This is a genomic window from Pseudomonas sp. V98_8 (assembly GCF_029967975.1).
GTDB classification, from domain to species: domain Bacteria; phylum Pseudomonadota; class Gammaproteobacteria; order Pseudomonadales; family Pseudomonadaceae; genus Aquipseudomonas; species Aquipseudomonas umsongensis.
In genome coordinates, this window is sequence record NZ_JASCAE010000086.1 from 1 (window position 1) to 56,724 (window position 56,724).

Sequence of the window (56,724 nt, forward strand, 5' to 3'; positions counted from 1 at the left end):
CTTTTGACCTTGCCTTGAAGATCAAAAGATCGCAGCCTGCGGCAGCTCCTACAGTTCCTCCCGTTATAACTCTCTATATAGCCGATCGGTATTTATAAAATCATATAAATGTCGGTAGGTTATATATCGTTCAAGTAATTAATTAAGAGTTGCGCCAATGCGCTTCAATTACTTGAATACATATGTGCCTTATTGCTACAGCGGTGCGTTCTATTTAGTAACTGTCTACTCGCGGGGAGCTGAACGCTATTCGCCATGAGCGCCATTGAATCTTCGTTTCTGAACCTGTCCTATCCTCCGCAGCTCGATCTGGGGCCGCAACTCACGCACGAACAATTGCTCAGCTCGATGCAGTCGACCATGGCGCGCCACAAAGGCGGGCCGGTGTGGTTATTCGCGTATGGGTCGCTGATCTGGCGCCCTGAATGCACGGCGGTCGAGCGCGTTCGCGGGCGAGTGCATGGCTATCATCGCGGTTTGTACCTGTGGTCCCACGAGCATCGTGGCACGCCGGAAATGCCCGGGCTGGTCTTTGGTCTGGATCGCGGCGGCTCCTGCAGCGGTTTCGCCTATCGCTTGCCAGATGAACAGCTGGACGCTTCGTTGTATGCGCTATGGAAACGTGAGATGCCATTTCCGTCCTATCGCCCGCACTGGCTCAACTGCCGACTGGAAGACGGCAACCAGGTTCAGGCATTGGGATTTGTCCTGGAGCGGCATCTGCCCAGTTATGCCGGCAACCTGCCGGATCATGTCCTGAGCCACGTGTTCGAAAACGCTTGCGGGCGTTACGGCACTACTCGCGATTATGTCGAGCAGACCGCCCACGCCCTGCGTAGCCACGCCATGCCAGACCGCAATCTGGAGGCGCGGCTCAAGCGCTGTAAGTCAAAGGATGATCAAGCCAATGCTTCGCGGCTCTGACTGGCGACTTGCTTGTGCCATAGGGTTGGCGCCAGGAAGGCCATCGCCAGCAGGCAGGCGCCGATCAGCAAGATAAAACCGCCGTCCCAGCCGAAATGGTCCACGGTATAGCCCATCGCTGCACTGGCCGCGACCGAACCTCCCAGGTAGCCGAACAGCCCCGTGAAGCCCGCAGCCGTGCCGGCGGCTTTCTTCGGTGCCAACTCCAGTGCCTGTAGGCCGATCAACATCACCGGGCCGTAGATCAGGAAGCCAATGGAGACCAGCGCAATCATGTCGACCGTCGGGTTGCCGGCCGGGTTGAGCCAATACACCAGCGTCGCCACGGTCACCAATGCCATGAACACCATGCCTGTCAGGCCACGGTTGCCACGGAAGATCTTGTCCGACATCCAGCCGCACAGCAACGTGCCCGGAATACCGGCCCACTCATAGAAGAAATACGCCCAGGAGGTCTTGTCCACAGTGAAACCCTTGGCCTCCTTGAGGTAGGTCGGTGCCCAGTCCAGCACGCCGTAGCGCAGCAGGTAGACAAAGACGTTGGCCAGGGCGATGTACCAGAGCATCTTGTTGCGCAGCACGTACTTGACGAAGATTTCCTTGGCGCTGAATTCCTCTTCGTGGCTGGCGTCGTAGCCTTCCGGATAGTCGTTCTTGTACTTCTCGATTGGCGGCAGGCCGACCGATTGCGGGGTGTCGCGCATGGTGATGAAGGCAAACACCGCCACGGCCATGGCCACTGCCGCCGGTACATAGAACGCAGCGTGCCAGTCGTTGAACAGGCCCATGCCGATCAGGAACAGCGGGCCGATCAAGCCGCCACCCACGTTATGCGCCACGTTCCACAGCGACACCACGCCACCGCGTTCCTTCTGCGACCACCAGTGCACCATGGTCCGCCCACTCGGCGGCCAGCCCATGCCCTGCGCCCAGCCGTTGATAAACAGCAGGATGAACATGATGGTCACGCTGGACGTCGCCCAATGTGCGAAACCGAACGTGAACATCACTGCTGCCGAGACCAACAGGCCGAACGGCAGGAAGTAGCGGGGATTGGAACGGTCGGAAACGATGCCCATCAGGAACTTGGACAAACCATAGGCAATGGCAATTGCCGACAGCGCCACGCCCAATTCTCCACGGGTGTAGCCCTCTTCGATCAGGTAGGGCATGGCCAGGGAGAAGTTCTTGCGCAGCAGGTAGTAACCGGCGTAACCGATAAAGATACCGGCGAAGATCTGCCAGCGCAGGCGTCGGTAGGTGCTGTCTATTTTTTCTTCAGGCAGTGGAGCCTGATGTGCGGCAGGACGAAAGAAAGCAAACATTCAAGAGCTCCAAATTTCTTGTTTTGACTGCGGATGCGAATGTTACAGTTTCGTTACCGAAAATAGCATCGGTTCTCATCGACAAAACAGCGGAAATGTTGGAAATCGAGCGTTCCTTTATGAACATGTCGCCCAGACGTAAATGAAGGGCGGTGTAGGAAGTGTTACCGTTTCGACGTAGATGTGCCTGATCTGAACGCAGTAGGGCAGCTTTTTGGGAAAGGTCCTGCGCTTTTACCGGAAGCCATGACCTTCAGCCCAAAGCCTTCGATCTTTACCCTTTGTCTGGCAGCCAGGTTTGGCGATGCAGGGTAAGAAGGGGGGATGCGTTATGCGGTGGGTTATGTGTTTGGTGCTGTTGGTTTTGTCTGTTGAAAGTAGGGGAGGTGACGTGTTCCTGATACCGGAGCACAACCCCAAGCCGATTTATCCGCCGGCGCTGCAACGGGCCGGAATCATCGGTGATGTCAGGGTCAGGTTTACGGTCCATGCCGATGGCTCGGTTAGCAAGGTAAGTATTTTGCAAAGCGATCATCATGATTTGGCCGAGGCATGCAGGGTGGCGATAGGGCAGTGGCGGTTCAAGCCATGGACGGTTGAGGATGGGAAGCCTGCGGAACAGGAAGTGATTGCGCCGATGGTCTTTGGATTCAATTCAGCGTTACCCCTTCATCTCAATGAATGGCTTAAGAAACTGAAATGTCGCGATCTAAATGCAGTCACGGCCAACACGCCGGAACACGCCTGGGCTGATACCACTGCGTTCCACTACACCCGTGCATATTTATCGAATGCCTTTTCTGCGACGACATTACCCAATGAGCGGCGCCTGGCGCTGATAGCCAGGATGAACAGGAAAGTACCGATCATTGTCAGGGAGTGCCTTAACAACCCGGTGTCCAGGTATGTGAGGTTTTTGCCGGAGGATATTCGCAAGTTGCTTTAGTTTGGGGCGGCCTGGACACCATTGACGGGAGTCCAGACCGTGTGGCGGGCTCAGCGAACCTGCACAACCACCTTGCCAACGGCCTTGCGCTGGCCCAGGTCATTGATGGCCTGCGCGGCATTGCTTAGCGGGTACACCTGCGACACCAGCGGCTTCAACTTGCCTTCGGCAAACCAGCCAAACAACTGCTGGAAGTTGGCGGCGTTATCCTGCGGCTGACGCTGGGCGAACGAGCCCCAGAACACGCCGAGCACTGCTGCACCCTTTAGCAGTGCGAGGTTCACTGGCAGTTCGGGAATGCGTCCACTGGCAAAACCGACCACCAGCAAGCGGCCGTTCCAGGCGATGGTACGGATGGCTTGGTCGAACAGGTCGCCGCCCACCGGGTCGTAGATCACGTCGGCGCCCTGGCCATCGGTCAGGCGCTTGATTTCGTCCTTGAGGCTGGTTTCGCTGTAGTTGATCAGCTCGTCGGCACCCGCGGCCTTGGCCACGGCAAGTTTTTCCGCGCTGCTGGCCGCGGCGATCACCCGGGCGCCCATGGCCTTGCCGATTTCCACAGCCGCCAGGCCGACACCGCCGGAGGCGCCCAGTACCAGCAGGGTTTCGCCAGGTTGCAGGTTGGCGCGCTGCTTGAGGGCGTGCATCGAAGTGCCATAGGTCATGCTGAAGGCGGCGGCGGTGTTGAAGTCCATGGAAGGCGGGATCGGCAACACGTTGTAACCCGGCACCGCGACCTGTTCGGCGAAGCTGCCCCAGCCGGTAAGGGCCATGACCCGGTCACCGACTTTCAGGTGGCTGACTTTTTCGCCCACGGCGCTGACTACGCCAGCGGCTTCACCGCCGGGGGAAAAAGGGAAGGGCGGCTTGAATTGGTACTTGCCCTCGATGATCAGCGTGTCGGGAAAGTTCACCCCGGCGGCGTGCACCTCCAGCAGGATTTCGTTCTTCTTCGCGACAGGACTGGCGACGTCTTCCAGCACCAGCGATTCGGCAGGGCCGAAGGCTTTGCACAGCACGGCTTTCATCAGGGCTATTCCTTTGGGAGTGATGGCCGATAAGTGTAGGTGTGTGAGTCGACGGGTCAACGAGCATGCCCGGCCCTGATAACCAGCCATAAGCTTGTGCTGGCGTGGCGGGTGGTTATGCTAGGCCGCAAACCGGATAAGGAGCGAATTGTGAAAGCGTGGATCATGTTGTTGCTGGGCCTTTCCTTGCCTATGGCAGCGGTGGCCGAAGAGGCCAAGGAAGAGGTGGCGCCGAAGGTCAATTACGTCACCTTGAGCCCGCCGTTCGTGGGCAACTACGGGCTCGATGGCACGCCGAAGCTCAAGGTCTACAAGGCCGATGTGGCATTGCGTGTGACGGGTGACGAGGCCACCAAAGCGGTGAAGGCCAACGAACCGTTGATTCGTAATCAACTGGTGGCGCTGTTTGCCCAGCAGTCCGCCGAGACGATGAACAATGTAGAGGCTAAGGAAAAGCTGCGTCAGGAAGCCCTGAAGCAAACCCAGCAGATCATGAATGATGAAACCGGCAAACCGGTGGTTGAGGACCTGTTGTTCAACAACCTCATTATCCAATAAGACTTGCGTTGTCCGGGCAGGCCTTTTCGCGAGCAGGCTCGCTCCCACATTGGAATGCGTTCTCCCGTGGGAGCGAGCCTGCTCGCGAAAGCATTCTGATTACCGCCGCACGTCTTACGGCTTAAGTGCTATCACCGCCGCCCACTGCTCCGTCGTCACCGGCATCACCGACAGCCTCGAACCCTTCTGCACCAAAGGCATCTGCGCCAACGCTGCCTGTTGCTTCAGATAGTCGAGCTTCAACACCCTGGAAAACGTTTCCACATGAGCGACATCGATGGCACTCCAGGCGTTTTTATCCGGTGTTGCCTTAGGGTCGTAGTAATGGCTCTCAGGCTCCAGCGCCGTCGGGTCCGGATACGCCGCTTCGACAATCTTGCCAATCCCGGCAATCCCCGGTTCCGGGCAGCTCGAATGGTAGAAAAAGAACTCGTCCCCCACCGCCATTGCGCGTAAAAAATTACGCGCCTGATAGTTGCGAACCCCGTCCCAGCGCGCTTTGCCAAGCTGCTCCAGGCCTTTGATCGAGAGTTCGTCGGGCTCGGATTTCATCAGCCAATAGGCCATGGTTTGGCTCCTTGCGAAGTGGGTGGAAAGGTTGTCGGGCAATTTTATGACAAACCGACAGTCGGTTGACGCCAGCATTTGCGTGCCGGTTCACGTTGTCGCAAAATGCCGGCCTTTCAAGCTTGACGCTGCTGCACGGCCTACAAACGGAAACCGCTGCTGTCATCGTGTTGATATGCCTTTGGGGGGCAATCGATGAAACGCAAACCGGATTTACTTTGGATTTTGGTTATTTTGTTCGGCCTTGGCGTCGTGACCACCGGCTATGCCCAAAGCCTGTGGAACAACAAGACCGATGCACCCATCGAGGTCTCGGCGCTGCAGCAACAATCGACAGCGTTCAAGCGCTGATCCTTGCTTTTTGACGCCTGAGCGCGGTGGCGTCTAGCCTGCGTAATACCAGGCCTTGTCCGTCACCGTTCCTTGCAACGGCACATCCCAGCTCGCTTGAGCCAGCCGCTCGACCTTCTGGCATTCATGGGCCAGCCCCAGCAACGTCGGTTTGCGCCAGTAATTGCGACGCGCCAGGTAGGCGAGGCTTCGATCATAGAAGCCGCCGCCCATGCCCAGGCGTCCGCCCACATCGTCAAACCCCACCAATGGCAGCAGCACCAGGTCCAGCGCCCAGACTTTGCGTTGTCGTGCGAGGTTGTGCCTGGGTTCGAGGATACGAAAGCGATTAGGCTTGAGCTTTTCGCCGGGGCGAATGCGCTGGAACACCATTTTGGTTCGCGGCCAGGCACTGAGCACCGGCAGATAGGTAGCCTTGCCCCGACGTTGAGCCGCACGCAGCAACAGGCGCGGATCGATTTCACCGTCGGTGGGCAGGTAAAGAGAGATGTGTTTGGCGCGGCGGAACAGCGGTTGCTGGGCCAACTGCTTGTACAGCCCGCGAGCCGCCTGGCGCTGCTGACTGGGGGTCAGTGCGCGGCGGGCCTTGCGCAGCATGCGTCGAAGTTGCGGTCGAGGGAGCAGCGCAGGTTCGGTCATGGATTTTGGCTTCGGCAATACGGTTACCTAAAGCGCCTCTGTAAAAAAGCAGAGCAGTAAAAACGCCGATGCCGGTATTAAACCGGCATCGGACTGGAATCAGGCTCCCCGGATGTGCCGCTGTCGACTTAGCCCTTGAACCCGAAAGTTCAAGGTGGAAGACGCAGTAGGCTTTAAGGCTTTCCGTCTAGCGGACATGCACACCAGCCCAACGTGCGACCTCCAGGGTATAGCAAATCGGCTCAGGGACATCGCCAACTGGCAAGCACCCCAGGGAGTGATCAGAGTATACCGCAAGCGGTGACGCGAATCAGCCCTTGGTGACATCCGGATCAGTGGCGAGCACCAGATCGACGCGATCGAGCAGGTCGCGCACCTGTTCGCGGGTTGAACCGCTGGCCTGGATATCCGGTCGCTCTTCCTTGTGCAGCAAATCGTGCGTGATGTTCAGCGCGGCCATCACGGCGATGCGGTCGGCGCCGATGACTTTGCCGCTGCTGCGAATTTCGCGCATCTTGCCATCCAGGTAGCGAGCGGCGCTCACCAGGTTGCTGCGCTCTTCCTGGGGGCAGATGATCGAATATTCTTTGTCGAGGATCTGCACAGTGACGCTATTGCTTGAACTCATGAGTCTTGCTCCAGGGCCTTGAGGCGCGAAATCATCGATTCGACCTTACGCCGGGCGATTTCGTTTTTTTCAATGAGGTGCGCGCGTTCCTCGCGCCAGGTCTTTTCCTGAGCTAGTAAGAGTCCGTTTTGGCTCTTAAGTTGCTCGACTCGGGTAATCAGCAGTTCGAGTCTGGCCATCAGCGCTTGCAGGTCGGTGTCTTCCATTGTGTCCACTGTTCGTCTGATGGGTGGTAACTGTAGAAGCGAGCATGCTCGCGATGGTCTTCAACGATAACGCTGGGTACCTGATAACCCACGGCGCTCTCAGGTTCATCGCGAGCGTGCTCGCTCCTACAGGGGTAGTCGATGTAGGATACAAGGCCTTCATTCTAGACATAGCGCCGTCTGGCGCCTAGCTGCCCATGACCATTCAGAATTCCCCGTACCAAGGCTTCGCCACCCTGCTGACCTCCAGCGGTCATAACGTCTCGCCTGCCGAACTGCACGGCCTGCTGCTCGGCCGCAGCTGCGCCGGCGCCGGCTTCGACGCCGAAGGCTGGCTGATCGACGCCGCCGAGCTGCTCGAAAGCGAGCCGCAGGACAACGTTCGCAACGCCCTGATCGGCCTGCAAGAGATGGTCAAGGGTGAGCTCACCGGCGACGACGTAACCGTCGTCCTGTTGCTGCCGACCGACGACGCTCCGCTGGCCGAACGCGCCGTGGCTCTGGGCCAATGGTGCCAAGGCTTCCTCAGTGGTTTCGGCTTGAATTGCCGCGACAGTAGCATGCTGAGCACTGAGGCCACTGAAGTGTTGCAGGATCTTGCAGCCATTTCCCAGGTTCAAGACGCGCTGGAAGAGTCCGAAGACGGCGAAACCGACTATATGGAAGTCATGGAGTACCTGCGCGTCGCGCCGCTGCTGCTGTTCTCGGAAACCAAGAAAGACGCAGCGGCTGCGGCCAAGCCGTCGCTGCACTGATCAATGCCAGGGAACGCCATCTGCCCATGATTCATATCCCGAAATCGGAATACAGCCGTCGCCGCAAGGCCCTGATGGCGCAGATGGAACCCAACAGCATCGCCATCCTGCCCGCCGCCGCGGTCGCCATCCGCAACCGCGACGTCGAGCACGTCTATCGCCAGGACAGCGACTTCCAGTACCTCAGCGGTTTTCCCGAGCCTCAGGCCGTGTTGGTCCTGATGCCGGGTCGCCTGCATGGTGAATACATCCTGTTCTGCCGTGAACGCAACGCCGAGCGCGAGTTGTGGGACGGCCTGCGCGCCGGGCAAGAGGGCGCGATTCGCGACTTCGGTGCCGACGACGCCTTCCCGATCACCGATATCGACGACATCCTGCCCGGCCTTATCGAAGGCCGTGATAGCGTCTACTCGGCAATGGGCAGTAACCCGGAATTCGACCGGCACCTGATGGAATGGATCAACGTGATCCGCTCCAAGGCCAACCTCGGCGCCCAGCCGCCGAACGAATACGTTGCCCTGGATCATCTGCTGCATGACATGCGCCTGTATAAATCGGCGGCAGAAGTGAAGGTGATGCGCGAAGCCGCACGGATTTCCGCCCAGGCGCATGTGCGTGCGATGCAGGCCAGCCGTGTCGGGTTGCACGAGTTCAGCCTGGAAGCCGAACTCGATTACGAGTTTCGCAAGGGCGGGGCAAAGATGCCGGCCTACGGCTCGATCGTCGCGGCGGGGCGCAACAGCTGCATCCTGCATTACCAGCAGAATGACGCGCTGCTCAAGGACGGTGACCTTGTGCTGATTGATGCCGGTTGCGAGATCGACTGCTACGCCAGCGACATCACGCGTACCTGGCCGGTCAACGGCAAATTCAGCGCAGAACAGAAGGCAATCTACGAATTGGTGTTGGCCGCCCAGGAAGCCGCGTTTGCCGAGATTGCCCCGAACAAGCACTGGAACCAGGCCCACGAAGCCACGGTGCGGGTAATTACCTCGGGCCTGGTCGAGCTGGGACTGTTGCAGGGTGACGTCGACGAACTGATCGCCAGCGAAGCCTACAAGGCGTTCTACATGCACCGCGCCGGCCATTGGCTGGGCATGGATGTGCATGACGTCGGCGAGTACAAGGTCGGTGGCGAATGGCGCGTGCTGGAAGTGGGCATGGCGCTGACCGTGGAGCCGGGGATCTACATTGCTCCGGACAACCAGAGCGTGGCGAAGAAATGGCGCGGCATTGGCGTGCGCATCGAGGACGATGTCGTGGTCACCAAGGCCGGCTGTGAAATCCTGACGAAAGGCGTACCGAAAACCGTCGCCGAGATCGAGGCCCTGATGGCGCAAGCACGGACACAAGCGGCATGAATCGAGTCAACCTGGCGATTATCGGTGGCGGCCTGGTTGGCGCCAGTCTGGCGTTAGCCTTGCAGGCCGGGGCAAAGGCCCGCGGCTGGAAGATCGTGTTGATCGAACCGTTTGCCCCCGGGGACAGCTATCAACCCAGTTACGATGCGCGTTCCACGGCGTTGTCCTTCGGTGCGCGGCAGATTTATCAGCGCCTGGGCGTCTGGCAGGAAATCTCCCGGCGTGCAGAGCCGATCAAGCAGATTCACGTCTCTGACCGTGGGCGTTTTTCCACGGCGCGACTGTCGGCGATGGAAGAGGGCGTTCCGGCGCTGGGGTATGTGGTGGAAAACGCCTGGCTCGGCCATTGCCTGTGGCAGGGCCTGGACAAGGATGTGATCAGCTGGCGTTGCCCGGCGGAAGTTACGCGCATGGAACCGCTGACCGACGGCTACCGCCTGACCCTGAATGACGAAACCACGCTCGATTGCGACCTTGCGGTGCTCGCCGATGGCGGCCGGTCAGGCTTGCGTGAGCAACTGGGCATCGGCATCAAGAAACGCCCATACAACCAGAGCGCGCTGATCGCCAACATCACCCCGAGCGAAGCCCATGACGGCATGGCGTTCGAACGTTTCACCGATGACGGCCCAATGGCGTTCCTGCCGTTGCCGGACAATCGTTGCGCGCTGGTCTGGACCCGCCAGGGCATGGATGCACAGCGCCTGGCCGCCCTTGATGAGCGCAGTTTCCTGAGAGAGCTGCAGGGGGTGTTCGGTTATCGTCTCGGCACGTTGAAGCAAGTCGGTGCGCGGCACTTGTATCCGCTGGCATTGGTGGAGGCCGAAGAGCAGGTGCGCTCGCACCTGGTGGTTCTCGGCAATGCTGCCCACAGCCTGCATCCGATTGCCGGCCAGGGGTTCAACCTGTCCCTGCGCGATGCCCAGGCGCTGGCCGATGCGCTGCTCGCCAGCGAACGCCTGCCGGGCGACTTCGCCACCTTGAAGGATTACCGCGAGCACCAGCGACTGGACCAGAGCCTCACCGTGGGCTTCTCCGACCAGGTCACGCGCCTGTTCGGCAGTACTCAGCCGTTGGTGTCATTGGGGCGCAATCTGGGCTTGCTCGGTCTTGACCTGCTGCCGCCGGCCAAGCGCTGGTTCGCCCGGCAAGCCATGGGCCTGGGTACTCGCCCTGATGTTTAAGTGGCTGACGCGCAGGTTTGGCAAGGCCCGCTTGATGTGCCGGTTCATGAACCTCTATCCGCCGTACCTTGGTGCCGGGGTTCGGGTGCGGTACATCAGCGATGACTTTCGTGATGTCCAGGTGTCCATGGGCTTGAGTTGGTACAACCGCAACTACGTCGGCACGCAGTTCGGCGGCAGCCTGTATTCAATGGTCGATCCGTTCTTCATGCTGATGCTGATGGAAAACCTCGGTCGCGAGTACATCATCTGGGACAAGGCCGCCGACATCGATTTCATTGCGCCGGGCAAAGGCCCGGTATTCGCCCGTTTCAACATCGATGACACCTTGCTCGACGAAATCCGCCGGCAGACGGCGGAGGGCAAGAAGTACCTGCCGCAATTGCAGGTCGATATCCATGACGGCGCCGGCCACCTGGTGGCGCGTGTCGGAAAAACCCTTTACGTGCGGCTCAAGCCGCAAGCGAGACAGGCTTAAAGCATGGAAATGCGCGCAGATCTGCTGATTGTCGGGGCCGGAATGGTCGGCAGCGCCCTGGCGCTGGCGTTGCAGGACAGCGGGCTGGAAGTCCTGCTGCTCGATGGCAGCCCGTTGAGCGTCAAACCCTATGACCCGCAGGCGCCGTTCGAGCCGCGCGTGAGTGCATTGTCCATTGCCAGTCAGCGAATTCTCGAACGCCTGGGTGTCTGGGAAGGTATTGCCAGCCGGCGCAGCAGTCCCTACAGCGACATGCACGTCTGGGATGGCAGCGGCACCGGGCAAATCCACTTTTCGGCGGCCAGCGTGCATGCCGATGCGCTGGGCCATATCGTCGAGAATCGTGTGGTCCAGGACGCCTTGCTCGAGCGCTTGCACGACTGTGACCTGGGCATGCTGGCCAACGCGCGCCTGGAACAAATGCGCCGCTCCGGCGACGACTGGCTGCTGACCCTGGCCGATGGCCGTACCTTGCGCGCGCCGCTGGTGATCGCGGCGGATGGCGCCAACTCGGCGGTGCGGCGTTTGACCGGTGTCGCCACGCGCGAATGGGACTACCTGCATCACGCCATCGTTACCAGCGTGCGCTGCTCAAAACCTCATCAAGCGACCGCCTGGCAGCGGTTTACCGACAATGGCCCGCTGGCGTTCCTGCCGCTTGAGCGCGACGGCCAGCAGGACTGGTGCTCGATCGTCTGGTCGACCACGCCGAGCGAAGCCGGGCACTTGATGGAACTCGATGACGAGGGTTTCTGTCGTGCGCTGGAGCGGGCCTTCGAAGGTCGACTTGGCACGGTACTGAGTGCGGACCCACGCCTGTGCGTGCCGCTGCGTCAGCGCCATGCCAAGCGGTACGTGGCAGAGGGCCTGGCCTTGATCGGCGATGCCGCGCACACCATTCACCCGCTGGCCGGGCAGGGCGTGAACCTCGGTTTCCTGGATGCTGCCGTGCTGGCCGAAGTGCTATTGCAAGCGGCAACCCGTGGCGAGCGACTGGCGGACGTGAAGGTGCTGAGCCGCTACGAACGTCGGCGGATGCCGCATAACCTGGCGTTGATGGCGGCAATGGAAGGTTTTGAACGGCTGTTCCAGGCTGACCCGTTGCCCGTGCGCCTGTTGCGTAATGTCGGGTTGAATTGGGTTGACCGGATGCCCGAGGCCAAGGCGCTGTTCGTGCGTGAGGCGTTGGGGTTGATCGGGGATTTGCCGGCGCTGGCCAAGGCCTGATGTCCTTGGTGTGGCTGATGGCCTCTTCGCGAGCAAGCCCGCTCCCACATGGGAATGCATTTCAAATGTGGGAGCGGGCTTGCTCGCGAAGGCGTCAGCACATTCACTATCAATTCCCGCTGTGCAACATCTGGTAACTCCTCCGGAAACTGTTCGATTGAGAAGCGAAATGTGAGTCCTTATCATTTGGCCTCACTTTTTCAATCGAGAGACTGCTCCCATGTTGGCACCGAAGCGTCTACTGACCGCACTGGCCCTGACCCTGATCGGCAGCACCGCCGCCCAGGCCGCTGACGAGGTGGTGGTCTATTCCTCGCGCATCGATGAACTGATCAAGCCAGTGTTCGATGCCTACACCGCGAAAACCGGCACCCAGGTGAAGTTCATCACCGACAAGGAAGCGCCGCTGATGCAGCGAATCAAGGCCGAGGGTGAGAACACTCCCGCCGACCTGCTGCTGACCGTCGATGCCGGCAACCTCTGGCAAGCCGAGCAGATGGGCATCCTCCAGCCCTTCACCTCGAAAACCATCGACGCCAACATTCCGCTGCAATACCGTGCGGCCTCCCATGCCTGGACCGGCCTGAGCCTGCGGGCGCGGACCATCGCCTATTCCACCGACCGGGTGAAACCGGGCGAACTGACCACCTACGAAGCACTGGCCGACAAGAACTGGGAAGGCCGCCTGTGCCTGCGCACGGCGAAAAAGGTCTACAACCAGTCCTTGACCGCCACCATGATCGAAGTGCACGGCGCCGAGAAAACCGAGCAGATCCTCAAGGGCTGGGTTAACAACCTGTCCACTGACGTGTTCTCCGACGACGTGGCAGTGCTTGAGGCCATCAATGCTGGCCAGTGCGACGTGGGCATCGTCAACACCTACTACTACGGTCGCCTGCACAAGCAAAAACCGGATCTGCCGGTGAAACTGTTCTGGCCGAACCAGGCGGATCGCGGGGTGCACGTCAACCTGTCGGGCATCGGCCTGATCAAGCACGCGCCGCACCCGGAAGCGGCCAAGGCCTTGGTGGAGTGGATGACCACGCCACAGGCGCAGAAGATCTTCGCCGACGTGAACCAGGAGTTCCCGGCCAACCCGACCGTACAGCCATCGGCCGAAGTCGCTGCATGGGGCAAGTTCATTGCCGATACCTTGCCGGTGGAAGTCGCCGGCAAACGCCAGGCCGAAGCGATTCGGATGATGGATCGCGCTGGCTGGAACTGAGTCGGCGGCAATAAAGAGCAAAAGATCGCAGCCTTCGGCAGCTCCTACAGGGTGATCACCGACCCAATGTAGGAGCTGCCGGAGGCTGCGATCTTTTTGCGTTTTCCCTACACTTCAAGATTTTGCGAGAGCTATACCTTGGCCCACCCCGCCCAACGCCGCTGGTATCCCCTGGTCTTCGCCATCGCTGCGCTGGTCCTGCTTCCCCTGAGTGTCCTGCTGCTGTCGTGGCAAGCCATCGACCAGCAGATCTGGGCCCACCTCTGGGAAACCCAGATGCCGCGCCTGCTGGCCAACACCCTGACCCTGGTACTCGGTGTCGGCGTTGGCGTCACGGTCCTGGGGGTGAGCCTGGCCTGGCTTACCAGCCTTTGCGAATTCCCCGGTCGGCGTTGGCTGGACTGGGCACTGATGCTGCCCTTTGCGATTCCGGCCTACGTGTTGGCATTCGTCTTTGTCGGGCTGCTGGATTTTGCCGGTCCCGTGCAAACCCTGTTGCGAGAGTGGTTCGGCAGCGGCCTGCGTTTGCCGCGTGTGCGCTCCACGGGCGGGGTGATCCTGGTCCTGGTGCTGGTCTTCTATCCTTACGTTTACCTGCTGGCGCGCACCGCGTTCCTGGCTCAGGGCAAGGGGCTGATGGAAGCGGCACGGGTGCTCGGTCAATCCCCATGGCAGGCGTTCTGGCGCGTGGCGATGCCCATGGCGCGCCCGGCCATCGGTGCTGGCGTAGCCTTGGCGCTGATGGAAACCCTGGCGGATTTCGGCGCCGTGTCAGTGTTCAACTTCGACACCTTCACCACCGCCATCTACAAGACCTGGTACGGGTTTTTCAGCCTGTCCAGCGCCGCGCAACTGGCCAGCCTGTTGCTGCTGGTGGTGATGCTCGTGCTCTACGGCGAGCGGCGTGCCCGCGGCGCCAATCGGGCGAGTAATGAGCGGCCACGGGTCAAGGCGTTGTATCACCTGCGCGGTCTCAAGGCGCTGTTGGCGTCGGGGTGGTGCGCTCTGGTGTTCGCCTGCGCCTTTGTCATTCCGATGCTGCAACTGGTGGTGTGGTTCTGGCAGCGCGGTCGCCTGGATCTGGATGAACGTTACACCGGCCTGATCATTCACACGTTGTACCTGGGGGCGATGGCGGCGTTGATCACCGTCAGTGTCGCCCTGGTATTGGCGTTTGCCCGGCGGCTGGCGCCGACCCGGGCGATTCGCGCCGGGGTCAGCCTGGCCAATCTTGGCTACGCCTTGCCCGGATCGGTGCTGGCGGTGTCGATCATGCTGGCGTTCAGTTACCTCGATCGCGTGTGGGTGATCCCGCTCTCCGGCTGGCTCGGCGGGGCTGGCAAGCCGTTGTTGCTGGGTAGTCTGTTGGCGCTGCTGCTGGCTTACCTGGTGCGCTTCATCGCCGTGGCTTACGGTCCGCTGGAAAGCAGTCTGGCGCGAATACGGCCATCTTTGCCCGAAGCGGCACGTAGCCTGGGCGTCAGTGGTCCGCGACTGTTTTTCAAAGTGTATCTACCTTTGCTGCTCCCCGGTTCGATGAGCGCGGCCTTGCTGGTGTTCGTCGATGTGCTCAAGGAAATGCCCGCGACCCTTCTGATGCGCCCGTTCGGCTGGGACACGCTGGCGGTGCGGATCTTCGAAATGACCAGTGAAGGTGAGTGGGCGAGGGCGTCTTTGCCGGCCTTGACCCTGGTTTTGGTCGGGCTGCTACCGGTCATCGGATTGATACGACGTTCGGCGCATCGAAACAGCTAGGTGCCAGTCCTACACCTTGCGGCTACAATGCGCGGCATTCGGTGCGGTCCGTCTGACAGATAAGGTAGTGAAAGCGGCTGGAAGCCTTTTATTTCAAGGTTCCCGCACAAATTATCACTCGACCGCACCTTCGCCACGCCCGGAAGGAGAAACCCATGGGACAGCGTACGCCTCTGTATGACCTTCATCTTGCCCTCGGCGCGAAGATGGTCGATTTTGGCGGTTGGGATATGCCTCTGCATTATGGATCCCAGGTCGAGGAGCACCATCAAGTGCGCCGCGATTGCGGTGTTTTTGATGTATCCCACATGACCGTGATCGATGTCGACGGCCCGCAGGCCAAGGCTTGGCTCCAGCATTTGCTGGCCAACGACGTCGAACGCCTGCATAAACCCGGTACCGCGTTGTACAGCACCATGCTCAATGAGCGCGGCGGTATCGTCGACGACATGATCGTCTATCGTCTCGAAAGTGCTTACCGCCTGGTGGTCAACGCCTCCACCCGCGACCAGGACCTGGCGTGGATGCAGGCGCATCTCGATGGTTTCGATGTACAGCTCAACGAGCGTTCCGAACTTGCAATGCTGGCCATTCAAGGCCCCCATGCCCGGCACAAGATTGCCGAGCTGGTGAGCCAGGCACGCGGCGCATTGATCCAGAAACTCAAGCCGTTCGAAGGCCAGCCCGACGGTGACTGGTTCATCGCACGCACCGGCTACACCGGTGAAGACGGCCTGGAAATCATTCTGCCTGCCGACCAGGCGCCGGGGTTCTTCAACGATCTGGTGGGGGCGGGCATTTCGCCCATAGGCCTGGGCGCGCGCGACACCCTGCGGGTCGAGGCGGGCATGAACCTGTACGGTCAGGACATTCACCAGGACGTTTCCCCGCTGGCCTCCAATATGGCCTGGAGCATCGCGTGGGAGCCGTCCACTCGCCAGTTCATCGGCCGCCAGGCGCTGGAAGCCGAGCGCAGCGGCGGCGTACAACACAAACTGGTCGGTCTGGTCCTTGAGGAACGCGGGGTTTTGCGCGCTCATCAGGTGGTTCGCATCGCCAATGTTGGCGAAGGGGAGATCACCAGTGGTAGTTTCTCTCCTACGCTAAGCAAGTCCATTGCACTGGCGCGGGTGCCGATGGCCACCGCCGACCGCGCGGAAGTGGAAATCCGTGGCAAGTGGTACCCGGTCCGAGTGGTCAAGCCGACCTTCGTGCGCCATGGCAAAACCTTGATCTAACCTTTCCCGGCGGATGTTGACCGCCGATAAATTTCCTGAGGACACAGAACATGAGCAATATCCCTGCCGACCTGCGTTTTGCCGAGAGTCACGAATGGGCTCGCCTGGAAGCCGATGGCACCGTCACCGTGGGCATCAGCGATCACGCGCAGGAAGCGCTGGGTGATGTGGTGTTCGTTGAGCTGACCGAAGTTGGCAACGTGTTTGCCGCTGAAGATCAGGCCGGTGTCGTTGAGTCGGTAAAGGCAGCTTCCGATATCTACTCTCCGATTGCCGGTGAAGTGATCGCCGTCAACGAAGCACTGAGCAGTGAGCCTGAGCTGCTCAACTCCGACCCGTACGGCGCGTGGATCTTCAAGCTCAAGCCAAGCAACACGGCTGACCTGGACAAGCTGCTTGATGCGGCAGGTTACAAGGCCGCCATCGGCGAGTAAGCCTTCAGCGTTACCCCAAAGCCCCGACCTGTCGGGGCTTTTTTGCTTCTGGCGATTTTCCCCCTGTAGGAGCGAGCACGCTCGCGATAGTCGTCAACGATGACGCTGGAAGCCTGACACCCCGCGGTGTTCTCAGGTTCATCGCGAGCATGCTCGCTCCTACATGAGTTCGGGTCTGGCATCGACTGCTATGCTGGTTTGACCGAGTTGCATCGACGCTGAGCGCCAGCCAAGAGAGAGCCCGTCATGTCCCAGTTGCCGTCCCTGAGCCAGTTACGCGACCCCAATGCCTTTCTTCGCCGCCACCTTGGGCCTGATGCCGCCGAGCAACAAGCGATGCTCGACAGCCTTGGCCTCGGTAGCCGGGTCGAGTTGATCGAGCAGACGGTACCGCCGGGAATCCGCCTGAACCGACCACTCGACCTGCCGCCAGCGCTCGACGAAGAAGCCGCACTGGCCAAGCTGCGCGGTTACGCCGAGCAGAATCAGGTCTGGACCAGCCTGATCGGCATGGGCTATCACGGCACGCTGACACCCGCCGTCATCCTGCGCAACGTCCTGGAAAATCCCGGCTGGTACACCGCGTACACGCCCTATCAACCGGAAATTGCCCAAGGCCGGCTTGAAGCGCTGTTGAATTTCCAGCAGTTGACCATCGACCTCACGGGCCTTGAACTGGCCAACGCCTCGCTGCTGGATGAAGCCACCGCGGCCGCGGAAGCCATGGCCCTGGCCAAGCGGGTTGCCAAGTCGAAAAGCAATCTGTTCTTTGTTGACGAAAACTGCCATCCGCAGACCATTTCCGTGGTGCAGACCCGTGCCGAAGGCTTCGGGTTCGAGCTCATCGTTGACGCTGTGGATAACTTGAAGCAGCACCAGGTATTTGGTGCACTGCTGCAATATCCCGACACCCACGGCGAGATCCGTAATCTACGTCCGCTGATTGATCATCTGCATGCCCAGCAGGCGTTGGCCTGTGTGGACACTGATCTGCTGAGCCTGCTGCTGCTCACCCCGCCGGGGGAGCTGGGTGCCGACGTGGTGTTCGGTTCATCCCAGCGTTTTGGCGTACCCATGGGTTACGGCGGCCCTCACGCGGCTTTTTTCGCCAGCCGTGACGAGTACAAGCGGGCGATTCCCGGCCGCATCATCGGCGTGTCAAAAGACGCCCGCAGCAACGTTGCCCTGCGCATGGCCCTGCAAACCCGCGAGCAGCATATCCGTCGTGAAAAGGCCAACTCGAACATCTGCACCGCTCAAGTGCTGCTGGCCAATATCGCCAGCTTCTACGCGGTTTATCACGGCCCCGAAGGGCTGAAACGGATTGCCCAGCGCGTCCACCGTCTGACCTGCATCCTTGCCGCGGGCCTTGAGCGCAAAGGCATTACCCGTCTCAACCAACACTTCTTCGACACCCTGACCCTGGAGGTCGGTGGCACCCAGACCGCGATCATTGAAAGCGCCCAGGCCGCGCAGATCAACCTGCGCATTCTGGGGCGTGGGCGATTGGGTATGAGCCTCGACGAAACCTGCGATGAAACCACGGTGGCGAAACTGTTCGACCTGTTCCTGGGGGCCGATCATGGGCTTAACGTCGACGATCTGGACGCAGAAACCCTGGATGGCGGCATTCCCGACACGCTGGCACGAACCTCGCCCTATCTGCGCCATCCGGTGTTTAACGCCCACCACAGCGAAACCGAGATGCTACGCTACCTCAAGCAACTGGAGAACAAGGATCTGGCGCTCAATCAATCGATGATCCCGCTGGGCTCGTGCACCATGAAGCTCAACGCCACCAGCGAGATGATTCCGATTACCTGGCCGCAGTTCGCCAACCTGCATCCGTTTGCGCCCAGAGAACAGGCCCTCGGTTATTCATTGATGATCGAAGAACTGGAACGCTGGCTTTGCGCGATTACCGGTTTCGATGCGATCTGCATGCAGCCCAACTCCGGGGCCCAAGGCGAATATGCCGGGCTGCTGGCGATTCGCAAATACCACGAGAGCCGCCAGCAGGGCGGGCGGGATGTCTGCCTGATTCCTTCCTCGGCCCACGGCACCAATCCGGCCTCGGCGCAGATGGCCGGAATGCGCGTGGTGATCGTCGAATGTGACGAGGCGGGCAACGTCGATCTGGAGGACCTGAAAGACAAGGCCGCCCAGGCCGGGGATAAGCTGGCGTGCCTGATGGCGACTTATCCATCGACCCACGGCGTGTATGAAGAAGGCATCAGCGAAATCTGTGAAGTTATCCACAGCCACGGCGGCCAGGTGTACATGGACGGCGCGAACCTCAACGCCCAGGTCGGGCTGGCGCGCCCGGCGGACATTGGTGCCGATGTGTCACACATGAACCTGCACAAGACCTTCTGCATTCCCCATGGCGGCGGCGGGCCGGGCATGGGGCCGATTGGCGTGCGCGCCCACCTGGCGCCGTTCGTGGCCAATCATCCGGTCGTGCCTATCGATGGGCCGCAGCCACAGAATGGCGCGGTCAGTGCGGCGCCCTGGGGCAGTGCCAGCATCCTGCCGATCAGCTGGATGTACATCGCCATGATGGGGCCGCAATTGGCCGACGCCAGTGAAGTGGCGATCCTGGCGGCCAATTACCTGGCGCGCCACCTGTCCGGCGCGTTTCCAATCCTCTACACAGGTCGCAACGAGCGAGTGGCCCACGAATGCATTCTCGACCTGCGACCCCTCAAGGCGCTGACCGGCATCAGCGAAGAGGACGTTGCCAAGCGCCTGATGGACTACGGCTTCCATGCACCCACCATGTCGTTCCCGGTGCCGGGGACGTTGATGGTCGAGCCCACCGAAAGCGAGTCGAAGGCAGAGCTGGACCGTTTTATCGGCGCGATGCTGAGCATCCGCGCGGAAATTACCGAGGTGCAGAACGGCAACTGGCCAGCCGAGGACAACCCGTTGAAGCGAGCGCCGCATACGCTGGCGGACATCACTGGCGTGTGGGAACGGCCTTACAGCATCGTGCAGGCGGTTACACCGGATGCTCACACCAAGGCGCACAAATATTGGCCGGCGGTGAACCGGGTGGACAATGTCTACGGTGACCGGAATCTGTTTTGTGCGTGTGTGCCGCTGGATGAGTACCGTTAGGCAAGATCAAAAGATCGCAGCCTGCGGCAGCTCCTACATGGTAATGCGATCCCCCGTAGGAGCTGCCGCAGGCTGCGATCTTTGCTTTTAAACGTCCATAAAAAATGCCGCTCATGTGAGCGGCATTTTTCGTTCGGCAACCTGGCTTATTCCGAAGCCACGGCATTCTTCGCCAGGATCGCGTTAGCCAGTTCCATATCCGTGGCCTGCAAGCCTGGGTTGTCGGCGCGGACTTTCTGCATTGCCGCTTCCAGGTAAGGGCCGCGGATGCTGCCGTCACTGGCCACAAAGCTGCCGGCATCGTCCTGGGCCGCGACGATCATCTTGTTATCCTTGAACGTCAGGTAGGTCGAGCCGGTGGTTGCACCGGAGGTAAGGACGTTACGCCAAAAGCTATCAGCCATCGCCGAGCCGACAGGCAGGGACAACAAGGCGATGGTAGCGACAGCAACTTTGAAACGCATGATGGGTGACTCCACTGATTAACTGCGATGTTGGATTGTCGACCCCCAATCGAGTTCCGTAACGGCCCACCTACTTCTGCTCGCTCTGCGGAGTCACCCGCAACACCTCCTCAATCGTCGTCAGGCCCGCCGCCACTTTCTGCGCCCCCGACAGTCGCAGGCTGCGCATGCCCTCCTTGAACGCCTGGCGCCGCACCGCCAGCAAGTCAGTGTCGGGATTGATCAGCGCCTTCAAGCCGTCGCTCAATTGCATGATTTCGTACACCCCGGCACGACCGTGGTAGCCGGTATCGCGGCATTCCAGGCAGCCAATGGCGCGCTGGGCGTTGCCAGGCAAGGGGGCCTGCCAGGGCCGGGTCAGGGATTGCCAGTCTTCCTCGTCCAGGGTTTGCGGTGCCTTGCAGTGTGGGCACAGGGTGCGCACCAGGCGTTGGGCCATCACGCCGAGTACGGTGGCCTTGATCAGGTAGTGCGGCACGCCCAGTTCCAGCAAACGGCTGATGGCGCTGGGTGCATCGTTGGTGTGCAGCGTCGATAACACCAGATGCCCGGTGAGGGCCGCCTGGATGGCCATCTCGGCGGTTTCCAGGTCGCGGATCTCGCCGATCATGATGATGTCCGGGTCTTGCCGCATCAGCGCCCGGACACCGGCGGCGAAAGTCAGGTCGATGTTGTGCTGGACCTGCATCTGGTTGAACGCCGGCTCGACCATTTCTATCGGGTCTTCGATGGTGCAGAGGTTGACTTGCGGCGTCGCCAGCTTTTTCAATGTGGTGTAGAGCGTAGTGGTCTTGCCCGACCCGGTCGGCCCGGTGACCAGGATGATGCCATTGGGCTGGCGGGTCATGTCCTGCCAGCGCCGCAGGTCGTCGGCGGAAAAACCCAACTGATCGAAATCCTTGAGCAGCACTTCCGGGTCAAAGATCCGCATGACCATTTTTTCGCCGAAGGCCGTGGGCAAGGTCGAGAGCCGCAACTCGACTTCTCCACCCTCCGGAGTCTTGGTTTTCACCCGGCCGTCCTGGGGTTTGCGTTTCTCCGCGACGTTCATTCGCCCGAGGCTTTTGAGGCGACTGACGATGGCCATGGTCACCTGGGGCGGGAATTGGTAGACGTTGTGCAATACGCCGTCGATGCGAAAGCGCACCGTGCCCTGTTCGCGCCGGGGCTCGATGTGGATATCGCTGGCGCGCTGCTGGAAGGCGTACTGGAACAGCCAGTCGACGATATTGACGATGTGCGCGTCGTTGGCGTCGGGTTCCTGGTCGCTGGCGCCGAGGTTGAGCAACTGCTCGAAATTGCCCAGGTGGCTGACCTGCTGATCGGCGCTGTTCGCGCCGCTGACCGATTTGGCCAGGCGAAAGAATTCCACGCTGAAACGCTGGATGTCCACCGGGTTGGCCACCACGCGCTTGATCGGCAACTTCAGCACGTGGGCCAGGTCTGCTTCCCAACCGGTTACATAAGGCTGGGCGCTGGCGATGGTTACTGCGTCGCGATCGACCGACACCGCGAGAATCTTGTGGCGCTGGGCGAAGGCGTAGGACATCAACGGCGTCACGGCCGCGACGTTGATTTTCAGCGGATCGATCCGTAGGTAAGGCTGGCCCGCCTGCTGGGACAGCCACAGGGTCAGGCTTTCAAGGTCGAGGTGCTTGCCCGGACGGCTTAGGTCGACCAGGTGTTGGCTGGCGATGAACTCCAGCGGGTGCATCTGGCCATCGGCGGCGTGACGGCGTCGGGCGTTCAACGCCTGTTCGGCCGAGTCCTGGCTGACAAAGCCCTGGGCGACCAGTTCACGCAGCACATCATTGAGGTCCAGCCAGCGGTCCTGAAGGGCGATTTGAACGGACATGCGGGCTCCTTTTGAAAACAGTGCGCAAAGGATAGTCGTGACCCTGCAGGCCGTTGGGCCACTACCCGACGAAGCCGTATCGGGTTTTTTCAGCCCGCCGCCAGAACCGCTTCTCCCCAGGCGCAATCCGCCGCTTGCAGATCGACCGAACAGACGCTGATCAGGTTGCGCAGTTTTTGTGCAATCACCTGGGCGCGATGCCAGCTCAAGCCGTCGACGACCACATCGATGGCCAGCAAATCGTCGTGACGCTGCACCTGCACCTGCTGCGGTGTCAGGCACTGCAAGGCGAACAGGTTGAGCGCGCGGCACAACAGGTCCGGTTCGGCCTCGGCGAGCAATTGATAGTGGACGCGGCAATGTGTGTTGCCGGCATTCCAGGCATCGGCGCGGGTTAGCGAGGTATTCACGGCTTCCAGGTAAGGCATGCTCGATCTCCAATCTGATTGGAGAAATTTTTACATTCGTCGGCGGGTATTTCTTATCTATGATTGGACATATACCAGTTATGTCGAATTAAGTAATTCGTAAGATCATCAGTTGAAGGTTTTTTTATGCATAGCGAGTTGGACAGCTACGACCGTAGGATTCTCGCCTTGCTGCAGGAGGATGCTTCGCTTTCAAGCGCGCAGATCGCCGAACAGGTGGGGCTTTCGCAGTCACCCTGCTGGCGGCGGATTCAGCGTATGAAAGAGGAGGGGATCATTCGCGGCCAGGTCACCTTGCTTGACCGCAAGAAAATCGGCCTGAACACGCAGATTTTTGCGCAGGTAAAACTCAACGCCCATGGCCGCTCGAACTTCACCGAGTTCACCGAGGCTATTCGAGGTTTTCCTGAAGTATTGGAGTGCTACGTGCTGATGGGGGCGGTGGACTTCATGTTGCGGATTGTCGCAGCGGACATCGAGGCGTATGAGCGGTTCTTCTTTGAGAAGCTGTCGCTGGTGCCGGGGATTCAGGAGGTGAACTCGATCGTGGCGTTGTCGGAGATCAAATCGACGACGAGTTTGCCGGTGTTGCGGTAAAGCAAAAGATCGCAGCCTGCGGCAGCTCCTACAGGGGTACACAATTCTATGTAGGAGCTGCCGAAGGCTGCGATCTTTTAGCGGTGTTACAGACGCAGAAGCATCTTCCAGGCACGATTCTGATAAACCGCGATCGCCTGTTGCTTGCGCGCATCCAGGGTTTCGTCGGTGATCGGCTCGTTGGCCAGTTGCGCCAGCTTGTTCAACTCGCCGTAGAGGCGATCCATTTCCGGGATCTCCAGCACGTTGCGTGCGTGGTGCAACCAGACCTGAATGCGCTCGATACGCGGCAGTTGCTCAGCCAGGTCTTCCGGCTGTTGCTGGTAGCGCTGCAATTGCAGCGAGGTGGCTTCCTCGCCCAGCAGGCGCGGCAGCCAGCTGCCCAGTTGCGCGGCGCCCTGGCGATTGCCCCGGGTATTACGCTCGGCGGTCCAGGTGCGGGCCAGCAACCAACGCGAGGTGTTCAGGGAGAACAGGCCCCAACGCGGGTCTTCGAGTTCTTCGAGGAACTGCTCCGGCGCGGCTTTGCGAACGTCTTCATCGTCCAGGCCGGCCTGTACCAGCGGGCGCCAGTCTTCCAGCAGGGCGTCGAGGGCGACACGCAAATCGTGGGTCGACTGGCGTGGTGCGGCTTGACCGAGGCTGCTGATCAGCGCGCGCATTTCAGCCAGGTTCTCGACCCAGTCCTGCAACAGGCGCCAGTGGCCATTGAAACGATACTGCTCGGCCAGGCGCTGGCTGCTGCCCAGCAAGTGCCAGCTGAGTGCGGCGAAGGCGTCGTCCAGTGGCGTTTCGGCGCTGATCTGCGGTGCCGGCAGGCTCAAGGAGTAACTGTGGGCGTCGTACAGGCGATAGCCACGTTCGGCCTTGCTGATGTCGCATGGCATCAGCGCCAGTTTTTCCGCCAGTTCGGCAGCCAGCTCCAGCAGCGCAGCGGGTTCGCCTTCGCGCAATTCCAGTTCCAGTTCGCAGATTTCTTCTTTCTGCTTGCCGACCACCACGTGGCCCAGGTCCAGTGCCGCTTCGATGACCACTTTGGTCTTGCCGCGGCCCCAGGCGATTTCCGCGCGCTCGCGGACGAAATCGGTGGTGAAGATGGCTTTCAGGGTTTTCTTGTCCAGTTCGGCCAGTTCTTCGGGCCAGCATTCGCCGTCCAGTTTTTTCAGGTCGAGCTTGGCTTTGGGCAGGTTCCAGTCGTATTCGTTACGTACGGACAGGCCAGCGACGCTTTGGCCGCGGGTCTTGAGGGTCTGGATCACGTCTTCGCCATCCTTGCGCAGGCGCAGGGCGACTTTGGCCCGGGCCAGGTCACGCTCAGGGGTGTCGAAGTATTGATTCATCAACTCACGGCGTTCCCAGCCACTTTTGTTGCGTTTTTTCAGTAACGGGTGCTCGCGCAGGGCGGCGAGGGTTTCGCGGCTGACGCGGAGCTTGATTTCGGTTTCTTTCTGCATGGCCGGAAAATCCAGGATCGGGAGCGCAGCCGGGGGAAAAGGTGGCTGCCAAGGTCGTGCAGTGTACAGGACTCAACCTGCCTACGCCGTGCGACGGTTTATTCCTGTCACCGGATGGCTCTATGATGGACTTCAATTCGGGAGTTGGAGTCAGCGATGCCTTTGCCGTCCATGAAAGATCAGTTCGCTGCACTGATCGCTGCGCCATCCGTCAGCTGCACCCAGCCAAGCCTCGATCAATCCAATCGTCCGGTGATCGACCTGCTGGCCGCCTGGCTCGGCGATCTGGGTTTTGCCTGCGACATCCAGCAGGTCAGCCCCGGCAAATTCAACCTGCTGGCCAGTTTTGGCAGTGGCCCCGGTGGGCTCGTGCTGGCCGGTCACAGTGATACGGTGCCGTTCGATGGCGCGTTGTGGCAGACCGACCCCCTGAAGCTGACTGAGGTCGACGGCCGCTGGGTCGGCCTGGGCAGTTGCGACATGAAGGGGTTTTTCGCCCTGGCCATCGAAGCCGTCCGGCCGCTGCTCGACCAACCGTTCAAGCAGCCGCTGCTGATCCTTGCCACCTGCGATGAAGAAAGCTCGATGTCCGGCGCCCGGGCACTGGCCCAGGCGGGACGGCCGCTGGGACGTGCGGCCGTGATCGGGGAGCCGACCGGGCTCAAACCGATCCGCATGCACAAAGGCATCATGATGGAGCGCATCGATATCCTCGGGCAGAGCGGCCACTCCTCGGACCCGCGCCTGGGGCACAGCGCACTCGAAGCCATGCACGATGCCATCGGTGAACTGCGCGGCTTGCGCCTGTTGTGGCAGCGTGAATTCCGTAATCCACAGTTCAGCGTGCCGATGCCGACCATGAACTTCGGCTGCATCCATGGTGGCGACAACCCCAACCGCATCTGCGGCCAGTGTTCGCTGGAGTTCGATCTGCGGCCATTGCCGGGTATGGATCCCAAGATCCTGCGAGCCGATATTTCGCAGAAGCTCAGGGCGATTGCCGAGCGGCACCAGGTAAAAATCGATTACGCACCGCTGTTCCCCGAAGTGCCTCCTTTCGAGCAGGCTGAGGATGCAGAACTGGTGCGCATTGCCGAAAAGCTCACCGGCCATGGCGCCGAAGCAGTGGCATTTGGCACCGAAGCGCCTTATCTTCAGCGACTTGGCTGCGAAACACTGGTGCTTGGCCCGGGCGATATCGCCTGTGCCCACCAACCGGGGGAATTCCTCGAAATGTCACGTTTGCAGCCTACGGTGCATCTATTACGACAGTTGATTGAACATTACTGCCTGACGCCGGCCAAAACGCCTATGCCAGTCAGTTGAGCGCACTCTTGCAGGAGCTGCGTCCCAACCCGGATTCATGAGGAGAGCACGCGTGTCGCCAAGCCTGTTCCGACGATAACCATCAGCCCGCTGTGCGTTTTCTGTTCCGCCCTTTTTTCGGCTGCTATTTATTACAGGCCCAGGTTCATGCCCGAATACGTCAATTGGCTTCGTCACGCTTCGCCCTACATCAACGCCCACCGCGATTGCACCTTTGTCGTCATGCTGCCCGGCGATGGCGTTGAGCACCCGAACTTCGGCAACATCGTCCACGACCTGGTGTTGTTGCACAGCCTGGGCGTGCGCCTGGTGCTGGTGCACGGTTCGCGCCCGCAAATCGAAGCGCGCCTCGAGTCTCGCGGCCTGACCCCGCATTACCACCATGGAATGCGCATCACCGATGCGGCAACCCTGGAGTGCGTGATCGATGCGGTCGGCCAACTGCGCATCGCCATCGAAGCACGGCTGTCCATGGACATGGCGTCTTCGCCGATGCAGGGCTCGCGCCTGCGGGTGGCCAGCGGCAACCTGGTGACGGCGCGGCCCATCGGCGTGCTTGAAGGTGTCGACTATCACCACACCGGTGAAGTGCGTCGGGTTGACCGCAAGGGCATCAATCGCTTGCTGGACGAGCGCTCCATCGTGCTTTTGTCGCCACTGGGTTATTCGCCGACCGGCGAAATTTTCAACCTCGCTTGTGAAGATGTCGCCACGCGCGCGGCCATCGACCTGGGCGCGGACAAACTGCTGCTGTTTGGCGCCGACCTTGGTTTGATCGATGAACACGGCAGGCTGGTACGCGAACTGCGTCCGCAGCAGGTGCCGGCGCATCTGCAGCGTCTGGGCAGCAATTACCAGGCCGAGCTGCTGGATGCCGCCGCTGAAGCCTGCCGAGGCGGCGTGGCTCGCAGCCATATCGTCAGCTACGCCGAAGACGGTGCGCTGCTGACCGAACTCTTCACCCGTGACGGTGGCGGTACGCTGGTGGCCCAGGAGCAATTCGAGGTGGTGCGCGAAGCGGCCATCGAAGACGTCGGCGGCTTGCTGGACTTGATCAGCCCGCTGGAAGAGCAGGGCATCCTGGTGCGCCGCTCGCGCGAAGTACTCGAGCGTGAGATCGAGCAGTTCAGCGTGGTCGAGCGTGAGGGCATGATCATCGCCTGCGCGGCGCTGTATCAGATCGCCGATTCCGATGCCGGAGAGTTGGCGTGCCTGGCGGTGAACCCGGAGTACCGTCATGGCGGTCGCGGCGATGAGCTTCTCGAGCGCATTGAAACCCGTGCACGGGCCCAGGGGTTGAAAACCTTGTTCGTCCTCACCACGCGCACGGCTCACTGGTTCCGCGAGCGTGGCTTCGTGCCGAGCAGCGTCGATCGCCTGCCGTCGGCACGGGCGTCGCTGTACAACTACCAGCGTAACTCGAAGATCTTCGAAAAAGCCCTGTAAAGCGAGGGCCCTTGATCGTGGATCGTTCCCACGCTCCGCGTGGGAATGCAGCCCGGGACGCTCTGCGTCCCATCAAGAGCCGAACGCGGAGCGTCCGTTGAGGCATACCCACGCGGAGCGTGGGAACGATCAAGGGTAGGGGGCATTATTCCTGCACGAACTTCGCGCTGACATACGGCGAATAGTCCGGCAGCACCGTTTCAACCTTCCCCTGTTCCTTCAAGAACTTCGCCGTCTCGCCAATCGCTTGCGCCGTACCGCCGGCCAACAGGGCGCTGGTCTGTTGTGCCTTGGCATCCGGGAACGCGGACCCGGCCAGCAATTCCGGCACATCGGCTGCATTGGCACCGGTCAATTTGGCGATTTTCTGCACCGGTACCGAATCCGCGGTCCAGCTGGCCTTATGCGCCGCATAGTCGGCAAATGAGTCGAGGGTAACCTTGGCGAACCGGGCGATGACCTCTGGGTGCTTCTCGGCGTAATCCTTGCGCGCTACCCAGACTTCGAAGGTCGGTGCACCCCATTGGCCGACTTGCGCAGCATCGGTCAAGGTCTTGCCGGTCTTGCGAATTTCCCCCAGGGCTGGTGACCACACAAATGCGCCATCAATGTCTCCACGCTTCCAGGCGGCGGCGATTTCTGCCGGTTGCAGGTTCACCACTTTGACTTTCGATGCGTCCAGACCCCAGTGCTTCAGCGCACCCAACAGGCTGTAGTGGGATGTGGAAACGAACGGCGTGGCGATGGTCTTGCCGATCAGATCTTGCGGTTTTTCGATACCACTGCCATTGCGCACCACCAAGGCTTCGGCGGCATTGATCTGTGCGGAAACAAGGAACGCGACGATCGGCAGATTGCGCGAAGCCGCGGCGGCCAGTGGGCTGGAGCCGAGGTTGCCGATCTGCACGTCGCCGGAAGCAATGGCGGTGACCACTTCCGGGCCACTGTTGAAGCGCCGCCAGTCGATTTTCTCGCCAATGGTTTTTTCATAAAGGCCATCGGCCTGGGGGACTTTGCTCGGATCGATCCCGGTCTGGTAGCCAACCGTGAGGTTTGCCGCATGGGCGGAAAAAGAAAATGCGAGCGATACACAAACTGTAACAAATGGCTTGGATAGTGCGCGTCTGATCGACATGGCGTTGGCCTTTTTGAAAGGTTTTGTTTCGGAATTGCTTCCAAACCTAATCGATCTAAAAAACGCCTAATAAATACCATTTAGGAATTAGCTTATGAGCCGGAGGCTCTAGCCTGAGGAAAGGCAAAAAATGAGCGAAATTCCTAAACGGTATGAGAAAAGAATCCATTCAATCTTTTCAGGTTTATGACGAAATCATGACTGGCAAGGACCAAAAAATCGGGGATTAGACTATGGTCGTAGACACATGTAGTTACGATTGACTTGTGGGTCACGCTCTGGCGCTAATCGCGCATCTTAGATTCCAGGCATATGACCCGGAACCAGGACCAATAAGAATTAGAGACGAGAGGAGTTTAAACAATGAACAAGTCGACCTTGACCCTGGCCGTGGCCGTAGGGGTTCTGGCGCAGCAGGCAGGCGCCGCCGGTTTCATCGATGACAGCAAGGCTTCCGTTAGTTCGCGCACCTATTATTTCGACTCGGATAAGCGTGAAGGTCCCAGTACGCCTGCCAACAGGCAGCGTGAAGCGGCGGAAGGCCTGAAGTTCGATTACCAGTCGGGCTTCACCCAAGGCACAGTCGGCTTCGGTATCGACGCGCAGGCTCTGGTCGGCATCCATCTGGACGGCGGCAAGGGCCATCACCCGGACAACAACTCCTTCTCCCCTAGCGATTCCGATGGTTCGGCAGAGAGTTCGTGGAGCCGTTTGGCGGGTAACGTCAAGGCGCGCTTCTCTAAGACCGAGGCCCACCTCGGTGGTGCCTTGCAACCCAACATGCCGATCCTGATCGCGAACGACAGTCGCGTACTGCCACAAACCTTTGAAGGTGGCACCATCACCTCGAAGGAAATCGACAACGTCACCTTCAACGTCGGTCAGTTGGAGCACGCGACAGGTCGCGCCTCCTCGAACAGCACTGGCCTGTCTGTGGCTGGCGCTACCCAGGACAGCAACCAGTTCCGTTACGCCGGTGCTGACTGGAAGGTCACCAAGGACCTGTTGCTGCAGTACTACTACGCGAACCTGGAAGACTTCTACAAGCAGAACTTCCTCGGCCTGGTGCACGTTTACCCGATCGGCACCAACCAATCGTTCAAGACTGACATTCGCTACTTCGACAGCAGCTCTGACGGCAAGAACGGCCAGGCCGGTTACCGGTTCAACAACAACAACGGCTATGCAAAGACCCCGGGCGAGGTTGATAACAAAACCTGGAGCGCCACGTTCACCTACACCCTGGGTGGCAGTGCATTCCTGCTTGGGCATCAGCGTGTCAACGATGACGGCGGTTTCGTCTTCCTGAACCAGGCCAACGTTGTCGATGGCAACGGTCGCAACGAAGGTGCCGGCGGCGCCAGCTTCTACTCGTTCACCGACGCCACCGTCGGCAGCTTTATCCGTGCCGGTGAAAACACCACCTACGGTCAGTACTCTTATGACTTCGCTTCGCTGGGCGTTCCCGGTTTGAAAGCGTCGGCTGCTTACCTGTACGGCCAGGACATCAAGGCCACCAACGGCGTGGGCAAGGACCTGAACGAGCGCGAGACTGACCTGCGTGTGGATTACGTGATTCAAACCGGTCCGCTTAAAGGCTTCGGTACGACGCTGCGTCACGGTATGTATCGTGGTAACACCAGTACCCTTGATGAAGACCAGACCCGTGTGATCTTCAACTACACCTACGCCTTCAAGTAAGCCGTAGCAAAAAGCCTCGTCGGCGGACGAGGCTTTTTTTCGCGTCTGTTTTCATATTCCATAAACGATGCCTTCGATGATTTTTTATTCTTTTTAGCTTTGTTCTGAAGCGCTTAGAGTAGGGCCATCCGATACGCACCGTAAGCTTCGGATCGACGCTTCAAATCCCCGAACAGCCCAATTTCCAGAAGTCGGTTTTGTCACCGTGACCTCTTGGGTCCGTGCTGTCGGGGCATATTCCTAAATGTGATTAAAATTCTTTTTGCAATTCTTTTTAGGATTATGAAGGAGTATTCTGCGCGACCCAAAAAAACGACCGATCCAGACGGTCGCGGATCCAGGGCATTCGACCCGGGACCAGGAATTAGAAAACGATAGGAGCGAAACAATGAACAAGTCCAACCTGGCCGTGGCAGTGGCCGTAGGGGTTTTGGCGCAGCAAGCAAGTGCCGCCGGTTTCATCGAAGACAGCAAGGCAACGTTGGGGCTGCGCAATTTCTATATCAACACCGACTATCGCGACGGCGCTGCTCAGCCGAACAAGAACGAAGAATGGGGCCAAGGCTTCGACCTGCGTTTCATCTCCGGCTACACCCAAGGCACTGTCGGCTTCGGTATCGATGCGATCGGCCTGTTGGGCGTGAAGCTGGATTCGGGCGGCGGCACTAATGGCAACGTTAACGCCAATGGCACCCCTGGTAACGCTTATGGCGGCACTGTGTTCCCGAGCAAGTCCAACGGCGAAGCGGTTGATAACTTCTCCAGCCTGGGCCTGACGGCCAAAGCCAAGATCTCCCAGACTGAACTGAAACTGGGTACCTTGCAGCCAAAACTGCCGGTGATCGTCACCAACGATGGTCGTCTGCTGCCGCAAACTTTTCAGGGTGGTCAGATCACCTCTGGCGATATCAAAGACCTGACACTGGTCGGTGGTCAGATCGAGCACGCCAAAGGTCGTAACTCCAGCAACAACGAAGAGTTGTCGATCGCTGGTGCCAACGGTCGTACTGCGGCTGGCCGCGACAGCAACAAATTCTATTACGGTGGCGGTGACTACAAAATCACCAAAGACCTGACTGCGCAGTACTACTACGGCAATTTGGAAGATTTCTACAAGCAGCATTTCCTGGGCCTGGTTCACAACTGGGCAATCGGCCCGGGCGTTCTGAAATCCGACCTGCGCTACTTCAATAGCCGGGATGACGGTGCCAACGGTCACGACGTGAACTTCTTCACTTCTGGCAACTACAATGCGCCGAGCGGTAAAGGCAAGGTCGACAACAACCTGTATAGCGGTCTGTTCCTGTACACCGTTGAAGGTCACACCTTCGGTGGCGGTTACCAGGTCAGCAACGGCAGCAGCGACTTCCCGTACCTGAACCAGGGCGACGGCGCATCGGCCTACATCATCACCGACTCGCAAATCCAGAAGTTCGCCCGTGCCGGCGAGAAAACCTGGCAAGCACGTTACTCGTTCGATTTCGCCAAGGTCGGCGTACCTGGCCTGACGGCGGGTTTGGTGTACCTGCATGGTGACGACATCGATACCGTCAACGCTGCCGGTCGTGAAGCGGCGAGCGGCGCTTCCGAGTGGGAACGCGACCTGACCGTGGGTTACGTCGTTCAGTCCGGTGCGTTGAAAAACCTCGGCGTGCAGTGGAGAAACGCTACCTGGCGCACCGATCTGCCGAACACTCGTTCCCAGGACGAGAACCGCCTGATCGTCAGCTACTCGATCCCGCTGTTGTAATAGCGTGTGGGGGCGAGCCTGCTCGCGAAAACGGTGTGTCATTCAGCAGGTTTGTGGCTGACACGACGTCTTCGCGAGCAGGCTCGCTCCTACAGGGTAACCGACGCAAAAAAAGCCCCGCCCGGCATCACGCCGGGTGGGGCTTTTGCGTTTTCGAGGCGGGCTCACCCCCGTAAACCGGCCTCGTATTTCCCCTCTTTTACAGCAACTCAAGGCCTTCTCGAACCTTGGGGCCGATGTTGGGGGCGATGGGTTCGTGCGTCCAGTGAAGAGATGTTTAATATTCCTTTAGGATCTAAATAAATCAATATTTATTCTTTTTAATGAATAAAAAAAGCAGGCACAGTTGAACTCAACCAGCACTCACCAGGAGCAGCACCATGAGTATCAGACTGGGCGATATCGCCCCGGATTTCGAACAGGATTCCAGCGCCGGTACCATCCGGTTTCACCAGTGGCTGGGCGATAGCTGGGGTGTGCTGTTTTCCCATCCGGCCGACTTCACGCCGGTGTGCACCACCGAGCTGGGTTTTACGGCGAAGTTGAAAGACGAATTCGCCAAGCGTGGGGTCAAGGCCATCGCGCTGTCCGTCGACCCGGTGGAATCGCACCACAGGTGGATCGAAGACATCAACGAAACCCAGGGCACCGTGGTCAACTTCCCGATTCTCGACGACGCCGACCGCAAGGTCTCGGACCTGTACGACCTGATCCATCCCAACGCCAACGACACCTTGACGGTGCGCTCGCTGTTCGTGATCGACCCGAACAAAAAGGTACGGTTGACCATCACCTACCCGGCGAGCACCGGTCGCAACTTCCATGAAATCCTGCGAGTGATCGATTCGCTGCAACTGACCGACAACCACAAGGTGGCCACCCCGGCCAACTGGCAGGACGGTGATGAGGTGGTGATCGTGCCGTCGCTCAAGGATGAAGATGAACTCAGGCAGCGCTTTCCCAAGGGCTATCGAGCCGTTAAGCCGTACTTGCGCCTGACACCGCAGCCGAATCGGTAGCCCGGACAAGATCACTCCCACGCAGAGCGTGGGAACGATCTCATAGAACACAAAGCAGGGGGTTTTCGGGCCGTTTCGACGGCCTTTTTTTCGTCTCGACGAATCCGAAGTTATATCGCTAAAACGAATAACTAAATGAATAAATATGATTTATGGATATATAAATCACCTGTTAAGGTCACTCTATCAAAGCGAGATCGCAAACCGCGAATCGCTAACACCGCTCAAGGAATCGTCTGAATGTTGGTCGTCTCACTCGGTGGCAGTCCCAGCCAGCGCTCCCGTTCCGGGGTGTTGCTGGAGCGCTCCCAGCGTTGGTTGCAAGGGCAGGGCGTGGAAGTGGTGAGCTACCAGGTGCGGGACTTCCCGGCCGAAGACTTGCTGCATGCACGCTTCGACAGTCCTAAGGTGATCAACCTGCTTCAACAGATTGAAAGCGCCGATGGCCTGCTGATCGCCACGCCGGTCTACAAGGCTTCTTTCTCAGGTGCGTTGAAAACCGTGCTGGATCTGCTGCCCGAGCGCGCCCTGGCGCATAAAGTGGTGTTGCCCATGGCAACCGGGGGCAGCATTGCCCACATGCTGGCGGTGGATTACGCACTCAAGCCGGTATTGTCGGCATTGAAGGCCCAGGAGCTGCTCCAGGGGATTTTCGCCGTCGACAGCCAGATCGCTTACGGCGAAGGCAGTGCGCAGGCACAGTTGGCGCCGGAGCTGGAGCAAAGATTGAACGAGTCGCTGGAATTGTTTTTCAGCGCCATGGCGCGACGGCCCAAGCCGCTCGACCCGCAGCTATTGAATGATCGTTTGTTGAGTGCTCGCTGGAGCATCTGAGCTCCACTGAACATAAGCCCCATTCCAAATTGATGTACTCGCCTTACTCGCCCGCTAACGGGCAAGCAGGTGCAGCCAAAAACCCAACTGCAAAAAGGAGAGCGCCATGCGCCCTGTCATTTTGCGTCGTGGTCTGGTCGCTCTGTTTGCTGCGGCTGTCACCTTCGGCGCCATTACTCAAGCTCAGGCCGAGACGCTTCGTATCGGTTACCAGAAATACGGCACCCTGGTGCTGCTCAAAGCCAAGGGCACTCTGGAAAAACGCCTTGCCGCCCAAGGCGTGGACGTGCAATGGACTGAATTCCCCGGTGGTCCGCAACTGCTCGAAGGCCTGAACGTCGGCTCCATCGACTTCGGTGTCACTGGCGAAACCCCGCCAGTGTTCGCCCAGGCCGCGGGCGCGGACCTGCTTTACGTCGCCTACGAACCGCCAGCACCGCACAGTGAAGCGATCCTGGTGCCGAAGGACTCGCCGATCAAATCGGTGAAGGACCTCAAGGGCAAGAAAGTCGTCCTGAACAAAGGCTCCAATGTGCATTACTTGCTGGTTCGCGCCCTGGAAGACGCCGGCCTCAAGTACAGCGATATCCAGACCGTATTCCTGCCGCCGGCTGATGCCCGCGCCGCGTTCGAGCGTGGCAGCGTCGATGCCTGGGTCATCTGGGACCCGTACCAGGCTGCCGCCGAACAGCAGCTGCAGGCCCATACCCTGCGCGATGGCCAGGGCATCGTGGATAACCACCAGTTCTACCTCGCCACCAAGCCCTATGCGCAGAAAAACCCTGAGGTGATCAAGACCCTCGTGGAAGAAGTGCGCGCAGTCGGTGAATGGTCCAAGGCCAATCCGGACGATGTGACCCAACAGGTTTCTCCACTGCTTGGCCTGCCAGCGGACATCACCCTGACGTCCGTGAAACGCCAGGGCTACGGCGCGTTGTTCCTGACCCCGGAAGTGGTCGCCGCGCAACAGAAAATCGCCGACAGCTTCTACCAGCTCAAGCTGATTCCCAAGCCTTTGAGCATCAAAGACGTGATCTGGACGCCGCCGGCGGCCGTTGCCAAAGCACAGTAATCGATTTCCTAAGGAGACCACTCCATGAGCCTCAATATCTTCTGGTTCCTGCCTACCCACGGCGACGGCCATTACCTTGGCACCGCCGAAGGCGCTCGCGCCGTCGATCACGGTTACCTGCAACAAGTCGCGCAAGCGGCGGATCGCCTGGGCTTTGGCGGCGTGCTGATTCCCACCGGTCGTTCCTGCGAAGACTCGTGGCTGGTGGCCGCGTCGCTGATTCCAGTGACCCAGCGTTTGAAATTTCTTGTCGCACTGCGCCCCGGGATCATTTCCCCGACGGTGGCGGCGCGTCAGGCGGCGACCCTGGATCGTTTGTCCGGTGGGCGTGCACTGTTCAACCTGGTGACAGGCGGTGATCCGGAAGAATTGGCCGGCGACGGTTTGTTCCTGACCCACGAAGAGCGCTATCAGGCCTCGGTGGAATTCACCCGCATCTGGCGTCGGGTGCTGGAAGGCGAAACCGTCGATTACGATGGTCAGCACATCAGCGTGAAGGGCGCCAAGTTGCTCTATCCGCCGATCCAGCAACCGCGTCCGCCGCTGTACTTCGGCGGCTCGTCGGAAGCGGCCCAGGATCTGGCGGCGGAGCAGGTCGAAATGGTCCTGACCTGGGGCGAGCCGCCGGCCGCCGTGGCGGAAAAAATCGCCCAGGTGCGCGCCAAGGCCGCCAAGCTCGGGCGCACTGTGCGCTTCGGTATTCGCCTGCATGTGATCGTGCGCGAAACCAATGCCCAGGCGTGGCAAGCGGCGGACCGACTGATCTCGCACCTGGACGACGACACCATCGCACGTGCCCAGGCTTCGCTGGCGCGCTTCGACTCGGTTGGCCAGCAACGCATGGCGGCTCTGCACGGCGGCAGTCGCGATAACCTGGAAGTCAGTCCCAACCTGTGGGCCGGTGTCGGCCTGGTGCGCGGCGGTGCCGGCACGGCGCTGGTGGGTGATGGTCCAACCGTGGCTGCCCGTGTAAAGGAGTACGCGGACCTGGGTATCGATACCTTTATCTTCTCTGGTTATCCACACCTAGAAGAGTCGTATCGCGTTGCCGAACTGCTGTTCCCGCACCTGGACATCGAGCGTCCCGAGTTGCCGAAAAGCGCCGGTTACGTCAGCCCGTTTGGCGAGATGGTTGCTAACGACATTCTCCCTAAAGCTGCGTCCCAGAGCTGAGGCGCGCCATGAAGAAAGTCATTCACAGCCTTGCGCCATGGGCATTACCGGTCTTGCTGGTAGCGGTGTGGCAGTTGTCGGTGTCGGCGGGCTGGTTGTCGACGCGGATTCTGCCTGCGCCCATTGCCGTGATCGAAGCCGGGGTGAGCCTGGTCAGCAGTGGTGAAATCTGGACGCACCTGGCTATCAGCGGTTGGCGCGCGGCGCTGGGTTTCGCCATTGGCGGCGGTATCGGCCTGACCCTGGGCTTTATCACCGGCCTGTCGAAATGGGGCGAGCGCCTGCTCGACAGCTCGGTGCAGATGATCCGCAACGTGCCGCACTTGGCGCTGATTCCCTTGGTGATCCTGTGGTTCGGCATCGACGAATCGGCGAAGATTTTCCTGGTGGCCCTGGGCACCTTGTTCCCGATCTACCTCAACACCTATCACGGCATCCGCAACGTCGACCCGGCGTTGGTGGAAATGTCGCGCAGCTACGGTCTGTCGGGTTTCAGCCTGTTCCGCCAGGTGATTCTGCCGGGGGCCTTGCCTTCGATCCTGGTCGGTGTGCGCTTTGCCCTGGGCTTCATGTGGCTGACGCTGATCGTCGCCGAAACCATCTCCGCCAGCTCCGGCATCGGCTACCTGGCGATGAACGCCCGGGAGTTCCTGCAGACCGACGTGGTGGTGCTGGCGATTCTGCTGTACGCGGTGCTCGGCAAACTGGCCGACCTCGCGGCCCGTGGACTTGAACGCGTATGGCTGCGCTGGCATCCGGCCTATCAGGTCGTCAAGGGAGGTGCCGCATGACTGCCCAACAACCTCCCCGCCTGCTGCGCGGAATCCCGCTGGCGGTGCGCAAGCTGCAAAAAACCTTCGGCTCGCGGCAGGTGCTGCGTGAGATAGACCTGCACATTCCGGCCGGTCAGTTCGTCGCGGTAGTCGGTCGCAGCGGCTGTGGCAAAAGTACCTTGCTGCGCTTGCTTGCTGGCCTCGACAAACCTACGGCTGGCGAATTGCTCGCCGGCGCCGCGCCGCTGAGCGAGGCGCGGGAAGACACCCGGCTGATGTTTCAGGAAGCGCGGCTGCTGCCGTGGAAAAAAATCATCGACAACGTTGGCCTCGGTCTCAAGGGCAACTGGCGTGGGCAAGCGCTGCAAGCCCTGGAAGCAGTCGGCCTGGCGGATCGCGCCAACGAGTGGCCGGCGGCTTTGTCCGGAGGGCAGAAGCAACGTGTGGCGTTGGCTCGCGCACTGATCCATCAACCGCGGCTGCTGTTGCTCGACGAGCCATTGGGTGCGCTGGATGCCCTGACCCGAATTGAAATGCAGCAGCTGATTGAACGGCTCTGGCAACAGCACGGCTTCACGGTGTTGCTGGTCACCCACGACGTCAGCGAAGCGGTGGCGATCGCCGATCGGGTGATCCTGATCGAAGACGGTGAAGTCGGCCTCGACCTGCACGTGGAACTGCCGCGCCCTCGGGTCCGCGGCTCCCATCGGCTGGCGGCGCTGGAAACCGAAGTGCTCAACCGCGTGCTGTCACTGCCGGGGCAACCACCGGAGCCGGAACCTGTTTCACCCTTGCCTACGCAGTTGCGTTGGGCTCAATAACTCAAGCCTCAATCAACGACAGGAATCAACATCATGACTATCAAGGCCATCAACGTACGCAACCAGTTCAAAGGCTCCATCAAGGAAATCGTACTCGGCGACGTGCTGTCGGAAATCGATGTGCAGACCGCTTCCGGCATCGTCACCTCGGTGATCACCACGCGTTCGGTGAAAGAGCTGGAACTGGTGGTGGGCAGCGAAGTGATCGCGTTCGTGAAATCCACCGAGGTGTCGATCGCCAAGTTGTGATTCACAGGCATAAACAACCCGAAGGGTTTAGGCTCTTCGGGTTTTTTATGCCTGTGAATCAGTCGGTGCGGCGGTGTGGCATTCGCGAGCAAGCCCGCTCCCACAGGGGAATGCATTCCAATTGTGGGAGCGGGCTTGCTCGCGAAGAGGTCAGTGAAACCAATAAAGAATCAGGCAGGAACAGCACGTTTTGGCAGGTACGGCGGCAGATACAGCCCCAGATACGCATCGAACACCCGCATCCCTTCCTCAGCCATGCGCGGCGTGATCTGCCCGTGCTGCTGCACCGAGCGCGCATAAACCCGGTCCCCGAGTTCCATGGCCAGGGCAAACACATCGACATCGTCCGGCAACCTTGGCAGCTCGAAATGGTGATCGAACAGCTTGTGCATCAGGTCGCCCAACTCAATGTCGTGCTGGCGGTCGGCCTGGGTGACTTCGGTCAGGCCGTGCTGGGCCAGAATCAATTGGCGGGCCGCGGCGTCTTCGCTGTAGATCTCAAGCATCCGTTGTTCCACCAGTCGCGACAGGTCACGCCACCCACTCAATGCGTCATGGTCGATAGGTGCCTGCAGGCAGGCGCGGAAGGCCGCGTGGACGTCGGCCGTCAGCGCCTCCAGCAGGGACGGGACGCTGGCGAAGAAGTGGTAGACGGAGGAGGGCGGGATTTGCGCGCGTTCGGCGACACTGTAGATCGACAGACTGGCCACGCCCTCGGCGGCCAGCAGCGTGCGGGCGGCATCGAGTATCGAATCGATCCGGGCCTGGCTGCGTGCACGGGGTTTGCGAACGGTGGCGGTGCGCGTCATTGGAGTCTCCTGCGGGGCAGGGGGCATTGTACGAGCAGGGTTTGATGTTGTCTGCCTGGACGCCTTCGCGAGCAGGCTCGCTCCCACAAGGATTGCCTGTGTTCACGAAAATGATGTTCGCTGAAACTTACTGTGGGAGCGAGCCTGCTCGCGAACCGCCGCAGGCGGCCATAAAAAAACGCCGCTGGCTGTGAGGCCGGCGGCGTTTCTTGTTCACTGCAACCACTTACACGGTATGCAGGTACCAGTTGTACTCGAGGTCGGAGATGGAGTGTTCGAACTCTTCCAGCTCGCTCTCTTTACAGGCCACGAAGATATCGATGTATTTCGGATCGATGTACTTGGCCATGACTTCGCTGTCGTCCAGCTCGCGCAACGCATCACGCAAGTTGTTCGGCAGGCTCTGCTCGTTCTGCTCGTAGCTGTTGCCTTCCACCGGAGCGCCCGGCTCGATCTTGTTGACCAGGCCGTGATGCACGCCAGCCAAAACAGAAGCCATCAACAGGTACGGGTTGGCATCGGCGCCGGCCACGCGGTGTTCGATACGTACGGCATCGGCGGAGCCGGTTGGTACGCGAATCGCTACGGTGCGGTTGTCCAGGCCCCAGCACGGCGAGTTCGGCACATAGAACTGCGCGCCGAAACGACGGTAGGAGTTGACGTTCGGGCAGAGGAAAGCCATCTGCGCCGGTAGGGTCTCGAGCACACCGCCGATCGCGTGACGCAGCGCGGCGTTCTGCTCGGGATCCTCACTGGCAAAAATATTCTTGCCGTCTTTGTCGAGAATCGAAATGTGCACGTGCAGACCGTTACCCGCCTGGCCTGGGTAAGGCTTGGCCATGAAGGTGGTGTCCATTTCATGGTCGTAGGCGATGTTCTTGATCAGGCGCTTGAGCAGCACTGCGTAGTCGCAGGCCTTGATCGGGTCGGCCACGTGGTGCAGGTTCACTTCGAACTGCGCCGGGGCACTTTCCTTGACGATGGCGTCGGCAGGGATGCCTTGCTCTTTCGCACCTTCCAGAATGTCCTGGAGGCAGTCGACGTATTCGTCGAGGTCGTCGATCAGGTAGACCTGTGTGGAGTGCGGGCGTTTACCGGAAACCGGCGAGCGAGGCGGTTGTGGACGACCGTTCACGTTCTCCTGGTCGATCAGGTAGAACTCCAGTTCGAACGCGGCGCAGATGGTCAGGCCCATTTCGTCGAACTTGCGCACCACATTGGCCAGCACTTCGCGCGGGTCGGCGAAGAATGGCTCGCCTTCGAGTTCGTGCATGGTCATCAGCAATTGCGCGGTCGGGCGCTTTTGCCATGGCTCGTTGCACAGGGTATCGGGGATTGGATAGCAGATTCGGTCAGCATCACCGATGTCCAGGCCCAGGCCGGTGCTTTCCACCGTAGAGCCATTGATATCCAGAGCAAATAGAGAGGCCGGCAGGTTGATGCCTTTCTCGTAAACCTTGTGGAGGCTGGTGCGTTCGATGCGCTTGCCGCGCACCACACCATTCATATCCGCAATCAGAAGGTCAACGTACAGAACCTCAGGATGTTCCTTAAGGAACGCGTTCGCTTCGTTAAGCTGAACGGCACGCGGGGGTACCGACATGATGCAACACCTTTGTTGTTAAAAATATCAATCATTGATCTTTTCGGATTCCAGTCAACCCGAACGGCATGCCGAAGTCAAGCGAGGCCTTTTTTGCCCTAAAAAAGCGCTCGCATGGCTTTTTTGAGGCTCTTTGGGGCGTTTTCATCCCCCGAAGCCGTTTGACGCCCGCAGGCTTGAGCGGGCCGTGTTGTATTTTTTACGGGGGTGTTGTGTAAAAAAATGAACAAGGCTAAGCTCGAATCAAACCCATAACAGCAATAATACCGGGGTGCTTCATGTATCGCCTGCCGATAATCGGCGTCACCGCCTGCTCTTCGCAGACCGGTCTGAATGCTTATCACATCAGTGGCGACATCTGCGTCAGCGCCAAGGTCGCAGCGGCTCCTGGCCTGTCGGCGATCTTCCCGTCCCTGGCGGATCAACCGCCTCTGTCCGATATTCTGGACGGCCTCGACGGCACACCCATTACGGTTACTCCATTCAATATAGAACCGATTCACAATAGCGGCTCGGCCTTTGTGCAGGGCACCGCTCGTGATTCTGCACGCCTGGTATGTGCAGAAGTACACACAAGCACGATAGCCTGGCGCAAACTTGCATTTCAACGCGACGCCGATGCGTCAACTATCGCCTGACCTCAAGCGTCAGGGAACTCAAAGCCTAGAGGCATTTATGAGTAACAACCTCGACCAGCTCACCGATTGGTTGAAAGACCACAAGATCACAGAAGTCGAATGCATGATCGCCGACTTGACCGGGATTACCCGGGGCAAGATTTCGCCGACCAACAAATTCATCGCCGAAAAAGGCATGCGTCTGCCAGAAAGTGTGCTGCTGCAGACCGTGACCGGCGATTACGTCGAAGACGACATCTATTACGAGCTGCTCGACCCGGCCGACATCGACATGATCTGCCGCCCCGACCAGAACGCGGTGTTTCCGGTGCCATGGGCCATCGAACCGACCGCCATCGTCATCCACGATACCTATGACAAGCAGGGCAACCCGATCGAGCTGTCGCCGCGCAACGTGCTCAAGAAGGTCCTGAAACTCTATGCCGACAAAGGCTGGCAGCCGATCGTGGCGCCGGAAATGGAGTTCTACCTGACCAAGCGCAGCGACGACCCGGATTATCCGTTGCAGCCGCCGATCGGCCGCTCCGGGCGTCCGGAAATCGGTCGCCAGTCGTTCTCCATCGAGGCGGCGAACGAATTCGATCCGTTGTTCGAGGACGTCTATGACTGGTGCGAATTGCAGGAACTGGACCTCGACACGCTGATCCACGAAGACGGCACGGCGCAGATGGAAATCAACTTCCGTCATGGCGATGCCCTGTCCCTGGCGGACCAGATCCTGGTGTTCAAGCGCACCATGCGCGAAGCCGCGCTCAAGCACGACGTGGCAGCGACCTTCATGGCCAAGCCGATGACCGGCGAACCGGGCAGTGCCATGCACCTGCACCAGAGCATCATCGACATCGAGACCGGGAAGAATATCTTCTCCAATGAAGACGGGACCATGAGCGAGCTGTTCCTGCAGCACATCGGTGGCCTGCAGAAATTGATTCCCGAGCTGCTGCCGCTGTTCGCCCCCAACGTCAACTCGTTCCGCCGGTTCCTGCCGGACACCTCGGCACCGGTGAACGTGGAATGGGGCGAAGAGAATCGCACCGTGGGCCTGCGGGTACCGGATGCCGGTCCACAAAACCGGCGCGTGGAAAACCGTCTGCCGGGTGCCGATGCCAACCCGTACCTGGCCATCGCCGCGAGCCTGCTGTGCGGTTATATCGGCATGGTCGAAGGCCTCAACCCGAGTGCGCCGGTGGTGGGTCGTGGCTATGAGCGCCGCAACCTGCGCCTGCCGCTGACCATCGAAGATGCGCTGGAACGCATGGAAAACAGCGCGACCATCGAGAAGTACCTGGGCAAAAATTTCATCACTGGCTACGTCGCGGTCAAGCGGGCCGAGCATGAAAACTTCAAGCGCGTGATCAGTTCGTGGGAACGGGAATTCCTGCTTTTTGCCGTCTGACGCGCCGTGCGCCGCTGTTGTCGGGTGGCGCTCTCACCTGGAATTTTTAGGAGATTGGTATGACCAGCAACAACCCGCAAACCCGTGAATGGCAAACCCTGAGCAGCGATCACCACCTGGCCCCGTTCAGCGACTTCAAGCAGCTGAAAGAGAAAGGCCCGCGGATCATCACCAACGCCAAGGGCGTTTACCTGTGGGACAGCGAAGGCAACAAGATCCTCGACGGCATGGCTGGTCTGTGGTGCGTAGCCATTGGTTACGGTCGCGATGAACTGGCGGACGCCGCCAGCAAGCAGATGCGCGAGCTGCCGTACTACAACCTGTTCTTCCAGACCGCTCACCCGCCGGTGCTGGAGCTGGCCAAGGCCATCGCCGATGTCGCGCCAGAAGGCATGAACCACGTGTTCTTCACCGGTTCCGGCTCTGAAGGCAACGACACCATGCTGCGAATGGTTCGTCACTATTGGGCAATCAAGGGCCAGCCGAAGAAAAAGGTCATCATCAGCCGCAAGAATGGCTATCACGGTTCCACTGTGGCAGGCGCGAGCCTGGGCGGCATGACCTACATGCACGAACAGGGCGACTTGCCGATTCCGGGCATCGTCCACATCGCCCAGCCATACTGGTTCGCCGAAGGCGGCGACATGACCCCTGAAGAGTTCGGGATCTGGGCTGCCAATCAGTTGGAAGAGAAGATTCTGGAAGTCGGCGTGGACAACGTCGGTGCATTTATTGCCGAGCCAATCCAGGGCGCCGGCGGCGTGATCATTCCGCCAGACACCTACTGGCCGCGCATCAAGGAAATCCTCGCCAAGTACGACATTCTGTTCGTGGCCGACGAAGTGATTTGCGGTTTCGGCCGTACCGGTGAGTGGTTCGGCAGCGACTTCTACGACCTCAAGCCGGACATGATGACCATCGCCAAAGGCCTGACCTCCGGCTACATCCCTATGGGTGGCCTGATCGTGCGCGATGAAGTGGTCGAAGTGCTCAACGAAGGCGGCGATTTCAACCACGGTTTCACCTACTCCGGGCACCCGGTGGCGGCGGCTGTAGGCCTGGAAAACATCCGTATCCTGCGCGACGAAAAAATTGTCGAGCGCGTGAAGACAGAAACGGCACCGTATTTGCAGAAACGTCTGCGCGAGCTGAATGATCACCCATTGGTGGGCGAAGTTCGTGGGGTAGGCCTGCTGGGGGCAATCGAACTGGTTCAGGACAAAGCCACGCGCAAGCGTTATGAAGGCAAGGGCGTCGGCATGATCTGCCGGCAGTTCTGCTTCGATAACGGGCTGATCATGCGTGCGGTCGGGGACACCATGATCATCGCGCCACCGCTGGTGATCTCGCCTGCGGAAATCGATGAGTTGGTGACCAAGGCACGCAAGTGCCTGGACCTGACCCTGAGTGCGTTGCAGGCCTAAGTGCTAGGCTCTGAGCGCAAGTATGAAACTTTCGCTCAGGGCAATCATAAAGGGCGGCCTTTCCTTGAAAGACCGCCTTGGATCTTGCCAGACTAGCTGCGGTTCCAGTTGTCCGGGTTCGGCCGCTGAACGAAGTGGTTCTAAAAAGAAAAATTTGGAGCATTACGCATGAAGGCATTAGGAAAAAAGCTTGCTGGCAAGACTCTCCTCGCCATGTCCCTGATGGGCATTATGGCGGGTGCGGTCCAGGCGGACGACAAGGTGTTGCACGTCTATAACTGGTCCGACTACATCGCTCCGGACACGATCAAGAAGTTTGAGGACGAGTCCGGCATCAAAGTGGTCTATGACGTTTTCGACAGTAACGAAACCCTCGAAGCCAAGTTGCTGGCAGGCAAGTCCGGTTATGACATCGTCGTACCGTCGAACAACTTCCTGGCCAAGCAGATCAAGGCTGGCGTCTACCAGAAGCTGGACAAGTCCAAGCTGCCAAACTGGAAAAACCTGAACACCGACCTGCTCAAAGCGGTATCGGTGAGCGACCCGGGTAACGAGCATGCCTTCCCTTACATGTGGGGCTCGATCGGCATCGGCTTCAACGCCGAGAAGGTCAAGGCTGCACTGGGCGCCGACGCTCCGGTCGATTCCTGGGACCTGATCTTCAAGCCTGAAAATGCCGCCAAGCTGAAGTCGTGCGGTATCAGCCTGCTGGATTCGCCAACCGAGATGATTCCGGTGGCGTTGCACTACCTGGGCCTGCCAACCGACAGCCAGAAGAAAGAAGATATCGACAAGGCTGAAGCGCTGATCATGAAGGTTCGTCCTTCGATCGCCTATTTCCACTCGTCCAAGTACATCTCCGACCTGGCCAACGGCAACATCTGCGTGGCCGTGGGTTACTCGGGCGACATCTACCAGGCCAAGTCCCGCGCGGCTGAAGCCGGTGACAAGGTGAAAGTCAGCTACAACATTCCCAAGGAAGGTGCTGGCAGCTTCTACGACATGGTCGCCATTCCTAAAGATGCCGAAAACGTCGAAGGCGCCTACAAGTTCATGACCTTCCTGCAGAAGCCGGAAATCATGGCTGAAATCACCAACGCCGTACGCTTCCCGAACGGTAACGCGGCGGCCACGCCGTTGGTTGACAAAGACATCACCAGCGATCCAGGCGTCTACCCACCGGCTGACGTGCTGGCCAAGCTGTACGCGATTGCTGACCTGCCGGCCGCGACCCAGCGGATCATGACTCGCAGCTGGACCAAGATCAAATCGGGTAAATAAGTAAAACCCTTGCAGGAGCGAGCATGCTCGCTCCTGCAAGGATTCTCATAAAGTTTGCTGGAACGGTTTTTCGAGGGTAAGTTGCGCGCCGGTTTTGTTGTAAGGCAGCCATGGCTGTCATGTAACGCGGGGCAACTTGAGCCCAACTCATTTTAGAGGACCTCCACTTGCCTATTTTTTCTTTGTTGCGCAATGCCATGCTGGTCGCTGCCGGGTTGACGCTTGCCGTCAATGTTCAGGCTGCCGGCACCGTGCATATTTATAACTGGTCGGACTATATCGGCGAGACCACCCTGGCCGACTTCCAGAAAGAGACCGGCATCAAACCGGTTTATGACGTATTCGATTCCAACGAAACCCTGGAAGGCAAGTTGCTGGCCGGGCGTACCGGTTATGACGTGGTCGTGCCGTCCAACCATTTCCTCGGCAAACAGATCAAGGCCGGTGCTTTCCAGAAGCTCGACAAGTCGAAGTTGCCGAACTATTCGAACCTCGATCCGGTGCTGCTCAAGCGCCTGGAGCAGAACGATCCGGGTAACCTGTACGCCGTGCCGTACCTGTGGGGCACCAACGGCATCGGTTACAACCCCGAAAAGGTCAAGGCTGCGCTGGGCGTCGACAAGATCGATTCCTGGGCGGCGGTATTCGAACCGGAGAACATCAAGAAGCTGCAAAGTTGCGGCGTGGCGTTCCTCGATTCCGCCGATGAAATGATGCCGACGGTCCTCAACTACATGGGCCTGGATGCTAATAGCACCAACCCTGAAGACTACAAAAAAGCCGAAGCCAAGCTGCTGGCGGTTCGGCCTTACGTGACTTACTTCCACTCCTCCAAATACATCGCGGACCTGGCCAACGGCGATATCTGCGTGGCCATCGGTTTCTCCGGTGACATGTTCCAGGCCCGCAACCGCGCGGCCGAAGCGAAGAAGGGCGTGGACATCGCCTATTCGATTCCCAAGGAAGGCGGTGCGCTGTGGTTCGACATGCTGGCGATTCCAAAGGATTCGGCCAACGTCAAGGAAGCGCACGCGTTCATCAACTATTTGCTGAAACCCGAGGTGATTGCCCAGGTCAGTGATTACGTCGGCTACGCCAACCCTAACCCCGGGTCGGACAAACTGATGGAACAGTCCATTCGCACCGACGAAGCGGTTTATCCACCGCAAGCGGTACTCGACAAGACCTACGTGTCCATCGAGTTACCACCAAACATACAACGTTTGATGACCCGCAGCTGGACCAAGGTCAAGTCGGGTAAATAGCTTCAAGGCTCAAACTATCCAAGGTTGGCTCACCTTGAGCGAACTGCACTCTTTTTTTGGGAGTTTCGTAAATGGCAGTTGCCTCCGGCGCCTATAAGAAAGCCCTCGAGGGCGACCAGTCACCTAAACAGGTGCTGGTCAAAATCGACCGGGTCACGAAGAAGTTCGACGAGACGATTGCCGTGGACGATGTGTCCCTGGAAATCAAGAAAGGCGAGATTTTCGCCCTGCTCGGCGGTTCGGGATCGGGCAAATCCACCCTGCTGCGCATGCTCGCCGGCTTCGAACGACCGACTGAAGGACGGATCTTCCTCGATGGCGTGGACATCACTGACATGCCGCCGTACGAGCGGCCGATCAACATGATGTTCCAGTCCTACGCCTTGTTCCCGCACATGACCGTGGCGCAGAACATCGCCTTCGGCCTCAAGCAGGACAAACTGCCCGCCGCTGAGATCGATGCGCGCGTGGCCGATATGCTCAAGCTGGTTCAGATGACCCAGTACGCCAAGCGCAAGCCGCATCAGTTGTCCGGTGGCCAGCGCCAGCGTGTGGCCCTGGCCCGTTCGCTGGCCAAGCGTCCAAAGCTGCTGCTGCTCGACGAACCGATGGGCGCGCTGGATAAAAAACTGCGTTCGCAAATGCAGCTGGAGCTGGTCGAGATCATCGAGCGCGTTGGCGTGACCTGCGTGATGGTGACCCACGACCAGGAAGAGGCCATGACCATGGCCGAGCGCATCGCGATCATGCACCTGGGCTGGATCGCCCAGATCGGCAGCCCGATCGACATTTATGAAACCCCGACCAGCCGCCTGGTCTGCGAATTCATCGGCAACGTCAACATCTTCGACGGTGAAGTGATCGACGACGCCGAGGGCCACGCGATCATCACCTGCAAGGACCTCGACCGGAAGATCTACGTGGGCCACGGCATCAGCACCTCGGTGCAGGACAAATCCGTGACCTATGCGATCCGTCCGGAAAAACTGCTCGTGACCCCGACCATGCCGACCTGTGAATACAACTGGTCCAGCGGCAAAGTGCACGACATCGCCTACCTCGGTGGTCACTCGGTGTTCTACGTCGAACTGCCGAGCGGCAAGATCGTCCAGTCGTTCGTCGCCAACGCCGAGCGCCGTGGCCAGCGACCAACCTGGGGTGACCAGGTGTACGTGTATTGGGAAGACGATAGCGGCGTGGTACTTCGCTCATGAACATGCGCAAATTCAAACGCCGCCTCAATCGAATAATTCCCGGTGGCCGCCAGCTGGTCATCGGGGTTCCCTTCATCTGGCTGTTCCTGTTCTTCATGTTGCCGTTCTTCATCGTCCTGAAGATCAGCTTCGCCGAAGCCGACGTGGCCATCCCGCCGTACACCGAGATCTACAGCTACGCCGAACAGAAATTGCAGGTGCTGCTGAACCTGGGCAACTACGTAATGCTCGGCGACGACGAGTTGTACATCGCCGCTTATCTCGGCTCGTTGAAGATGGCACTCTTCAGCACCATCCTCTGTCTGCTGATCGGCTATCCGATGGCCTACGCCATCGCCAGTGCCCGCAAAGAGCTGCAAACGGTGTTGGTCCTGCTGATCATGATGCCGACCTGGACCGCGATCCTGATCCGCGTCTACGCGTGGATGGGCATCCTCAGCAACAACGGCCTGCTCAACGGTTTCCTGATGAGCATGGGCTGGATCAGTGAGCCGCTGCAGATCCTCAACACCAACCTCGCCGTGTACATCGGCGTGGTCTATTCCTACCTGCCGTTCATGATCCTGCCGCTGTACGCCAACCTGGTGAAACACGACACCAGCCTGCTGGAGGCCGCGTCGGATCTTGGTTCGAGCACCTTCAACAGCTTCTGGAAGATCACCGTGCCGCTGTCGAAAAACGGCATCATCGCCGGCTGCATGCTGGTGTTCATCCCGGTGGTGGGCGAGTTCGTGATCCCGGAACTGCTCGGCGGTCCGGAGACCCTGATGATCGGTAAAGTGCTCTGGCAAGAGTTCTTCAACAACCGTGACTGGCCGGTGGCATCCGCCCTGGCGGTGGTGATGCTGGCGATCCTGATTGTGCCGATCATCCTGTTCAACCGCAGTCAGGCCAAGGAAATGGAGGGTAAAGAATGAAACGCTTCCGTTTCTCCAGCCTGATGCTGGTACTGGGTTTGTTGTTCATCTATCTGCCGATGCTGATCCTGGTGATCTACTCCTTCAACGCCTCGAAGCTGGTGACCGTGTGGGGCGGTTGGTCGATCAAGTGGTACGTCGGCCTGATGGACAACACCCAACTGATGGGCTCGGTGGTGCGTTCGCTGGAAATCGCCTGCTACACGGCGGTGGCGGCAGTCGCACTGGGAACGTTGGCCGCGTTCGTCCTGACCCGTATCACCCACTTCAAGGGCCGTACGCTGTTCGGCGGCCTGGTCACGGCGCCATTGGTGATGCCCGAAGTGATCACTGGTCTGTCGCTGTTGCTGCTGTTCGTGGCCATGGCGCAGATGATCGGCTGGCCGCAGGAGCGTGGCATCGTGACGATCTGGATCGCTCACACCACGTTCTGTGCGGCGTATGTGGCGGTGGTGGTGTCGGCGCGTTTGCGTGAACTGGACCTGTCCATCGAAGAAGCGGCCATGGACCTGGGCGCTAAACCGTGGAAGGTGTTCTTCCTGATCACCATCCCGATGATCGCTCCATCGCTGGCGGCCGGCGGCATGATGTCGTTTGCCCTGTCGCTGGATGACCTGGTGTTGGCGAGCTTCGTGTCGGGCCCGGGTTCCACGACCTTGCCGATGGAAGTGTTCTCGGCGGTGCGCCTGGGCGTGAAGCCCGAGATCAACGCCGTGGCCAGCCTGATTCTGCTGGCGGTGTCGCTGATGACGTTCCTGGTCTGGTTCTTCAGCCGTCGCGCCGAAGAAGCGCGCAAGCGTGCGGTCCAGCAAGCCATCGAGGAAAGCGCTGCCGATTCGTGGAAGCAACCGGACGTGCGTCGCGCGCAGCCGGAAGCGGCGTGAGTCTTAAATCGGGTTGACCACAATCCTGTGACCAACCCGAATCTAATGTGGGAGCGGGCTTGCTCGCGAAAGCGGAGTGTCAGTCACGAATATGTGGACTGACACTCCCTCTTCGCGAGCAAGCCCGCTCCCACATTTGCTTTAGGCAACCCAAGGGGATTGGCGAATGATTTCGACAAAATTCATCGGCTTGAACCCCGGCTCCTGATCTATCAAGACATCGGTCTTCACATTGCCGAACGTGGTCTGCGGACGATGGCGCAAGCCGTCGGCAAAGGCGCAGATGATGCACTCCTTGAACCCTTCGCCCCGTGGATGCGCATGCACCACCGCTTCACGCTGCACGGTGGAAAACGCCGCGTAGTCCATGCCCAGCACATCCATTTCAACGCCTGCGGTCACCAGCGCCACGGTCGGCCGCAGGTGTTGCGGCACGCCCGGCGTGGTGTGCAGGGCGATCGACAGCCAGACTTGCTCGATGTCGTCATCGCTGAATCCGTAGGGCTTGAGGAAGGCTGCCGCCGCGTTGGCGCCATCGACTTCGAAGCGTTCGTTGGCGCTGCGATAACCGTCCACCAGGCCCAGGTCATGGAACATCGCGCCGACATACAAAAGCTCCGGGTTGTAGGCCAGTTGCTTGCGTTCGCCGCTCAGCGCCCCGAACAGGAATACCCGGCGGGAGTGGTGGTAGAGCAGGTCGGATTCGATGTCACGGATGTATTCGGTGGTGGCTCTGGCCAAGGCGCTGTCGGGGATCCTGATGCCGGCGATGGTGGTGCTCATGGGCTTCTCCTCAAAGTTGACGCCGGGGCGGCGCTGAGGGTTAAAGTCTGTTCGCGGGCTTCAAACGGGACAATCGATCCATGGCTGCGATCCTTGCCAATGAGCATGCATATCGCGCCAACCTCGCAGACCCTGCAGGAGCGTTTTGACCAATGCCATGAGAGGCGCTTTGAACCATGAGCAAAACCGTTGCCATCGTCGTGTTCGCCGGCGTCCAGTCGTTGGACGTCACGGGTCCCATGGATGTGTTTTGCGAAGCCAATCGCTTCCTTGCCCCCGAGGATCACTATCGGTTGGAGGTGATTGGTGTTGAGCGCGGGGTGATGGCGTGTTCCAACGGTTTGACGCTCAACGCCCATCGGCATTTCAGCGAGGCGCTGGAGGCTTATGACCTGCTGTTGGTAGCCGGCGGGCCACAATTGCCGTTCATGACGTTCGGCGCTGCATTCGATGCCTGGCTGCGCGATGCCTGCGCACGGGCGCATCGCTTTGGTTCGATCTGCAATGGCGCCTTCATGCTCGCCCGGGCGGGATTGCTGGAAGGGCGGACGGTGACCACCCATTGGGGCGATGCCGCAGCGTTGGCGGATTTGTGTCCGACAACTCAAGTCGATGCCGATCGGCTTTACGTTCAGGACGGCGAGCTTTTCACTTCGGCAGGGGTTACGGCCGGGATCGATCTGTCGCTGTATCTGCTGGGCCGTGATCACGGGCCGGACGTGGCCTTGAGCGTGGCAAAACGCTTGGTGGTGTTCACCCAGCGCTCGGGTGGGCAGTCACAGTTCAGCCCGTTTCTCACGCCCCACGCGCATCCGACCTCGGCGGTAGCGATGGTCCAGCATTATGTGTTGGCGAACTTGACCGGTGACCTGACCATCGCCGACCTGGCCAATGCCGCCAACATGAGTGCACGCAACTTTTCCCGGGTATTTGCAAAGGAAGCGAAAGTCACCCCGGCCGAGTTTGTCGAGCGCGCGCGCGTGGATGCGGCGCGGGTGATGCTGGAAAGCACCCGCGCGCCGCTCAAGACCGTGGCTTACCAGTGCGGTTTCCGCGATGCCCAGCACATGCGCAGCGTGTTCAACCGCAGGCTGGGGGTGACGCCGCAGCAGTTTCGGCAGAACTTTGCAGCGATGGTTTGAGACATGAATTTGTGTTGTTCTTGAGGGCCTCTTCGCGAGCAGGCTCGCTCCCACAGTTGATCGAGTTATTCAGGCGGGCTCGGTCCAATGTGGGAGCGGGCTTGCTCGCGAAGGCGTCAGTCCGGTCAATAGAGATTCATTGTCCTGACCGCGCCGGCAGCAACTTCAAAGTACTGCGCGTATTCGCCGTCACTTCTTCATCATTGAGATGCGCCTGGAAGTAAATCCCCTCGATATACGCCTCAGCCTGATCGTCAAAGTGTTTGTCGAACGGCACGCCACTCTGGCCGACCGGGTTGACCGTCAAACTGTGGGCGGGGTCGGCGAAGTCGATCAGGCGCCGGGTCGATGGGCCGTACGTCACCGGCCACGGTGCCGGGCCGATCTTGGCCGACAGGTTGTTCGGCACTTCATGGGTGCCCGGGGCCGCGAACGGTCCGATATTGAAAATCCGGTCCAGCGGCTTTTGCTGCCCCAGTGGATGGCCATGGGTCAACGTGTGCGCCTTGCCCCATTGCCATTGTGAGGAATCGGCACCCAGGGTGGCCTTGAGGTGGGCGATGCTGGCAAGCCACGCGACCTTGACGGTGTCGGCGCGGGTTTCCTTGCCGAGGGTATTACGGTTGTCCCACCACGGTGAATCCGCCGTCGCTGCCAGGCGCGGCAGGGCAGCATCGATCACCCGGGTCGAGAGCAGCGTTTCGAAGAAGTCATTGCCCAGTTCGTCATGCATCGCCGCGTCAGCCAGGTTGAACAGGAACTGGTTGAACAGCGTCGCGCTGGTGGACTCCAGCGGGTAGTCGCCTTGCCACTGGGCCAGTTGCTCCACCAGCTTGAGCTCTGCAGGGTCGCTGACCACTTCGCGCAGGGTCGGTATCAGTGGCGCCAGCAGGCGCGTGCCGTAGGCGGTGGTGGTGCCCAGTTGCAGCTTCTGGCTACTGTCCAGATCCCACTTGACGTTCTTGTCGCTGAGCTGGCGATTGAGCTGCTGGCCTCGGTCAGCGAGGTTGTAATAGCCGGGAATCTCCATTCCTGTCGGCGACAGCGGCTGGAAGTTGGCCGAGACGATATAGCCCCGTGCCGGGTTCTCTTCCTGCGGGTTGGCGCTGAACGGATAGAAGCCGTCCTTGTCGGCATCGCTGGTGCTGCCATCGAGGATAAACCACGGCAGCACCCCGGCAGGGCGCTTGGGCAATTGCGCCGCAGCCCACCAGCCGATATCACCCTTGGCATTGGCCCAGACGATGTTCAGGCCGGGAGCCTGGACCTTGGCGGCAGCGCTACGGGCCTTGGCCAGGGTGTCAGCACGGTTGAGCTGGTAGAAGCCTTCGATGATCGGGTTCTGGCTTTCGAGAAAGCCCCACCACATGGCGATCGGCGTTTTGCCGACGCTCTTGCCCAGCGCATCGTTGACGATCGGACCATGGGGTGACTGGCGCAGCGTCAGGGTGACTGGCGCCTGGCCCTTGACCGCGATCTGTTGTTCGCTGCTGACCAGGTCTACCCACTTGCCGCGATACCAGACCTGATTCGGATTGTCCGGATTGACCTTTTCGGCAATCAGGTCGAGATCGTCGTTCTGGAACATGGTGATGCTCCAGCCGAAGTCCCGGTTCATGCCCAGTGAAGCGAACGGCATCAGGGCCTGGTAATGACCATAGAGTTCAAAGCCCGGTGCCGAGAGCTGTGCTTCGTACCAAACCGACGGTGCGGAAAAACGGATGTGTGGGTCTCCGGCCAGCAGCGGCTTGCCGCTATTGGTGCGGTTGCCGGCAACTGCCCACGCATTGCTGCCCTCGAACTGCGGCAAGCCATTGTCGGCCAGGGCCTGTTCGCTCAGGCGGGCGAGGGCGTTGAGGTCTTTCCAGTCGGTGCTGGCGAGGGGCGACGGGGCCGCGCCGTGTGGGGTCGCCAGCACGCCCTTGGCCTGCCAGTCGAGATCGAACACACTCAGATAGCCGGCGCCCAATTGATCACGCACGTAGGTCAGCAGCGGTTCGGTGCGAAACGCCGCAGCAAAACTGTAGGCCATGTAGCCGGCGATGCTGATGGTGTCCTGCGCCGTGAACGGGCGCTTGGTTATGCCCAGCACATCGAACTCTACGGGTTTGGCGTGACCGTCCTGGTACTGGTTGATGCCGTCCAGGTAAGCCTGCAGGGCAAGGAAGGCAGGCGATTGCTTGTCCATGTTCGCCAGATAGGTTTCGGCGCGTTCGCGAATGCGCAGGCTGCGCATCAGCCTGTCGGTGTCGAGCAGTTTCGGTCCGAGCACCTCGGCCAGTTCGCCCCGGGCAAGGCGACGCAAAACCTCCATCTGGAACAACCGATCCTGGGCATGGACATAGCCGAGGGCGCGGTACAGGTCGGTTTCGTTGTCGGCACGGATGTGCGGGATACCGCGCTCGTCATAGCGCACGGTGACCGAACCTTGCAGGTGCTGCAGTTCCACCATGCCCTGGCGTGATGGCTGCTTGCTGTAGACGTACCAACCGGCGCCGACGGCGAGCGCGACGATCAGCAAACCGAGCGCGGTCAGGCTACGTTTCATGGTGACTCCTTATTGTTATGTGTGACAGCAATTCCCTGGCGAGACTGTTTAACACGACAAGCCGGTTTGGCCCATCGCCCGTAGGAGGGATTCTCGTTTGCTGCCTGCGTTAACTCGTCGGGACGACAGGCCACGGGCAGTAACACCCCACGGCCAGTGTGTGCGTGGCACTCACTTCGCGGCCTTCGTTCAGCGCCTGCAGGATCGGCTCGATAAAGCTGTTGCTGGAATTGCAGGTCAGGCCTTCACTGTAGGGCCCGAAGTACGCCAGCCTGCCATTGCGGTCCCAGATCGCCACGGCGGGGCTGGCGGGAATCTGTTCGGAGCCCGGCAGGACGTCGATGGTTTTCAGGCTGCTGAGCGTGGCGGGTAGTTGGCCGTGGCTGCCAGGCCTTTGTACTGCATAGAACTCCACACCGTGCGGGACATAGCGTTCCACCAGTTCGGTCAGGTGCTGTTGATTGCCCACATTGCACGGGCAGGCCGGGTCCCAGAAATGCACGAGTCGGATGGCGCCGGGACCGGCGAGATTGTCGGGCAGGCGTAGCGGATCACCGGAGAATATCGCCGTGTGCTCGCTGAATGCCCGCAGATAGCGCCCCTGAAACCAATGGTAGGCCGCCCACAGCACTCCGGCGCACACGAGGGCGAGCAAGCTGGCGAGCAGGGTGGCGCGATAGTGCGAGCGCATGGTGTCACTCCTTGTGGGTCGGTTAGCTTGCCATGCTTGCCGCGACAGATGAATATCGCAGGTCTATAAAGTCCGCTTCGCGCTCTGGAATGCCCATGTCAGTGACCTTCGATCCCGATCATCTGCGTGCCAGCCTGCGGCCGCTGGCGCAAGGGCAGCCGTTGTCAGCGGAGGCCCAGGCTTATCAACGGTTTTATGGGCTGGATTTTTCCTCGCGTAACGTTCGCAGCGCCCTGGGTCGTTTTCAGGTCGATGGTTACGAAGTGGTCAGCCAGGTCTGGTGGCCAGAGCAGGTGAAGGCGACGCTGTTTGTCTTTCACGGGTTCTACGACCACACCGGCCTCTATCGGCATGTGATCGAATGGGCGCTGGAGCAAGGCTTCGCCGTGATTGCCTGCGACTTGCCGGGCCATGGGCTTTCCAGTGGCGAGCGGGCGAGCATCAAGGACTTCGCCGAGTATCAGGACACCCTGCAAGGATTGTTTGCCGAAGCCCGATCGCTCGACCTGCCACAACCCTGGCACCTGTGCGGGCAGAGTACCGGTGGCGCAATCGTGATCGATCATGTGCTCAACGCGGGGGCGGGCAGTCCGGCCCAGGGCCAGGTGATCCTGTTGGCGCCGCTGGTGCGGCCACGGGCGTGGGGCTGGTCGCAACTGAGCTATTACCTGCTCAGGCCTTTCGTCAAAGCCATTGCCCGACGCTTCAGCGAGAACTCCAACGACCCGGAGTTCTTGCCGTTCCTGCAAGCCGATCCGCTGCAGCCGCTGCGATTGCCGACGGCATGGGTCGGGGCGTTGGCGCGTTGGATCAAGCGAGTCGAAGCGGCACCCGCCAGCCCTCGACGACCGCTGATTGTGCAGGGGCAGGCGGACATGACGGTGGATTGGCAGCACAACCTTGAGGTGCTGCGGGGCAAGTTCGATCGGCCGCAGGTATTGATGCTGCCTGAGGCACGGCATCATCTGGCGAATGAAACGCTGGTGCTGCGCGGGGAGTATTTCGGGTTTTTGACCAAGCGGATAAAGGGGCGGAACCTTTAGCAACCCTGGTGGCCTCTTCGCGAGCAGGCTCGCTCCCACATTAGACCGCGTCTATCTGAAAAATCGGTCCACTGTGGGAGCGAGCCTGCTCGCGAAAGCGGTCCAGCGGACGCTGATAATTACTGGGTCAGGTTGGAAGTACTTTGCCCCACCGCCAACCCGGCCCGAATCGCCGCCAGCGCCGCCTGGTAATAGGCTTTGCCTTCGGCTGACTCGGCAAATGTGGCGAATTCTTCGAGTTCCTCATCCGACAGGTCGCGGTAGACGTACAGCAGCGTGTTGTTCAGGTCGTTGCCGATCTGTTCCATCAAGCGCTGGCGCTGCCCATTGAGCATGCTTTGGGTCTGGCCGGCGCCGAGCAGGCCGGGGATCATCGAACTGAGGCTGTCGGCCGCAACACCGGCAATCGCCAGGCTGACTTCCGCGCCGGCCTCGCGAGCAGGCAGGGCCTGGGCCAGGTGGCCAATGATCAGCAGCCGGCTGTCGCTGGCCTGCATCTTGGGCAGGCCCTTGGCATTTTTCGCCAGTTGATCGCGGCGGGTCGCGAGCAATTCGGCGGCGACGATTTTCTTGCCCAGCGGCGATTGGAAGAACGCCAGCGCCGGTTTCGGATCGGCGAGGTTCTTGCGAAGCTGTGCTTCGGCACGCTGGTCCACGGCCTTGGGTGCGAAACGCTGATTGCTGTTGTCGACCAGCGCCTGGAAAACCGCCGGTGGCAGGCTGCTTTGGTAGCGCTGTTGCGCGGCCGTGAGGGCGTCGTTGAAATGCGCGCGTTGTTCTGGCCAGCCGGCGACCTTGTACAGTTGGTCGTGGCCGTCTGCCCAGGCGGGCATAACACAGAGCATCAGCAGGGAGAAAAGCAAACGGCGCATAGGGACTCCTGTCAGCAGGCGACTATTCTCCGTGTGGCATCCAGTCTTGTCGAGAATTCGTATCAACCCGCTGCATGGCTCTGTCGGATTTTCAGGCGCAGGAATACTATGCGCGCCATGCAAATACCTTCTGATCACCCACTGCTGTTACAAATCGTCGACGACCTG

General features: G+C 59.9%; 53 protein-coding genes, 1 other RNA gene and 1 pseudogene (1 of these 55 only partly in view). 37 read left to right on the forward strand and 18 right to left on the reverse strand.

All coding sequences use genetic code 11. The features are described from left to right. Positions 1–255: 255 nt before the first annotated feature. Positions 256–924 carry a gamma-glutamylcyclotransferase gene (locus tag QLG10_RS26985; protein ID WP_282488316.1) on the forward strand — a complete coding sequence of 223 codons (669 nt, stop codon included), beginning with the start codon at positions 256–258 and terminating at the stop codon, positions 922–924. Here QLG10_RS26985 and glpT read toward each other — a convergent pair. Next, on the reverse strand, positions 900–2,249 hold the full coding sequence (gene glpT / locus QLG10_RS26990) for a glycerol-3-phosphate transporter (protein ID WP_110748025.1): 1,350 nt from the start codon (positions 2,247–2,249) through the stop codon (positions 900–902). The genes QLG10_RS26985 and glpT overlap by 25 nt on opposite strands. Positions 2,250–2,580: 331 nt before the next feature. Here glpT and QLG10_RS26995 point away from each other — a divergent pair, with 331 nt between their 5' ends. Then, positions 2,581–3,195 (forward strand): energy transducer TonB, encoded by a 615-nt coding sequence (locus QLG10_RS26995; RefSeq protein ID WP_168759104.1) that lies wholly within the window; start codon positions 2,581–2,583, stop codon positions 3,193–3,195. Positions 3,196–3,245: 50 nt separating this feature from the next. Here the strand turns inward: QLG10_RS26995 and QLG10_RS27000 are convergent, their stop codons facing one another. After that, entirely contained in the window at positions 3,246–4,223 is a 978-nt protein-coding gene (locus QLG10_RS27000) for an NADPH:quinone oxidoreductase family protein (RefSeq protein ID WP_282488318.1), read from the reverse strand. A 150-nt stretch (positions 4,224–4,373) separates the two neighbouring features. Between QLG10_RS27000 and QLG10_RS27005 the strand changes: the two genes are divergently transcribed. Then, complete coding sequence (locus QLG10_RS27005; RefSeq protein ID WP_110748016.1) at positions 4,374–4,781, forward strand: flagellar basal body-associated protein FliL; 408 nt, start codon at positions 4,374–4,376, stop codon at positions 4,779–4,781. A gap of 114 nt (positions 4,782–4,895) precedes the next feature. Here QLG10_RS27005 and QLG10_RS27010 read toward each other — a convergent pair whose 3' ends face one another. Continuing rightward, positions 4,896–5,348 carry an EVE domain-containing protein gene (locus QLG10_RS27010; RefSeq protein ID WP_282488319.1) on the reverse strand — a complete coding sequence of 151 codons (453 nt, stop codon included), beginning with the start codon at positions 5,346–5,348 and terminating at the stop codon, positions 4,896–4,898. A gap of 195 nt (positions 5,349–5,543) precedes the next feature. Between QLG10_RS27010 and QLG10_RS27015 the strand changes: the two genes are divergently transcribed. After that, on the forward strand, positions 5,544–5,699 hold the full coding sequence (locus QLG10_RS27015; protein ID WP_020797268.1) for a hypothetical protein: 156 nt from the start codon (positions 5,544–5,546) through the stop codon (positions 5,697–5,699). A 33-nt stretch (positions 5,700–5,732) separates the two neighbouring features. On the opposite strand, the gene QLG10_RS27020 is transcribed toward QLG10_RS27015, so the two are convergent. The 4 genes from QLG10_RS27020 to QLG10_RS27035 form a co-directional block, all read right to left on the reverse strand. Continuing rightward, positions 5,733–6,338, reverse strand: a complete 606-nt coding sequence (locus tag QLG10_RS27020) for a 5-formyltetrahydrofolate cyclo-ligase (RefSeq protein ID WP_282488320.1) — start codon at positions 6,336–6,338, stop codon at positions 5,733–5,735. Positions 6,339–6,439: 101 nt separating this feature from the next. Next, positions 6,440–6,618, reverse strand: a non-coding RNA gene (gene ssrS, locus QLG10_RS27025) — 6S RNA. Between the two features lie 30 nt (positions 6,619–6,648). After that, entirely contained in the window at positions 6,649–6,966 is a 318-nt protein-coding gene (locus tag QLG10_RS27030) for a cell division protein ZapA (RefSeq protein WP_008055229.1), read from the reverse strand. Next, positions 6,963–7,172: a TIGR02449 family protein gene (locus QLG10_RS27035; protein ID WP_007982902.1), complete on the reverse strand. Its 210-nt coding sequence runs from the start codon at positions 7,170–7,172 to the stop codon at positions 6,963–6,965. The genes QLG10_RS27030 and QLG10_RS27035 overlap by 4 nt, the downstream gene beginning before the upstream one ends. Positions 7,173–7,369: 197 nt before the next feature. Here QLG10_RS27035 and QLG10_RS27040 point away from each other — a divergent pair, with 197 nt between their 5' ends. From QLG10_RS27040 to gcvP, 10 genes are all read left to right on the forward strand, one after another. After that, positions 7,370–7,927, forward strand: a complete 558-nt coding sequence (locus tag QLG10_RS27040) for a YecA family protein (protein ID WP_110748010.1) — start codon at positions 7,370–7,372, stop codon at positions 7,925–7,927. Between the two features lie 26 nt (positions 7,928–7,953). Beyond that, entirely contained in the window at positions 7,954–9,288 is a 1,335-nt protein-coding gene (gene pepP / locus QLG10_RS27045) for a Xaa-Pro aminopeptidase (RefSeq protein WP_282488321.1), read from the forward strand. Next, on the forward strand, positions 9,285–10,472 hold the full coding sequence (ubiH, locus tag QLG10_RS27050) for a 2-octaprenyl-6-methoxyphenyl hydroxylase (RefSeq protein ID WP_282488322.1): 1,188 nt from the start codon (positions 9,285–9,287) through the stop codon (positions 10,470–10,472). Before pepP ends, ubiH begins: the two co-directional genes overlap by 4 nt. Then, on the forward strand, positions 10,465–10,950 hold the full coding sequence (locus QLG10_RS27055) for a DUF4442 domain-containing protein (RefSeq protein ID WP_110748002.1): 486 nt from the start codon (positions 10,465–10,467) through the stop codon (positions 10,948–10,950). The genes ubiH and QLG10_RS27055 overlap by 8 nt, the downstream gene beginning before the upstream one ends. Before the next feature lie 9 nt (positions 10,951–10,959). Then, positions 10,960–12,177 carry a 2-octaprenyl-3-methyl-6-methoxy-1,4-benzoquinol hydroxylase gene (locus QLG10_RS27060; protein ID WP_248678894.1) on the forward strand — a complete coding sequence of 406 codons (1,218 nt, stop codon included), beginning with the start codon at positions 10,960–10,962 and terminating at the stop codon, positions 12,175–12,177. A 220-nt stretch (positions 12,178–12,397) separates the two neighbouring features. Beyond that, positions 12,398–13,402 carry an extracellular solute-binding protein gene (locus tag QLG10_RS27065; RefSeq protein ID WP_188263401.1) on the forward strand — a complete coding sequence of 335 codons (1,005 nt, stop codon included), beginning with the start codon at positions 12,398–12,400 and terminating at the stop codon, positions 13,400–13,402. Between the two features lie 138 nt (positions 13,403–13,540). Next, on the forward strand, positions 13,541–15,157 hold the full coding sequence (locus QLG10_RS27070; protein WP_282488323.1) for an iron ABC transporter permease: 1,617 nt from the start codon (positions 13,541–13,543) through the stop codon (positions 15,155–15,157). A gap of 155 nt (positions 15,158–15,312) precedes the next feature. Next, on the forward strand, positions 15,313–16,395 hold the full coding sequence (gene gcvT, locus QLG10_RS27075; protein WP_188263403.1) for a glycine cleavage system aminomethyltransferase GcvT: 1,083 nt from the start codon (positions 15,313–15,315) through the stop codon (positions 16,393–16,395). Positions 16,396–16,445: 50 nt separating this feature from the next. After that, positions 16,446–16,829, forward strand: a complete 384-nt coding sequence (gcvH, locus tag QLG10_RS27080; protein ID WP_110747987.1) for a glycine cleavage system protein GcvH — start codon at positions 16,446–16,448, stop codon at positions 16,827–16,829. Positions 16,830–17,075: 246 nt separating this feature from the next. After that, on the forward strand, positions 17,076–19,949 hold the full coding sequence (gene gcvP, locus QLG10_RS27085; RefSeq protein ID WP_282488324.1) for an aminomethyl-transferring glycine dehydrogenase: 2,874 nt from the start codon (positions 17,076–17,078) through the stop codon (positions 19,947–19,949). Between the two features lie 146 nt (positions 19,950–20,095). On the opposite strand, the gene QLG10_RS27090 is transcribed toward gcvP, so the two are convergent. From QLG10_RS27090 to QLG10_RS27100, 3 genes are all read right to left on the reverse strand, one after another. Then, positions 20,096–20,413 (reverse strand): DUF2388 domain-containing protein, encoded by a 318-nt coding sequence (locus QLG10_RS27090; RefSeq protein ID WP_020797281.1) that lies wholly within the window; start codon positions 20,411–20,413, stop codon positions 20,096–20,098. Between the two features lie 70 nt (positions 20,414–20,483). Next, a complete protein-coding gene (locus QLG10_RS27095) occupies positions 20,484–22,268 on the reverse strand; it encodes a type II/IV secretion system protein (protein WP_282488325.1) in 1,785 nt (594 codons plus the stop codon). Positions 22,269–22,357: 89 nt separating this feature from the next. After that, positions 22,358–22,696, reverse strand: coding sequence for a hypothetical protein (locus tag QLG10_RS27100; protein WP_020797283.1), 339 nt, complete (start codon positions 22,694–22,696; stop codon positions 22,358–22,360). 126 nt (positions 22,697–22,822) lie between these two features. Between QLG10_RS27100 and QLG10_RS27105 the strand changes: the two genes are divergently transcribed. Then, positions 22,823–23,293, forward strand: coding sequence for an Lrp/AsnC family transcriptional regulator (locus tag QLG10_RS27105; RefSeq protein WP_110747974.1), 471 nt, complete (start codon positions 22,823–22,825; stop codon positions 23,291–23,293). 86 nt (positions 23,294–23,379) lie between these two features. Here QLG10_RS27105 and QLG10_RS27110 read toward each other — a convergent pair whose 3' ends face one another. After that, positions 23,380–24,747, reverse strand: coding sequence for a CYTH domain-containing protein (locus QLG10_RS27110; RefSeq protein WP_282488326.1), 1,368 nt, complete (start codon positions 24,745–24,747; stop codon positions 23,380–23,382). A 156-nt stretch (positions 24,748–24,903) separates the two neighbouring features. Between QLG10_RS27110 and argE the strand changes: the two genes are divergently transcribed. Further along, on the forward strand, positions 24,904–26,073 hold the full coding sequence (gene argE / locus QLG10_RS27115; RefSeq protein ID WP_188263406.1) for an acetylornithine deacetylase: 1,170 nt from the start codon (positions 24,904–24,906) through the stop codon (positions 26,071–26,073). A gap of 147 nt (positions 26,074–26,220) precedes the next feature. Continuing rightward, positions 26,221–27,519, forward strand: coding sequence for an amino-acid N-acetyltransferase (gene argA, locus QLG10_RS27120; RefSeq protein WP_020797287.1), 1,299 nt, complete (start codon positions 26,221–26,223; stop codon positions 27,517–27,519). A 145-nt stretch (positions 27,520–27,664) separates the two neighbouring features. Here argA and tauA read toward each other — a convergent pair whose 3' ends face one another. Continuing rightward, complete coding sequence (tauA, locus tag QLG10_RS27125; RefSeq protein ID WP_110747967.1) at positions 27,665–28,654, reverse strand: taurine ABC transporter substrate-binding protein; 990 nt, start codon at positions 28,652–28,654, stop codon at positions 27,665–27,667. A gap of 363 nt (positions 28,655–29,017) precedes the next feature. Between tauA and QLG10_RS27130 the strand changes: the two genes are divergently transcribed. From QLG10_RS27130 to QLG10_RS27170, 9 genes are all read left to right on the forward strand, one after another. Continuing rightward, the gene (locus tag QLG10_RS27130) at positions 29,018–30,355 is read left to right on the forward strand and encodes an OprD family outer membrane porin (protein ID WP_282488327.1); all 1,338 of its coding nucleotides are present in this window, start codon (positions 29,018–29,020) and stop codon (positions 30,353–30,355) included. 388 nt (positions 30,356–30,743) lie between these two features. Next, positions 30,744–32,105 carry an OprD family porin gene (locus tag QLG10_RS27135; RefSeq protein ID WP_282488328.1) on the forward strand — a complete coding sequence of 454 codons (1,362 nt, stop codon included), beginning with the start codon at positions 30,744–30,746 and terminating at the stop codon, positions 32,103–32,105. 380 nt (positions 32,106–32,485) lie between these two features. Then, complete coding sequence (locus tag QLG10_RS27140; protein ID WP_282488329.1) at positions 32,486–33,124, forward strand: peroxiredoxin; 639 nt, start codon at positions 32,486–32,488, stop codon at positions 33,122–33,124. A gap of 240 nt (positions 33,125–33,364) precedes the next feature. Further along, positions 33,365–33,958: an NADPH-dependent FMN reductase gene (ssuE, locus tag QLG10_RS27145; RefSeq protein WP_282488330.1), complete on the forward strand. Its 594-nt coding sequence runs from the start codon at positions 33,365–33,367 to the stop codon at positions 33,956–33,958. 106 nt (positions 33,959–34,064) lie between these two features. After that, positions 34,065–35,030: a sulfonate ABC transporter substrate-binding protein gene (locus QLG10_RS27150; RefSeq protein ID WP_020797292.1), complete on the forward strand. Its 966-nt coding sequence runs from the start codon at positions 34,065–34,067 to the stop codon at positions 35,028–35,030. A 24-nt stretch (positions 35,031–35,054) separates the two neighbouring features. Next, complete coding sequence (gene ssuD / locus QLG10_RS27155; RefSeq protein WP_083349883.1) at positions 35,055–36,203, forward strand: FMNH2-dependent alkanesulfonate monooxygenase; 1,149 nt, start codon at positions 35,055–35,057, stop codon at positions 36,201–36,203. 8 nt (positions 36,204–36,211) lie between these two features. Continuing rightward, on the forward strand, positions 36,212–36,994 hold the full coding sequence (gene ssuC / locus QLG10_RS27160; protein ID WP_033045021.1) for an aliphatic sulfonate ABC transporter permease SsuC: 783 nt from the start codon (positions 36,212–36,214) through the stop codon (positions 36,992–36,994). Beyond that, on the forward strand, positions 36,991–37,797 hold the full coding sequence (gene ssuB / locus QLG10_RS27165) for an aliphatic sulfonates ABC transporter ATP-binding protein (RefSeq protein WP_110747953.1): 807 nt from the start codon (positions 36,991–36,993) through the stop codon (positions 37,795–37,797). The genes ssuC and ssuB overlap by 4 nt, the downstream gene beginning before the upstream one ends. A 33-nt stretch (positions 37,798–37,830) precedes the next feature. After that, positions 37,831–38,046: a TOBE domain-containing protein gene (locus QLG10_RS27170; RefSeq protein WP_003229256.1), complete on the forward strand. Its 216-nt coding sequence runs from the start codon at positions 37,831–37,833 to the stop codon at positions 38,044–38,046. A gap of 170 nt (positions 38,047–38,216) precedes the next feature. Here QLG10_RS27170 and QLG10_RS27175 read toward each other — a convergent pair whose 3' ends face one another. Together QLG10_RS27175 and QLG10_RS27180 are read right to left on the reverse strand one after the other, a co-directional pair. After that, positions 38,217–38,855, reverse strand: coding sequence for a TetR/AcrR family transcriptional regulator (locus QLG10_RS27175; RefSeq protein WP_110747950.1), 639 nt, complete (start codon positions 38,853–38,855; stop codon positions 38,217–38,219). A 226-nt stretch (positions 38,856–39,081) separates the two neighbouring features. Beyond that, positions 39,082–40,458: a glutamine synthetase family protein gene (locus QLG10_RS27180; protein WP_015097275.1), complete on the reverse strand. Its 1,377-nt coding sequence runs from the start codon at positions 40,456–40,458 to the stop codon at positions 39,082–39,084. A gap of 278 nt (positions 40,459–40,736) precedes the next feature. Between QLG10_RS27180 and QLG10_RS27185 the strand changes: the two are divergent. The 8 genes and pseudogenes from QLG10_RS27185 to QLG10_RS27220 form a co-directional block, all read left to right on the forward strand. Further along, positions 40,737–41,009 (forward strand): annotated as a pseudogene (locus tag QLG10_RS27185) (gamma-glutamyl-gamma-aminobutyrate hydrolase family protein); the annotation flags it as partial. 124 nt (positions 41,010–41,133) lie between these two features. After that, the gene (locus QLG10_RS27190; RefSeq protein WP_110747944.1) at positions 41,134–42,492 is read left to right on the forward strand and encodes a glutamine synthetase family protein; all 1,359 of its coding nucleotides are present in this window, start codon (positions 41,134–41,136) and stop codon (positions 42,490–42,492) included. A 59-nt stretch (positions 42,493–42,551) separates the two neighbouring features. Next, positions 42,552–43,916: an aspartate aminotransferase family protein gene (locus QLG10_RS27195; protein WP_188263412.1), complete on the forward strand. Its 1,365-nt coding sequence runs from the start codon at positions 42,552–42,554 to the stop codon at positions 43,914–43,916. Positions 43,917–44,084: 168 nt separating this feature from the next. Continuing rightward, positions 44,085–45,197, forward strand: coding sequence for a polyamine ABC transporter substrate-binding protein (locus QLG10_RS27200; RefSeq protein WP_110747941.1), 1,113 nt, complete (start codon positions 44,085–44,087; stop codon positions 45,195–45,197). A gap of 167 nt (positions 45,198–45,364) precedes the next feature. Then, the gene (locus tag QLG10_RS27205) at positions 45,365–46,462 is read left to right on the forward strand and encodes a polyamine ABC transporter substrate-binding protein (RefSeq protein WP_033041955.1); all 1,098 of its coding nucleotides are present in this window, start codon (positions 45,365–45,367) and stop codon (positions 46,460–46,462) included. Between the two features lie 71 nt (positions 46,463–46,533). Continuing rightward, positions 46,534–47,676, forward strand: a complete 1,143-nt coding sequence (potA, locus tag QLG10_RS27210; protein ID WP_008064958.1) for a polyamine ABC transporter ATP-binding protein — start codon at positions 46,534–46,536, stop codon at positions 47,674–47,676. Between the two features lie 35 nt (positions 47,677–47,711). Then, positions 47,712–48,593, forward strand: coding sequence for an ABC transporter permease subunit (locus tag QLG10_RS27215; protein WP_177411572.1), 882 nt, complete (start codon positions 47,712–47,714; stop codon positions 48,591–48,593). Then, a complete protein-coding gene (locus QLG10_RS27220) occupies positions 48,590–49,477 on the forward strand; it encodes an ABC transporter permease subunit (protein WP_110747936.1) in 888 nt (295 codons plus the stop codon). The genes QLG10_RS27215 and QLG10_RS27220 overlap by 4 nt, the downstream gene beginning before the upstream one ends. Positions 49,478–49,618: 141 nt before the next feature. On the opposite strand, the gene QLG10_RS27225 is transcribed toward QLG10_RS27220, so the two are convergent. Continuing rightward, complete coding sequence (locus QLG10_RS27225) at positions 49,619–50,260, reverse strand: HD domain-containing protein (protein ID WP_110747933.1); 642 nt, start codon at positions 50,258–50,260, stop codon at positions 49,619–49,621. 176 nt (positions 50,261–50,436) lie between these two features. On the opposite strand from QLG10_RS27225, the gene QLG10_RS27230 reads away from it, so the two are divergent. Continuing rightward, the gene (locus QLG10_RS27230) at positions 50,437–51,402 is read left to right on the forward strand and encodes a GlxA family transcriptional regulator (RefSeq protein WP_248678738.1); all 966 of its coding nucleotides are present in this window, start codon (positions 50,437–50,439) and stop codon (positions 51,400–51,402) included. Between the two features lie 136 nt (positions 51,403–51,538). Here the strand turns inward: QLG10_RS27230 and QLG10_RS27235 are convergent, their stop codons facing one another. After that, positions 51,539–53,950 (reverse strand): penicillin acylase family protein, encoded by a 2,412-nt coding sequence (locus tag QLG10_RS27235; RefSeq protein ID WP_282488331.1) that lies wholly within the window; start codon positions 53,948–53,950, stop codon positions 51,539–51,541. A 109-nt stretch (positions 53,951–54,059) separates the two neighbouring features. Next, positions 54,060–54,641 carry a DUF6436 domain-containing protein gene (locus tag QLG10_RS27240; protein WP_188263415.1) on the reverse strand — a complete coding sequence of 194 codons (582 nt, stop codon included), beginning with the start codon at positions 54,639–54,641 and terminating at the stop codon, positions 54,060–54,062. A gap of 95 nt (positions 54,642–54,736) precedes the next feature. Here QLG10_RS27240 and QLG10_RS27245 point away from each other — a divergent pair, with 95 nt between their 5' ends. Then, positions 54,737–55,684: an alpha/beta hydrolase gene (locus tag QLG10_RS27245; protein ID WP_110747923.1), complete on the forward strand. Its 948-nt coding sequence runs from the start codon at positions 54,737–54,739 to the stop codon at positions 55,682–55,684. Positions 55,685–55,803: 119 nt separating this feature from the next. Here the strand turns inward: QLG10_RS27245 and QLG10_RS27250 are convergent, their stop codons facing one another. Beyond that, positions 55,804–56,556, reverse strand: a complete 753-nt coding sequence (locus QLG10_RS27250; protein WP_110747920.1) for a DUF2059 domain-containing protein — start codon at positions 56,554–56,556, stop codon at positions 55,804–55,806. Positions 56,557–56,664: 108 nt separating this feature from the next. On the opposite strand from QLG10_RS27250, the gene QLG10_RS27255 reads away from it, so the two are divergent. Then, positions 56,665–56,724: the 5' portion of a 2OG-Fe(II) oxygenase gene (locus QLG10_RS27255; protein ID WP_188263416.1), read on the forward strand. Its footprint extends 573 nt past the window's final position; 60 of the gene's 633 nt are visible here — the first part of the coding sequence; it begins with the start codon at positions 56,665–56,667; its stop codon lies beyond the right edge, outside the window.

Bases quoted from the DNA above. Each gene is read 5' to 3' on its own strand.
- QLG10_RS26985 (WP_282488316.1), top strand. From the start codon at position 256: ATGAGCGCCATTGAATCTTCGTTTCTGAACCTGTCCTATCCTCCGCAG.
- glpT (WP_110748025.1), bottom strand. From the start codon at position 2,249: ATGTTTGCTTTCTTTCGTCCTGCCGCACATCAGGCTCCACTGCCTGAA.
- QLG10_RS26995 (WP_168759104.1), top strand. From the start codon at position 2,581: ATGCGGTGGGTTATGTGTTTGGTGCTGTTGGTTTTGTCTGTTGAAAGT.
- QLG10_RS27000 (WP_282488318.1), bottom strand. From the start codon at position 4,223: ATGAAAGCCGTGCTGTGCAAAGCCTTCGGCCCTGCCGAATCGCTGGTG.
- QLG10_RS27010 (WP_282488319.1), bottom strand. From the start codon at position 5,348: ATGGCCTATTGGCTGATGAAATCCGAGCCCGACGAACTCTCGATCAAA.
- QLG10_RS27015 (WP_020797268.1), top strand. From the start codon at position 5,544: ATGAAACGCAAACCGGATTTACTTTGGATTTTGGTTATTTTGTTCGGC.
- QLG10_RS27020 (WP_282488320.1), bottom strand. From the start codon at position 6,338: ATGACCGAACCTGCGCTGCTCCCTCGACCGCAACTTCGACGCATGCTG.
- QLG10_RS27030 (WP_008055229.1), bottom strand. From the start codon at position 6,966: ATGAGTTCAAGCAATAGCGTCACTGTGCAGATCCTCGACAAAGAATAT.
- QLG10_RS27035 (WP_007982902.1), bottom strand. From the start codon at position 7,172: ATGGAAGACACCGACCTGCAAGCGCTGATGGCCAGACTCGAACTGCTG.
- QLG10_RS27040 (WP_110748010.1), top strand. From the start codon at position 7,370: ATGACCATTCAGAATTCCCCGTACCAAGGCTTCGCCACCCTGCTGACC.
- pepP (WP_282488321.1), top strand. From the start codon at position 7,954: ATGATTCATATCCCGAAATCGGAATACAGCCGTCGCCGCAAGGCCCTG.
- ubiH (WP_282488322.1), top strand. From the start codon at position 9,285: ATGAATCGAGTCAACCTGGCGATTATCGGTGGCGGCCTGGTTGGCGCC.
- QLG10_RS27055 (WP_110748002.1), top strand. From the start codon at position 10,465: ATGTTTAAGTGGCTGACGCGCAGGTTTGGCAAGGCCCGCTTGATGTGC.
- QLG10_RS27060 (WP_248678894.1), top strand. From the start codon at position 10,960: ATGCGCGCAGATCTGCTGATTGTCGGGGCCGGAATGGTCGGCAGCGCC.
- QLG10_RS27065 (WP_188263401.1), top strand. From the start codon at position 12,398: ATGTTGGCACCGAAGCGTCTACTGACCGCACTGGCCCTGACCCTGATC.
- gcvT (WP_188263403.1), top strand. From the start codon at position 15,313: ATGGGACAGCGTACGCCTCTGTATGACCTTCATCTTGCCCTCGGCGCG.
- gcvH (WP_110747987.1), top strand. From the start codon at position 16,446: ATGAGCAATATCCCTGCCGACCTGCGTTTTGCCGAGAGTCACGAATGG.
- gcvP (WP_282488324.1), top strand. From the start codon at position 17,076: ATGTCCCAGTTGCCGTCCCTGAGCCAGTTACGCGACCCCAATGCCTTT.
- QLG10_RS27090 (WP_020797281.1), bottom strand. From the start codon at position 20,413: ATGCGTTTCAAAGTTGCTGTCGCTACCATCGCCTTGTTGTCCCTGCCT.
- QLG10_RS27095 (WP_282488325.1), bottom strand. From the start codon at position 22,268: ATGTCCGTTCAAATCGCCCTTCAGGACCGCTGGCTGGACCTCAATGAT.
- QLG10_RS27100 (WP_020797283.1), bottom strand. From the start codon at position 22,696: ATGCCTTACCTGGAAGCCGTGAATACCTCGCTAACCCGCGCCGATGCC.
- QLG10_RS27105 (WP_110747974.1), top strand. From the start codon at position 22,823: ATGCATAGCGAGTTGGACAGCTACGACCGTAGGATTCTCGCCTTGCTG.
- QLG10_RS27110 (WP_282488326.1), bottom strand. From the start codon at position 24,747: ATGCAGAAAGAAACCGAAATCAAGCTCCGCGTCAGCCGCGAAACCCTC.
- argE (WP_188263406.1), top strand. From the start codon at position 24,904: ATGCCTTTGCCGTCCATGAAAGATCAGTTCGCTGCACTGATCGCTGCG.
- argA (WP_020797287.1), top strand. From the start codon at position 26,221: ATGCCCGAATACGTCAATTGGCTTCGTCACGCTTCGCCCTACATCAAC.
- tauA (WP_110747967.1), bottom strand. From the start codon at position 28,654: ATGTCGATCAGACGCGCACTATCCAAGCCATTTGTTACAGTTTGTGTA.
- QLG10_RS27130 (WP_282488327.1), top strand. From the start codon at position 29,018: ATGAACAAGTCGACCTTGACCCTGGCCGTGGCCGTAGGGGTTCTGGCG.
- QLG10_RS27135 (WP_282488328.1), top strand. From the start codon at position 30,744: ATGAACAAGTCCAACCTGGCCGTGGCAGTGGCCGTAGGGGTTTTGGCG.
- QLG10_RS27140 (WP_282488329.1), top strand. From the start codon at position 32,486: ATGAGTATCAGACTGGGCGATATCGCCCCGGATTTCGAACAGGATTCC.
- ssuE (WP_282488330.1), top strand. From the start codon at position 33,365: ATGTTGGTCGTCTCACTCGGTGGCAGTCCCAGCCAGCGCTCCCGTTCC.
- QLG10_RS27150 (WP_020797292.1), top strand. From the start codon at position 34,065: ATGCGCCCTGTCATTTTGCGTCGTGGTCTGGTCGCTCTGTTTGCTGCG.
- ssuD (WP_083349883.1), top strand. From the start codon at position 35,055: ATGAGCCTCAATATCTTCTGGTTCCTGCCTACCCACGGCGACGGCCAT.
- ssuC (WP_033045021.1), top strand. From the start codon at position 36,212: ATGAAGAAAGTCATTCACAGCCTTGCGCCATGGGCATTACCGGTCTTG.
- ssuB (WP_110747953.1), top strand. From the start codon at position 36,991: ATGACTGCCCAACAACCTCCCCGCCTGCTGCGCGGAATCCCGCTGGCG.
- QLG10_RS27170 (WP_003229256.1), top strand. From the start codon at position 37,831: ATGACTATCAAGGCCATCAACGTACGCAACCAGTTCAAAGGCTCCATC.
- QLG10_RS27175 (WP_110747950.1), bottom strand. From the start codon at position 38,855: ATGACGCGCACCGCCACCGTTCGCAAACCCCGTGCACGCAGCCAGGCC.
- QLG10_RS27180 (WP_015097275.1), bottom strand. From the start codon at position 40,458: ATGTCGGTACCCCCGCGTGCCGTTCAGCTTAACGAAGCGAACGCGTTC.
- QLG10_RS27190 (WP_110747944.1), top strand. From the start codon at position 41,134: ATGAGTAACAACCTCGACCAGCTCACCGATTGGTTGAAAGACCACAAG.
- QLG10_RS27195 (WP_188263412.1), top strand. From the start codon at position 42,552: ATGACCAGCAACAACCCGCAAACCCGTGAATGGCAAACCCTGAGCAGC.
- QLG10_RS27200 (WP_110747941.1), top strand. From the start codon at position 44,085: ATGAAGGCATTAGGAAAAAAGCTTGCTGGCAAGACTCTCCTCGCCATG.
- potA (WP_008064958.1), top strand. From the start codon at position 46,534: ATGGCAGTTGCCTCCGGCGCCTATAAGAAAGCCCTCGAGGGCGACCAG.
- QLG10_RS27220 (WP_110747936.1), top strand. From the start codon at position 48,590: ATGAAACGCTTCCGTTTCTCCAGCCTGATGCTGGTACTGGGTTTGTTG.
- QLG10_RS27225 (WP_110747933.1), bottom strand. From the start codon at position 50,260: ATGAGCACCACCATCGCCGGCATCAGGATCCCCGACAGCGCCTTGGCC.
- QLG10_RS27230 (WP_248678738.1), top strand. From the start codon at position 50,437: ATGAGCAAAACCGTTGCCATCGTCGTGTTCGCCGGCGTCCAGTCGTTG.
- QLG10_RS27235 (WP_282488331.1), bottom strand. From the start codon at position 53,950: ATGAAACGTAGCCTGACCGCGCTCGGTTTGCTGATCGTCGCGCTCGCC.
- QLG10_RS27240 (WP_188263415.1), bottom strand. From the start codon at position 54,641: ATGCGCTCGCACTATCGCGCCACCCTGCTCGCCAGCTTGCTCGCCCTC.
- QLG10_RS27245 (WP_110747923.1), top strand. From the start codon at position 54,737: ATGTCAGTGACCTTCGATCCCGATCATCTGCGTGCCAGCCTGCGGCCG.
- QLG10_RS27250 (WP_110747920.1), bottom strand. From the start codon at position 56,556: ATGCGCCGTTTGCTTTTCTCCCTGCTGATGCTCTGTGTTATGCCCGCC.